Genomic DNA, 57,671 nt, shown 5'->3' with positions numbered 1-57,671 from the left:
CCGGGGGCGGGCCCACAACAGTGGGGGCTGGGCCCCTCCGGCACGGTGCCGGGGTGGGCGCACCACGCGTCGTCAGCTCCCCCGACAGGAGCGGAGCCCCTCCAGTACGGCACCGGCACACAGCATGGGAACAAGCGGAGGGGCCACCGGCCGAGAGTTGGCCACCAGGTGGGAGGGGACGCGGTGGGGTGTCCCCGCAGGACGAGCAAGTCACCGACCGAAAGCCAAAAACGAAACCTTCACGCCGAGGAGACACCCCACCGCGGCACCGACCCCCACCACACAGCAACCCCATATCCACGGTCGCAACCATGAATCACGCGGCGCCAGCCGCGTACTACCGGTCCATAGGCCGCGCCGAAGCCACCGACCCGCACCCGGAAACGGCACCCCGCCCCCGCGCAGGGAACCCCCACCGGGCGACGGCGCCAAAACTGTTGTGGGCAATCGTCCCGCTGGCGAGGGGGCACCTCCCAGCGGTAGCTGGGGGAGGGTGGGCACAACCCACCCACCGGCCCGCCACACGCGAACGAAACCCCAAAGGGGCACCCACACCAGGCGCACCCCCACGAGAAACGAGAACCCCGTGTGGCCCTCACCCCGCACCCCGTGAAGGGGCACACCAGCGTGAAGGGGCAACCCTATGTTTCCTTCCGCAGCCCCGCGAAGGGGCCGTCACGAGACCGGCCGCGAGTCTCCCCAGGCCAGTTCGAACTCCTCGCGGTAGACGTCGAAGAGGCCCCCGTCCGCCTCGTCCTGCGGCTTGCCCCGGTCCTGGTCGCGCTGGATCAGGTCGCGGCTCCCCCCGCGCAGGACGAAGACCGGCGCCTCCATGCCGCGCACCCTGCGCAGGTAGGACTGGACGACGGCCAGTCCGTCCTTCGTGTCGCCGTCGACCATGTACGCGGTGAAGCGGGGCGTCTCGTCGAAGACGTGGATCTCGAAGGCGGCGGGGTCACGGAGCCGGGCCCGTACGCGCCGCATGTGGAGGATGTTCGACTCGACGGAGCGGCTCAGCTCGCCCTTCTTGAGCCCCAGTTCCCGCTCCCGCCTGCGCACCGCGCTGCTCGCCGGGTTCAGGAACAGCAGCCGCACCCGGCACCCCGATTCCACGAGCCGCACCAGGCGTCGGCCCGAGTAGTTCTGGACGAGCAGGTTCAGGCCGATGCCCACGGCGTCCAGGCGCCGCGCCCCGCCGAAGAGGTCCTCGGCGGGCAGTTGCCGCTGCAACCGCACCCGGTCGGAGTGCACCCCGACCACGTCGGCGAAGCGGTCCCCGACCAGTTTCTCGACCGCGTCCACGGGCAGCCGCCTGCCCGGCGCGGCCCCGTCACCCGGCGCACCGAGCAGCTCCAGCAGGCGCGCACACATCCGCTCGGCCTGCGCGAGCACCGTCTCGGACAGCGCGCGGTTGCGCGCGACGGCGCTGCGTGCGACCTCCAGCTCGTCCAGCGCCAGCTCGACGTCCCTGCGGTCGTCGAAGTACGGCTCGAAGCACGGCCAGTGCTGGACCATCAGTTCGCGCAGTTGGGGCAGGGTGAGGAAGGAGAGGATGTTGTCGTCGGCGGGGTCGAGCAGGTATCCCTTGCGGCGGCTCACCTCACGTACCGCCACAGCGCGCTGCACCCACTCCTGCCCCGCGGGCCCCGCCGCGGCGATGACCCACTCGTCGCCGTGCACCGGCTCGTATATCGGGCGCAGGACGGCGGCCACGACGGACCGCAGCCGCTGTTCGACGAGATTCAGCCAGATGTAGGCCCGGCCGGCCCGCTGGGCCCGGGTGCGCACCTCGGCCCAGACGTCCGCGTCCCAGTCGAGATCGGCGCCGATCTCCATGGGGCGCGCCAAGGACACCGCCCCGGCCGGCACCTCGGTGGCATCGCCGTCGCCGCCGTCACCTGGGGGGAGCTCAAGCCCTCCCGAGCCCACCTGCGCACCGCCTTCCGGACCCCGCTGTTCGATCAAGGAAGACTACTGCGGCCGGGTGGGCGCCGCACCCGGAACCCCGGTCAACCGGCCACGAGGATGCGGCATGTGACCGTACCGTGGCGTTGACCGGGGACATACCGCCTCCGGAATATTCCGGTCGGGGTGTGGACAGGGGTGCGGGCAGGGCTGCGGGCAGAAGCCGCGGCCCGGGTCCGGACGCACTCGCCGCCCTGCCCGAGCCGCCACGCGCGGGGGCGTGCGCGGGGTCGGGACGCCGTGACGAGTGCGAGTCTGAGTCCGAACGGGCGAAGATGGCGCAAGGGTTCGTTCCTGGGCACCCGCCTGCGCAAGGATGCACCGGTGCAGCAGCCAGAGGGCGACCGCGACAGGAAGAGACGACCGCATGCAGGTCTGGCCGGGACAGACGTATCCGCTCGGAGCCACGTACGACGGCGCCGGCACCAACTTCGCGGTCTTCTCCGAGGCCGGTGAGCGCGTCGAACTGTGCCTGCTGCACGAGGACGGTTCCGAGACGGCGGTGGAGCTGCGCGAGTCGGACGCCTTCGTACGGCACGCCTATCTGCCCGGCGTGATGCCGGGGCAGCGCTACGGCTTCCGCGTCCACGGCCCGTACGCACCCGAGCGCGGCCTGCGCTGCAACAGCGCCAAGCTCCTCCTGGACCCCTACGCCAAGGCCATCAGCGGCCATGTCGACTGGGACGAGGCGGTCTACGGCTACCACTTCGGCGCCCCCGAGAAGCGCAACGACCTGGACTCCGCGCCGCACACCATGACCTCGGTGGTCGTCAACCCGTACTTCGACTGGGGCGACGACAGGCCGCCGCGCACCGAATACCACCACACCGTCATCTACGAGGCCCACGTCAAGGGCCTGACGATGCTGCACCCGGACCTTCCGCAGGAGCTGCGCGGCACCTACGCGGCGCTGGCGCACCCGGCGGTCATCGGCCATCTGACGGGCCTCGGCGTGACGGCGCTGGAGCTGATGCCGGTGCACCAGTCGGTCACGGACAACCGGCTGGCCGACGCGGGACTGGCGAACTACTGGGGTTACAACACCATCGGTTTCTTCGCCCCGCACAACTCCTTCGCCTCCTGGGGCGACAGGGGCCAGCAGGTGCTGGAGTTCAAGCAGGCCGTGCGCGCGCTGCACGAGGCCGGTATCGAGGTCATCCTCGATGTCGTCTACAACCACACGGCAGAAGGCAACCACCTCGGTCCCACGCTCTCCTTCCGGGGTCTCGACAATGCCTCGTACTACCGTCTGGCGGACGATCCGCGCTACTACATGGATACGACCGGCACGGGTAATTCACTGCTGATGCGCAGCCCTCACGTCCTCCAGCTCATCATGGACTCGCTGCGCTACTGGGTGACCGAGATGCACGTCGACGGGTTCCGCTTCGATCTCGCGGCGACGCTGGCCCGGCAGTTCCACGAGGTGGACCGGCTCTCGTCGTTCTTCGACCTCGTCCAGCAGGACCCCGTGGTCAGCCAGGTGAAGCTGATCGCGGAGCCGTGGGACGTGGGTGAGGGCGGCTATCAGGTCGGCAACTTCCCGCCCCTGTGGACGGAGTGGAACGGCCGCTACCGCGACACCGTGCGCGATCTGTGGCGGGGCGAGCCGCGCACCCTGGCCGAGTTCGCCTCCCGGCTCACGGGCTCCTCGGACCTCTACCAGGACGACGGACGGCGCCCGCTCGCCTCCATCAACTTCGTCACCTGCCACGACGGCTTCACGCTGCGCGATCTGGTCTCGTACGACGAGAAGCACAACGAGGCGAACGGCGAGGGCAACAGGGACGGCGAGAGCCACAACCGCTCGTGGAACTGCGGCGTCGAGGGCGAGACCGAAGACCCCGGGGTGCTGCGGCTGCGGCGGCGCCAGACGCGGAACTTCCTCGCCACGCTGATGCTGTCGCAGGGCGTGCCCATGCTGAGCCACGGCGACGAGTTCGGGCGCACGCAGGGCGGCAACAACAACGCGTACTGCCAGGACAACGAGCTGGCGTGGGTCCACTGGCCGGGCTCGGGAACGGGCACCGGTACCGGTACGGGTGTGAGCGCGAGGCCCGGCGGCACGTGGGCGGAGGCGGCCGAGCGCGCGGAGACGGCTGAGCGGGACGGGGGCGCCGTGGCCATGGAGGGGCCCGGGGGCGTAGACATGGAGGCGGGTGCGGAGGCGGAAGGGCACGGGTACGACCTGTGCGACTTCGTCCGCGAGATGGTGTGGCTGCGCCGCGACCACCCCGTCTTCCGCCGGCGCCGCTTCTTCCACGGCCGCCCCGTGGAGGGCACGCACGACGAACTGTCCGACATCGCGTGGTTCACGCCCGAGGGCGAGGAGATGACCCAGCGCGACTGGCAGGCGGCGCCCGCGCAGTCCCTGACCGTCTTCCTCAACGGCAGCGCGATCTCGGAGCCCGGCGCCCGCGGGGAGCGGATCACGGACGACTCATTCCTGCTGATGTTCAACGCGCACCACGCCCCGATGGACTTCCTCGTCCCCTCCGACCACGGGCGGCAGTGGCAGGTCATCGTGGACACGGCGCGGGAGGAGTCGCCCGGCGACAGCGGCCAGAAGGTCGAGGCAGGCGAGCGGATCACCCTGACCGACCGGAGCCTGGTGGTGTTGCAGCGCCCCGTGTAGCGGGCGGTGCGGAAGTGACCGCGTCGGCCGGCGCCGCAGGTGACGCCGGTGCCGCCAGCGCCTCTGCGGGCTCTGCGGTGCGGTACGCCTCGTCGCTCGTACGGGGCCGTACGAGCAGCGCCAGCAGGAGGGCCAGCGCGGCCGACCCGACCGTCACGGCGAAGGCCGCCCCAGGCCCCCGCCCCTCGGCCAACGGGCCCGCGACCGCGAGTGCCAGCGCCTGGCCGCCCACAACCGCGCTCGTCATGAAGGCCATCGACTCGGCCAGACGGTGCGCCGGAACAGCGCGTTCCGTGAGCCCGGAGAGCGTGATCAGGTGCGGCGCGTAGGCGCAGCCGAGCACGACGACGACCGCGTACAGCGCGAACAGCGAGCCCACGGTGAGCAGCGGCAGGGACAGCACGAGCGCGGCGCCCGTGGCCAGCCGCCAGCGCGTGGGGAGCCCGACCGACGGGGGTACGGAGGCCATCGCCAGCCCGACGACGGCGCTCATCGCGCCCATGGCCCCGTAGACGAGCCCGGACTGCTCAGGGACGCCCAAGTCCCCGGTGAGCGCGGTGATTCCGGCCTGGCAGGCGCCGAACATCCCGCCCTGGAGCGCGGCGGACGCGCCCAGTGCGTACACGGTCCGGCGCGGTGTCCGCCGGTCCCGCGTCCGCCCGCGCGGTGCCCGTCCCCGCAGCGACCGTCCCCGCACCGCCCGGCGCGACGAGGGTGACGGCGCCGTCGCCCGTGCCGTCGGATGGAGCGCGAAGGCGGACCCGCAGACCACGAGCAGCGCCGACGCGAGGGCGAGCGCCACCGCCGGGTGGGCCACGGCCGCCGCCACCCCGACCAGCGCGGGGCCGAGGACGAACGACACCTCGTCCAGGGTGCCTTCGAGGGAGAAGACGGCGGCGAGTGTCCGTTCCTCGCCGTCGGCCCCGTGCGCCAGGGCGACGAGCCGGGTGCGGGCCAGCGGCCCGACCTGCGGCACGCTCAGCCCCGCCACGACGCCGAGCGCGGCGAGCGGCGCGGTCGGCGCGTGCCCTAGCGCCGCGGCGACGAGCGCGGCGACGGCCACCGCGTTCAGGCAGGAGGCGGCCAGCACCACGCGCCGCTGCCCGTGCCGGTCGGCGAGTCGGCCGACGAAGGGCCCGCCCACCGTCTGACCCGCCGCGAGCGCCCCGCCGACGAGCCCCGCCGTGCCCAGGCTGCCGCTCGTCTCCGCGACCAGCAGCAGCGTGCCGAGCTGGCACATGGCCGTCGGCAGCCGTCCGAGGAAGGAGACCACGGGCAGGAGCGGTCCGCCGAGGCCGATCACGGCCCGGTACGTCTGGTACGTGCGATGCGCGCGGTGCGTCCGGCGCTTCTGGCGGGGCGTCAGCTCTGCGGCCATCACCCGAACGTAGGTCTTGACGATCGCCCACCTGCACGGACAGGACGCACGAAAGCACGGCGCCGGGGTACGTAGCTTCCTATGACGCCGCCCGCTCCGTACGGCACGCGCGCACCCGACGTGCCAGTCTCCACCTACCGGCTCCAGCTCCAGCCGGAGTTCCCCTTCGCCGCCGCCGAGGAGGCCGTCCCGCACCTGGCAGCCCTCGGCGTCACCCACCTCCACCTCTCCCCCGTGCTGACCTCGGTGCCCGGCTCCACCCACGGCTACGACGTCACCGACCACACCCGCGTACGGGCCGAGCTGGGCGGCGAGGACGGGCTGCGCGCGCTGTCGGCGACGGCCCGCGCGCACGGGCTCGGGCTCGTCCTGGACGTGGTGCCGAACCACATGGCGGTGCCCGCCGACACGCGGCTGAACCTGCCGCTGTGGGAGGTGCTGCGGGAGGGGCGGGAGTCGCCGTACGCGCGCTGGTTCGACGTGGACTGGGACGCGGGGGACGGCAGGGTGCTGCTGCCCGTGCTCGGCGGCCCGCTGAGCGAGGAGGCGTCACACCTGCGGGTGGAACCGGGGGCGGGCACGGACATGGGCGCGGGCGCGGGTGCGGAGGCGGGTGCGGGTGCGCGGGCCGTGCTTCGCTACTGGGACCGCGTGTTCCCCCTCCGGGAGGGCACGGAGGGGCTGCCGCTGCCCGAGCTGCTGGACGCGCAGCACTACAGACTCGCCTGGTGGCGGCTGGCCCGTACCGAGCTGAACTACCGGCGCTTCTTCACCATCTCCGACCTCATCGGGGTCCGCGTCGAGGACCCCGAGGTCTTCGAGGCGACGCACGCCAAAGTGCTGCAACTCCTGCGCGAGGGCGTCGCCGAGGGCCTGCGCGTCGACCACCCGGACGGGCTGGCAGACCCGGGTGGCTATCTGCTGCGCCTGCACGAGGCGACGGGCGGGCGCTGGACCGTCGTGGAGAAGATCCTCGGCTCGGAGGAGACGCTCCCCGCCGACTGGCCCGTCGCGGGCACCACCGGCTACGACGCGCTGCGCCACGTCGACGGCGTCTTCACCGACCCGCGCGGCCACGGCGAACTCCTCGCCGTCTACCGCGACTTCACCCGCGCCGCTCCGCACTCGGGCGGCGACTGGGACGCGACGGTGCGGAGGGCCGCCTTCCAGGTCGTCACCCGTGAGCTGGCCGCCGAGACCGACCGCCTCACGCGCACCGCGCTGCGCGTCTGCGCCGCCGCGCCGGGGCTGGCGCTGCGCGACCACTCCGCCGTGGCGCTGCGCGCGGCCCTGCACCAGACGCTGGTGCGCCTGCCCGTTTACCGCCCCTACGTCACTCCGGGCGCCATCCCGGGCGCTGCTCCGGGTGCCGCTCCGGGCGCGCCCGTCCGCGAGGCGGACGCCGCGATGCTGGAGGCGGCGGCCGAGGGCGCGCGGGGCGCCTGTCGCACGCCGGAGGAGGAGCGGTCGGTGGACCTGGTCCGCGATCTGGCGCTCGGCAGGCTCGGCGGAGGCCCCGGCCAGCGCGACTTCGCCGCCCGCTTCGCGCAGGTCTCCTCGGCGCTGCGCGCCAAGTCGGTCGAGGACGCCGCCTTCTACCGCTACATCCCGCTCCTCTCGGCCTGCGAGGTCGGCGGCTCGCCCGGCGCCCCCACCGTGGCGCCCGACGCGTTCCACGCGTACTGCGCCCGCCTCCAGCGCGACTGGCCCACCACGGCCACGGCGCTGTCCACGCACGACACGAAGCGCAGCGCCGACGTACGCGCCGCGCTCGCCACGCTGACCGAGTGCCCCGGACGGTGGGCACGGTTCCTGGAGGACACGCGGATCACCGGCGCGACGGACCGCGCCCCCGACCGCCACACGGCCTGGGCCGCCTGGCAGACCGCCATCGGCCTCGGCGGCGTCCCGGGCCTCCCAGCGAGGGCGGGACGGCTCGCGCGGGCGCTGCTGAAGCATGTGCGCGAGGCCGGGCTGCGCACCACCTGGACCGAGCCGGACGTGGGCTACGAGGAGGCCGTCGCACGCTTCGTCGACGGGATCGAGGGCGGGGAGCCGGGCACTGGCGGTTCCGCGCGGTCGGCCGTCGCCGAACTGACGGCGGCGCTGGGCCCGTACGTACGGGCCAACGTGCTCGGCATGGCGCTGCTGCATCTGACGATGCCGGGCGTGCCCGACCTCTACCAGGGCACGGAGCGGCGCTACGCGGCGCTGGTCGACCCCGACAACCGGGACCCCGCACACGTCGAACCCCTGACCTCCGCTGACGGGGGCACGGAGGCGGACGCGGCGGCGGACGCGGCGGGCGTGGACGTCGACAGGGAGAAGCTGCGGCTCACCGTAGCGGCCCTGCGGCTGCGCCGCGCGCACCCGGAGTGGTTCCTCGACGCCGGTTCCTACGAGCCGCTGCGCGCCGAGGGCCCCGCCGCCGACCACTGCCTCGCCTTCGCGCGAGGGGGCCGCGGGGGCTCCGTCGTCGTCGCCGTGACCCGGCTGGCGCTGCGGCTGGAGGAGGGCGGTGGCTGGCGCGGCACGGAGCTGCCGCTGCCCGAGGGCACCTGGCGCGACCTGCTGTCGGGCCGCACGGCGCGCGGACGCCGCCCGGTGGGCGCCCTCTTCGCGGGGGCGCCGGTCGCGCTGCTGGTCAAGGAGGACACGGGCGGGGCGTAACACCCGCGAATCCGGAAGGACTTGACGACGTAAGCGCGTCAGTCGCCCGGAGAACGGACTGGGGCGGAACGGAGCGTTTACAGCTCTGCGCGCCCGCGCTACGGTCACGGCGAAGTGGGAGCGCTCCCAAACACCGTGTACGCGCCGCCCCCGCACTGTGGCGGCGCGTACACGGCCCCGGCCCCGCTCCCGCCCGACCGCCCGTAAGGCTCCCCCACCGCGGAAGGACCCGCGCGATGACGGCACTTACGCACAGACGCAGAAAGCCCCGCACCCCCGTCCCCACCCCCACCCCCACGTCCGCACGCCCGAGGAAGACCGCGCGGACCCGCGTGCTCCTCCCCCTGCTCGCCGCGCTGCCAGGGCTCGCGTTCTTCTCCCTCACCACCGGCACGGCCGAGGCACACGGCGCCCCCATGCAGCCCGGCAGCCGTACCTATCTGTGCTGGAAGAGCAGCCTCAGCAGCACCGGAGAGATCAAACCCGTCAACCCGGCCTGCCAGGCCGCCCTCGACAAGAGCGGGACGACGCCCTTCTACAACTGGTTCGCCGTCCTCCGCTCCGACGGCGCGGGCCGCACCGAGGGGTTCATCCCCGACGGACAGCTGTGCAGCGGCGGCACGGGAGGCCCGTACGACTTCACGGGCTTCAACCTGCCGCGCGACGACTGGCCGTTCACGCACGTGTCGGCGGGCGCGCAGATGCAGTTCCGCTACAACGCCTGGGCAGCGCACCCCGGTGAGTTCCGCTCCTACATCACCAAGGACGGCTACGACCCGAACCAGCCGCTCACCTGGGACGACCTGGAGGACCAGCCGTTCGACGCGGTGACGGACCCGCCCCTGGTAGGCGGCGTCGGCTCGGAGAACAGCGCCTACGTGTGGAACGCGAACCTGCCCCAGAACAAGTCGGGACGGCACGTCGTCTACACCGTGTGGGAGCGCTCCGACAGCCAGGAGACCTTCTACAGCTGCTCCGACGCGAGCTTCGACGGCGGCCACGGAGAGGTCGAGATCCCGACCTGATCCCGTGCGGCGAGCCGCATGTCAGGTGTGCTCCGGTGGCTCCAGCTCCGGAGGCTTGGGCACCGTCAACCGGAACCCGACCTGCCCGAACCTCACCTGGTCACCGGGGCGCACCGAAACGGAACCCGCGATCCTGCTGCCGTTGACCCACGTCCCGTTGCTCGAGCCGAGATCGCGCAGCGACCACCCCTCCGGCTTGCTGCGCAGTTGGGCGTGGACGCGGGAGACCGTGAAGTGGTTGAGCCGCAGCATGGATCCTGGGGCACGGCCGATGGTGAACGGATAGGGCCCCGGCTGGGGCAGCAGCAGCTCCGGCAGGCGCTCGGACTGCCATGCCTTGCGCAGCGTGCCGGGAAAGGCCGACAGCCTGCCGACGGCCTGGACGAACCAGCGGCCGCGCGGACGCCGCGTCGGAAGGTCGAAGAGGGCGGCGTGCAGCTCCCCGTGCCACTGTGCGTGGAGGATGACGTCCATCCGCTGCTCGAACGTGTTCTGCGAGATCCGGCCTTGCACCGCGCCCTCGCGCAGCACCTCAAGAGCGCGCTCCCGCTCCACGTCAGACAGGCGCGGAGGGTACGCGCTGAACTCAAGAGATGTCATATGAATCATTCTCCGGACGCCTCAAGTCCATGTCCAGGCAGCTCCTTTTTCGGTATCCGAACGAAGACATCGGGCGCGGCGGGGCGGGGGGTGCGGGGCGTCGTCGGAGCTCGTGGCCGCGGTAATCCGTAGACGCCGACGGGATCACCCGTTAGTGTGCGCCTACGCTCGATGACGTGCCCGATGGCGCGAACGAAGGGAGGCGAGAGCTGATGTGCAGCACGTTCACCACCTCGCGCTCCCGCCTTCTCGGCCCCGCCCGGGCGTCACGTCACGGCTGACCGGCTGAAGGGCTGACCGGGAGCGCGGACACCTGATTCCGCATCCTTCCGGAAGGAACCCTTCACCGTGACCGCTGATCTGGTCATCCGCGCGCTCGACGAGTCCGAGGCGCGCACCCTCTTCACCTCGCTCACCACCCCTGACGGACACCTCGTCGGCGCTCCGCTGCTCGGCCGCGCGTACGCGACCCTCGCGGAGGGCGGCGCCTACCGGCCCGAGTGGACCTGGGTCGCGCTGCGCGACGGACGCGTCGTCGCGCGCGCCGCGCTCTGGGCGGCGCCGCAGGACGAGAAGCCGGTCGTGCTCGACTGGTTCGACTTCGCGCCCGGCGAGCACGACGCCGCCGTGCGGCTGCTGCGGGAGATGCCGCGCGTCGAGTTCGAGCTGGTCCTGCCGCCGGGCTGGCGCGAGGACCCGGCGGTACGGGCCGCGACCGAGTCCCGTACGCGCGCCGCCGAGGCGGCCGGGTACCGCCCGCTCGTCGAGCGCTACCGCTACCTCTGGACTCCCCGCGACGGACTGCCCGAGCTGCCGGGCCGGGTCGTCTGCCGTCCCGAACCCGACGACGAGGTGTTCCTCGACGTACTGCGCCGGGTCCAGCACGGCTCTCTCGACGCGCACGCGCGCGCGGCGACGGAGCAGGGCGGCCCGGAGCAGGCCGCGCGGGAGGACATGGAGCATCTGCGCTGGATGCCGTCGCCCCGCGAGTGGTGGCGCCTCGCGTACACGCGCGAGGGTGAGCTGATCGGGCTGCACGTGCCCGCGCGCGTCCCCAGCGGCCCGGCGGTCGGCCTCATCGGCGTCGTGCCGGAGCGGCGCGGAAACGGCTACGCCTACGAGCTGCTGGCCGAGTGCACCCACCAACTGGCGGCCGAGGGCGCGACGTCGATCGCCGCGGCCACGGACCTCGGCAACGAGCCCATGGCCGCCGCCTTCGCGAAGGCGGGCTATCCGGTCGTCCAGCACCGCTACTGCATGGCGTAGCGGACGGGCCGGGGGGCAAGCGGGCGGGCGGCGGGTGCGCGTACGGCGGCCATATGGCGGCGCGCGCCCGCCGGGCCGTAGCGCCGTCGGACGGGCTGCCGCAGCATGGTGCCCATGCTGTTCGAGGTGTGGGCACCAGTGGCCGGCCGGGTCGCGCTCCTGCTGGAGGCCGCGCAGGGGGCGGAGCGGGTGGAGGGGGCGCGAGGGGCGGACGGAGCCGGGGCTTCCGAGGCGGGGCGCTGGGGTTCCACGGGGGGCGGGCCGGGTGGGTCGCGCGGGCCGTACGAGTCGGGTGGGTCGTACGCGTCGCACGCCATGGTCCGCCATCCGGAACGCCCCGGCTGGTGGACGGCGTCCGTCCCGGCCGCACCGGGCGCACGGTACGGGTTCGCGCTGGACGGCGGCCCCGCACTGCCCGACCCGCGCTCGCGCCGCCAGCCGGAAGGGCCCGACGGGCCCAGCGCCGTCGTCGACCACGACGCGTACGACTGGCGGCACGCGTGGCGGGGGCGGCGGCTGCCAGGATCGGTGCTCTACGAGCTGCACGTCGGCACCTTCACCCGCGAGGGCACGTTCGACGCGGCCGTCGAGCGGCTGCCGCACCTCGCGGCACTCGGCGTCACCCATATCGAGCTGCTGCCGGTCTGCCCGTTCCCCGGCAGGCACGGCTGGGGCTACGAGGGCGTGTCGCTGTGGGCGGTGCACGAGCCGTATGGCGGGCCCGACGGGCTGAAACGCCTGGTGGACGCGGCGCACGGGCACGGACTCGGCGTCGTCCTCGACGTCGTGCACAACCACCTCGGCCCCTCAGGCAACCACCTCCCCGCCTTCGGGCCCTACTTCACCGAGGCGCACCAGACCCCCTGGGGCGCGGCCATCAACCTCGACGGGCCCGGCTCGGACGAGGTCCGCGCGTATCTGACGGGCAGCGCGCTGGCCTTCCTCCGCGACTACCGGCTCGACGGGCTGCGCCTTGACGCCGTGCACGCGCTGGCCGACACCCGCGCCGAGCACTTCCTCGCCGCGCTCTCGCGGGCCGTCGACGCCCTCGCCGCGCACACGGGGCGACCGCTCTTCCTGATCGCGGAGTCCGACCTCAACGATCCGCGCACGACGGCCCCGCGCACGGCGCACGGCCACGGAGTGCACGCCCAGTGGAACGACGACTTCCACCACGCGCTCCACACCGCGCTGACCGGCGAGTCCCAGGGCTACTACGCGGACTTCGCACGCGACCCGTTCGCCGCCCTGCACAAGACGCTGACCGGCGCGTTCTTCCACGACGGCACGTACTCCTCGTTCCGGGGGCGCTCCCACGGCCGCTCCCTGGACGCGGCGAAGGGCGCCGTACCCGCGCACCGTTTCCTCGCGTACGCGCAGACGCACGACCAGATCGGCAACCGCGCCCTGGGCGACCGGCTCTCGGGCACGGGCCCGGGGCCGGGTTCGGGCTCCGGCTCCGGCTCGGGTTCGGACTCCGGTCCGGGACGGCTCTCGCCCGGGCGGCTGGCCTGCGCGGCGGCGCTCGTGCTGCTCGGGCCCGGGACGCCCATGCTGTTCATGGGCGAGGAGTGGGGCGCGGGGACGCCGTGGCAGTTCTTCACCGACCACACCGACCCCGAGCTGGCGGAGGCCGTACGCCGGGGGCGGCGGCGGGAGTTCGCGGCGCACGGCTGGGCCGAGGAGGACATCCCGGACCCGCAGGACCCGGCGACCCGCGAGCGCTCCTGCCTGGACTGGAGCGAGCCGGGGCGACCGCCGCACGCGGCGCTGCTGGAATGGCACCGCGCCCTGATCGCCCTGCGCCACGCCCACCCCGTGCTCGCGCACACCCCGCTGGGCGAGGCCATGGTCGAGTACGACGCGGACGCGGGCTGGCTCTGGCTGCGCAACGGCCCCCTCCACGTGGCGGTCAACCTCAGCCCGGACGGACCACCCGCCCTGCTTCCGCTCCCGCTGCGGCGCACGGTCACGCTCGCGGCGTGGGGGCCCGAGGGGGGCGGGGACGGGGGCGGGCGCGGGATCCGCTTCGAGGACGGGGTGCTGCGGCTGCCGCCCGAGTCGGCGGTGGTGCTGCGGTGACCCGGGTCTCCTGGCGGAGGCCGGGTCACCCCTCCAGCGCGAGCCTGACGCCGAGGAGGAGCAGCACCCCGCCCGACGCCTGCTCCATGCGGCGCCGCACCCCCGCACGGGACAGCACGCCCTTGAGCCGTCCGACGCCCCACACGTACATGGCGTAGTAGCCGACCTCGAACACGGCCCACAGCGCCGCGAGCCCCACCATGGCCGGAAGCTGCGGCGCGCCCTCGGGCACGAACTGCGGCAGGAAGGACATCGCGAAGATCGCGGCCTTGGGGTTCGCGAGGTTCATCAGCAGGCCCGCGCCGTACGCGAACCGCCCGCCGGTCCGCCCCTCCTCCGCCTTCGCCTGACCCTCAACGGCCAGGTCCCCCGTCGGACCGTCCGCGACGTCGTCCGCCGTGCCGCCGGCCCCGCTACGGGCCCGGCGGGCCGCCCACAGGGCCTGGGCGCCGAAGAGGACGAGCACGGCGGCGCCCACGTAGCGCATCACGTCGTACGCCACCTGCGAGGCGGCCAGCAGTGCCGTCAGCCCGAAGGCCGCGACGAGCCCCCACACGAAGACGCCCGTCTCGTTGCCGAGGACCGTCAGCAGACCGGCGCGGCGGCTGCGGAGGGAGCTGCGGATGATCAGTGCTGTGCTCGGTCCCGGAGACAGGGCGATCAGCAGGCAGGCCCCCAGGAAGGGGAGGAGCGTCTCGTACATCCCGTCATCCTCGGACGCCCCGGACCTCGGACGCCAACGGGTTTCGCCGCGTACGGGGCACGGGTCACGCGCCGGATATCTGATCGCTCCCGTGCTCGCGCTCGTGCGCATGCCCGTGCGCATGCTCGTGCTCGTGCTCGTGCTCGTGCCGCAGGTGCAGGTCGTGGTGATCGAGGTCCGTGCCATGGAGGGTCAGCGGGGAGGTGACGGGGGCGTAGCCGCCCGCGACCACCGTGTACGCGCCCTCCGCGAGGTCCGTGAACGCGTACGCGCCGTCGGGGCCCGTGATCCGGGTGCTCACGACGCTTCCCGAGCCGTCGAGCAGCGAGATCCGGGCATCCGCCAACGGCCGCCCGCCCCGGGCCCGCACGGCGCCGCGTATCGCGGCCGAGGGCCGCAGTCGCACATCGCAGCGGTTCGGGGAGGCGTGACCGTCCTCGTGCGGGTGGCGGGCAGGGCGGCCGTGGCCCGGCAGGGTCAGGGTCGTGGCCTTGGGCCGGTGTCCCGGCGCTGAGCCGACGAGCAGATAGCTCCCGTGGCCCGGTGCCCGAAACGCGTACGAGCCGTCCGCCGCCGCCGTCGCGCGCGCGAGCTGGCGCCCGCCGTGGTCGAGCAGCGTCACCACCGCGCCCGCGACGGGCGCGTCGCCCCCGCCCAGGACCAGCCCGTGCACGGAGCCCTCGGCCACCGCCCGCGTGAAGTCGGGCGAGGGACCCGTCGCGACGGCCGTGGCCACGGGCACCGCAACCGGAACCGGAACCGAAGCCGAGGCCGGGGGTGCGGCCGGGGCGGAACCGGGCGTCGACGCCGATGCCGCGTCCGACGGGGTCGCCGACACCGCGCGAACCGCTCCCTTCGCGTGGTGTCCCTTCGCCCGCTCACGGCCGGGCAGGAAGGCCGCTATCAGCAGCCCCAGCAGCGCCGCGCCCGCCGCGATGAGGAACGCGGTGCGGAACCCCTCCAGATCCGGCACCTCGGTGTTCCCCAGCGGGATCGTCATCCGCGCCAGCACCACACCGATGACGGCGCTGGAGGTGGAGGTGCCGATGGAACGCATCAGCGTGTTCAGCCCGTTCGCGGCCCCCGACTCGGAGGGGTCGACGGCGCCGATGATCAGCGCGGGCATGGCCGAGTAGGCCACCCCGATGCCGATGCCGATGAGCACCGCCGTGATGACGACCTGCCACACGGCGTCCATCAGCGCGGTACCCGCCAGATACGCCAGGGCCAGCACCACCAGCCCCGTCATCAGGGACACCTTCGGGCCGCGTGCCGCGGAGATGCGCGCGGAGAGGGAGGAGACCAGCATCATCGCGACGCCCATGGGCGCCACGCACAGCCCGGCGACGACCATGGACTGGCCCAGCCCGTAACCGGTCGAGACGGGCAACTGCAACAGTTGCGGAAGCACCAGCGTGGCCGCGTAGAAGGCCAGGCCGACGGTGATCGAGGCGAGGTTGGTGAGCAGGACCTGACGGCGTGCCGTCGTACGCAGGTCCACCAGCGGGCCCTCGATGCGGAGTTCGAACAGGCCCCACAGCAGGAAGATCACGACGGCCGCGCCGAACAGGCCCAGCGTCATGCCGCTCCCCCAGCCCCAGTCGCCGCCCTTGGATATGGGGAGCAGCAGCGCGACGAGTCCGGCCGAGAGGCCGATGGCCCCGAGCACGTCGAAGCGTCCCGGCGTACGCATCCTGGACTCCGGAACCACCACCGCCACCAGCACCATGGCTATGACTCCGAGCCCGGCCGCCCCGAAGAACAGGGCGTGCCAGTCGGTGTGCTGTGCCACGTATGCGGCCAGCGGCATCCCGAGCGCCCCGCCCACCCCGAGCGACGAGCTCATGAACGCCATCGCGGAGCCCAGCCGCTCGGGCGGCAGTTCGTCCCGCATGATGCTGATGCCCAGCGGGATGGCGCCCATCGCGAAGCCCTGGAGCACGCGCCCGGCGACCATCGGGACCAGCGACGACGTGAACCCGCAGACGAGCGAGCCGAGCACCATCAGCCCGAGGCTGAACAGGATGAGGCGCCGCTTGCCGTAGAGATCACCGAGCCGCCCCATGATGGGGGTGGCTACGGCGCCGGACAGCAGCGTCGCGGTGATCACCCAGGCGGCGTTGGACGTGGCGGTGCCGAGCAGGCGGGGGAGTTCCGCGACGACCGGCACCAGCAGCGTCTGCATGACGGCGACCGAGATGCCCCCGAACGCGAGCACCGGCACGATGCCCCGGGCCTCGCGGGGACCGTCCTGAGGCACGGTGTCCCCGGCCGCCCCGCCGACGCCGGTTCCGCCGATACCGACCCCGCCGACGCCGCTCGGGCCCGGACTGCCCGGGGGTCCCGGTCTGTCCGTGGCCCCTGGGCTCCCGTGGCTCCCCTCGGTGACGGTGCGCCGGTCGGTGGTCTGAGCCTGGGACATGCGAAGGGCCTCCGGAGGGGCTAGGGGGGTCAACTTCGTGCAGCGTACAAACGAACTGCCTGGGCCCACCCGGTATTCCGCCGCCCTGACGCATGACGTTCACCGCCCGGAAATCACCCCCTCGGGAGCAGTCGCCCCGGATGGCTGTCCGGCCTCGGCGACGAGGTCGATCAGGGCGAGGAAGTCCTCGGCCCGCCACGCCCCGCGCCCCACGAACAGGCCCCGCACCTCGGGGACCCGCAGCAGCTCAGCGGCGTTGTACCGGTTGACGGAGCCGCCGTAGAGCAGGCCCGCGCAACGTCCGGCTCCATAGCGCTCGGCGAGCGCGGAGAAGACGGGGGCGATATCGGCGGGGTCGGGCTCTCTGCCGCCCTCGCCGATGGCCCATATTGGTTCGTACGCGATCAGGACAGACCTCAGCTCATCTTCCGTCAGCCCGTCCAGAGCGGCATCCGCCTGCGCGCGTACGTGCGCCACCGATCCGCCCCGGGCGCGCACTCCGGCGTTCTCTCCCACGCACAGCAGCGGACGCAGTCCGTGCCGGAGCGTGGCGGCGACCTTCAGCCGTACCGTCGCGTCGGTCTCCGCGAAGTGCTCGCGCCGCTCCGAGTGCCCCAGTTCCACGAGCCCGACCCCGGCGTCGGCGACCTGGGGGACGGACAGCTCGCCGGTCCACGCGCCGTAGTCCTCCCAGTGCGCGTTCTGCGCACCGACGAGGACAGGGCTGTCCTCGCCGAGGGCGGATACGACCGCCGTGATGGCGGTGGCCGGGGGTATCACGAACGGCCTTACCCCAGGGGCGCGTTCGGCCAGCTCAGGGCCGAGAGCCTCGCGCAGCCGGGCCGCGTACGCGACTGCTTCAGCACGTGTCTTGGTCATCTTGAAACTGGTGCCGATCCAGCGCGTCCCCGGGGCTCCTCCCGGTGCGGAGCCCCCCGCACGTCCGTGGCCCGGCCCCCGTCCCGGGCTCAGCATGGGCCGGGGAGATCGTAGGAACGGATCGCGTCCACCTTCGCCGCCGAGGCGGACGTCGGGTCGAAGGTGTAGGTGAGCCATTCGCGGACCAGTCTGCGGGCCAGCTCCAGACCGATGACGCGCTGTCCGAGGCAGAGGACCTGGGCGTCGTTGGAGAGGACGGCTCGCTCGACCGAGAAGGAGTCGTGCGCGGTGACGGCGCGGATCCCCGGCACCTTGTTCGCGGAGATGGCGACGCCGAGGCCGGTGCCGCACACGAGCAGGGCGCGGTCGAAGCTGCCGTCCGCGACGAGCCGGGCGGCGTCCACGGCGACATGGGGATACGCCGTGTCCTGGCCCGAGCCCACCCCCGCGTCGCGCACCCGCGCGACCAGTCCGCTGGCCTCCAGATCCCGCTTGAGCGCCTCCTTGTCATCGAATCCGGCGCTGTCGCTGCCGACGACGATGCGCAACGTCATGGGTTCTCCTCCCCCTCGACAAGAGCTGTGGCCGTGCCGGACCGCGCTTCCCGCCCATGTCCGGCCCGCGCCCCCGGCACGGTCTCCGGAACCGCCAGGGCTTCCGGCCCGGTCACGGCAGGTGGCCCGGACGCGGCCTCCGGCTCGGACATCGCCTTGGCGACGGCGGTGACGATCAGCGCGAACGACACCGCTCCGGCGTCGGGCGTCCCGAGGCTGCGGTCGCCGTGGGTACGGGCGCGGCCGAGGCGCGCCGTGATGTCCGCGGTGGCTTCGGCGGCCCGTGTCGCCACCTCGGCGGCCGAGACCCACTCCGCCACCCCGTCCATGGGCCCGCCCACGTCTCCGTCCACCCGTGCGGCCACGGATATGTCCTCCGGTGCGCCGGGCCCCCGGTCCGCTCCCACGCTCCCCGGTATGTGGTCCGGTGTGCCGGGCCCTCGGTCCGTCCGTACGGCCGCTGATGTGTCCGATGTGTGCGGCGGTATGTCCGGGCCTCGATCCGGCCGCGCGCTCTCCGGTGTGCCGGAGCCGGGTCCGGGATGCCTCGACGGCCCTTCCCCGCCCCCGCGCCCTCCGAGCCGCTCCTCCAGCCGCTCGGTGAACGGCACGGCCGCGTCCACGAGCGTCTTGTCGCCGGGACGGGCGCCGCCCAGCCGCAGCACCGCGTCGAGCCCGGCGCGTACCGCGCGGACGGCGGTCTCCGGGGTGACCGGTTCCGCGTCGCCGAGTGTGCGGCCCGCGGCACTCAGCGCCGCTCCCCACAGCGCGCCCGAGGTGCCGCCCGCGCGCTCGGACCACGCCTCTCCGGCGCGTGCGAGCAGAGACTTGGCGCCCGCTCCCGCCTCCAGCGCCGCTTCGGCGGCCCGCGCGGCGGCCTCCGTGCCGCGCCGCATCCCGATCCCGTGATCGCCGTCACCGGCCACGGCATCGATGTCGCCCAGGCGCTTCTCCTGTTCCGCGACCGTTTCGGCCGCCGTGCGCAGGGCCCGTGCCAGGTGGTGAGCCGCGTGCCGGGATGCGGGAGTGCCTGGTTCGACGGGAGCGGTGCGTGGCGCGGGGAGGTCGTCGGTGCGGGACGGTGGCGGGCTCAGCGTGCCCCGCTGGAACGCCGGGGCAAGTGCTGGCGCCGCCCACAGGCCGGCCAGTTCGTCGTCCAGGAAGGTGAGGGTGAGCGAGAGGCCCGCCATGCCGAGGCTGGTGACCTGCTCACCGACCACCGGGTGGGACGGCACCAGCCCCTCCTCGCGCAGCCGGGCGTCGACGCGACGGTGCACGACGTACAGCTCCTCGTACTTGGTGGCGCCCAGGCCGTTCAGCAGCACGGCCACTCGGCGCTCGCCCTCCCTGTGCTCCGGAGGGCGCTCACTCAGGAGCCCGTCCACGAGGAGATCGGCCACCGCGTCGGCTGTGGGCAGCTCCGACTCGGCGATGCCCGGTTCGCCATGGATGCCGAGCCCCAGGGCCATGCGCCCTGGCTCGACGGTGAACAGCGGTTCCTCGGCCCCCGGCAGGGTGCAGCCGCTGAACGCGACGCCAAGTGTGCGCGTCGCCGCGTTGGCCCGGCGGCCGAACCGCTCCACCTCGTCGAGCCCGAGCCCCGCCTCGGCCGCGGCGCCCAGGATCTTGATGACGGGCAGATCGCCCGCGATGCCCCGGCGCCGCTCGGCTTCCTCGGCGGAGGCGATGTCGTCCGTGACGGTCAGGATGCGGACATCGATGCCCTCGGCCCGCAGTTGCTCGGCGGCCTGCCCGAAGTGCAGCACGTCCCCCGCGTAGTTGCCGAAGGCGAAGAGGACTCCGCCGCCGTTGTGGGCGGCGCGTGCGACGGAGCAGATCTGGGAGGCGGAGGGAGAGGCGAAGATGTTGCCGCAGGCGGCGCCGTGCGCGAGGCCGGGCCCGACCCAGCCCGCGAAGGCCGGATAGTGTCCGCTGCCGCCGCCGATGACGAGGGCGGGTTGCCCGGGGCGGCTGACGGTGGAGCGGACGACTCCGCCGTGGACGGCCGCCACCTGATCGGGGTGTGCCGCGACGAACCCGGCCAGGGCCTCGTCGGCGAAGTGCTGGGGATCGTTGTGCAGCGGGGTCATCGCAGCGCCTCCCGCTTCTCGCGCTCTTCCCACGGCCGGGCTCCGCGCCCGTCGGCCCTTGCCTCGCCCGCTCCGGCCGCCCCGGCCACGCCATGGGCCGTTTCGCGGGCCGCGAGCTTGACGTCGAGGATGCGGCGCAGATAGTCGCGGTTGGCGGCGGAGACGCTGAGGCCGTCCCCTCCGTAGTGCTCCACGCACAGGGGTCCGGTGAAACCCGCGTCGAGCGCCATCTCCAGCGCGCGCCGGTAGTTGATGAGACCGGATTCGGCCGGAGCGGGGACGGTGAAATAGGCGCCGGTGGCGGGGTCGTGATCGCGGTAATAGTTCTTCACGTGCCAGTAGTTGGCGTGCGGGAGCGTGGCACGGAGCATGTCCTCCCAGTTCTCCACGGGGCGGTGGAGCCGTACGAGGTTGCCGATGTCGGGGTTGAGGCCCACCACCTGTGGCATCCCGATGTCGCGCACGAGGGCGACGGCGCCGGCGGCGGTGCCGAGATACGTGTCCTCGTACATCTCCAGGGACAACTGGAGCCCGAGCCCGGCCGCTCGCCTGCCCAGGGCCGCCAGCCGCTCGACAGCGAGCTGCCACATTCGCGCGTCCCCGGGCGGATCGCTCGCCCCGCTCTCCGTCCAGAACCACTGTGCCGCGAGCTGCGCGGGGGTCAGCGCGCGGTGGAGCCCCACGGACACGACGGGGATGCCCAGCTCCGCCGCCGCGTCGAGCGTCCGCAGCAGATAGCCGAGGTGGGCCTCGGCGGCCTCGGGATCGGGGTCTATGACACTGCGGCGGACGGCGGAGACGGCGGTGACGCCCAGGCCGGAGTCCTCGATCACCCCGGCCAGGCGGCGGAGCCGCTCAGGCGGGAGATCGCCGGGCCTGAGCCAACTGTCGGTGAGATCGACGTGATCGAACCCGGCGGCGGCGACCTCGCGCAGGACCGCGGCCCAGTGGGCGACGGGCGCGTCCTGAACGCTGGTGCCGTCGGCGAGGGTGCCGGGGAACTGAAGGAGTGCCGCGCCGATGGGCCAGCTCTCGGCGGTGCGGGACATCGCGGTGTGGGACATCGTCGTCTCCGTTACGTATGTCGTCCGGAAGCGGTGGAGCCGCTCCGTGCGCGGCTCCACCCCTCGATCGTGGATCGTATAGGATCTATCCGAGCGACGACAGGCCCTGTGGAAAACCCTCCTGAGCTAACCTGGACGGCACTATGACCTCCGGAAAGAAGACGCCTGTGGTGCCGCGGCGCGCGCTGCGCGACGGTGTGTACGAAGCGCTGCTGGAGAAGCTGCTCGACGGCTCGATGCCGCCCGGCGCCTCCCTCGGAATCGACTCGCTCTCCCGTGAACTGGGCGTCTCGCAGACGCCGGTGCGCGAGGCGCTGGTGCAGATGGAGCACACCGGACTGGTCACGCGGGTCGCGCTGAAGGGCTATCGCGTGGCGCACCCCCTTCCCCCGCGCCAATTGGCCGAACTCTTCGACGCGCGGGGCATGCTGGAGGTCGCGGCGGCCGAGCGGGCCGTGGCGCACACCGACGATCTGCTGCCGGAGCTCCGCGCCGCGCACGCGCAGCACGTGCTGTGCGCCCATCGCGTGCGCAAGCAGCGCGGTGACGGCGGCCCGCCGGCGGACTATTCGGATCTTCGCGAATACTTCCAGGCCGACTGGGAGTTCCACCTCACGATCATCCGCGCCGCCGACAACCGGTTCCTGGTCCAGATGGCCGAGTCGCTGAGCGCCCACGTGCACCGCATGCGGCAGACCGCCGATCACGGCGCCCTCGACATCGACCAGGCCGTGGCCGAACACGCCACGATCCTGGCCGCTTTCGAGTCCGGAGATCCCGAGGCGCCCTCGAAGGCCCTGCGCACGCACCTGGCGGCCGTCGCCCGCCGGGCGGCCGAGGACGCATAGCCCCCGCCCTCGTCGCCTCCCCCTCCCTTTCCCCTCTCTACCGCTCTCTCCGCGACGGCCGGGCCCCCGCCCGGCCGTCGTCCGCGAAACGACCCCTCTCCCGCCCGCCGGCCGATCGGCGGGCGGGCCTGCCCGTATCCACAACCGGCAAGTTATGCACACCCCTTGCCAGGGCGTCGGCCGCGCTCTACTTTCCATATATCCAATAGGATCTCTGATGACGCGGGCTCGTGGCGCGGCATGGAGAGAGCTCCCTTCCCTGTCCCCTGGCCGCAGGAAGGTCGACGATGACGTCACCGCTGCGCACTGTGCTCGCCCTCGTGGGCGCCACCCTGCTGCTGTCCGCCTGTGCACCGGGCGCGCTGCTGAACGCGAAACCGCCGGTTCCCGACGACTGGGAGCCCCGCGGCTCCGTGTCCGCGATGGTCGCCTTCGCGCCGGGCGGCGGCAGTGACCGCTCAGCGCGCGTCATGGCGCAGGGCCTGAACGAACTCGGCGGGGACTACAACGTCAACGTCGAGAACAAGGAGGGTGGTTCAGGCGCCGTCGGCTGGTCCACGTTTCTCTCCGAGGAGGGCAACGGCAACGCCCTCCTCGTCGCCGAGACCGCGCTCAATACTCTGCCGCTCGTCTATGACGTGCCGTTCACCTACGAGTCCTTCACCCCGCTGGTCATGTTCGCCAAGGACTCCCGGATGGTCGTGGCCCGCGAGGACTCCCCCTACGACACCTGCGCCGATGTCGTCACCGCGAGCGAGAAGCGCCGCGTCGTCACCGGCTCCAGCGGCAAGACCGGTGCGGACGCCCTGGTCATCGCCGAGTTCCAGCAGGAGGGAGGCAAGTTCGGCACCGTGCCCTACGGCTCCACCGGCGAGGTGCTGACGGGACTGCTGGGCAAGCAGATCGACGTCGCTCCGGCGAGCGCCGCCTCGGTCAAGCCCTATCTGGAGAGCGGCGATTTCAAGGCGCTGTGCACCCTCACCACCGAGCGCTACGACGATCCGCTGCTCGGCAAGGTGCCCACCGCCAAGGAGCAGGGGATGGACGCGGAGGTCACCGTATGGCGCGGGGTGTTCGCGCCGAAGGGCATATCGAAGGTCCAGCGGAACTTCTGGATCAAGGACCTGCACAAGGCGATGAAGTCCAAGACGTACCGCGACTACCTCAAGGCCGATCTGCTCATCCCCGCCGATGTCAGCGGCCGTGACTTCGCCCAGTACCTCGATCGCTACGACGCACAGATGCGGGGGATCCTGCGATGAGCCTCGCCAAGAACGAACCCGTGGGCGCTCCGCGCCTGACGCCCCCGTTCCGCCGCCCCGTCGTCGCCGCCTACGCCGTGCTCGCCGCCGTGGGAGCCGCGTTCTTCGCCGGGTCCTTCCAGTACCCCTGGTCGAACCCCGAGGACGGCACCATCGGCCCCGGGCTGCTTCCACGGGTCGCGGGGCTGCTCCTCCTCGTCCTGGGGCTGCTGCTGGTCCGGCAGGAACTGCGCGGCGGCACCGTCCTGGAGGGTGACGGCCATGTCACCGAGGAGGCGGAGCACTCGGAGGAGGAGGCCCGTCGCGTGCGGGTCAAGCTGGTCGTGGTCGTCGCCACCATGGTCGTCACCGCGCTGCTGATCCCCTTCCTCGGGCTGCTGCCGGCCCTCACCCTGATGACGCTCTTCCTGACCTCGGTCGTGGAGCGTCAGCCGCTGGGCCGCTCGGTGCTGGTGTCGGCCGCGACGTTCGCCGTCGCGTATCTGCTGTTCATCGTCGTGCTCCGGGTGCCCCTGCCGTTCGGACTCTTCGACCCCGCCGTCTGGAGTGCGCTGTGATCGACAACATCGTCACCGGCTTCGACGCCGCGCTGAGCGCCGAGAACCTCCTGTGGTGCTTCGTCGGCGTGCTGCTCGGCACCGTCATCGGCATCCTGCCGGGCCTGGGCTCGGCGACGGGCGTGGCCATCCTCATCCCGGTCACGCTCACCTTCAGCCCGCTCACCGCACTGATCATGCTCGCGGGGATCTATCACGGCGCCCAGTTCGGGGCGACGATCACCGCGATCCTCATCGCCACACCGGGCGAGGCGTCCTCCGTCGTCAGCACTCTCGACGGATACCGCATGGCGCGTCAGGGCAGAGCGGGGCCCGCGCTGGCGATCTCCGCGCTCGGCGCCTTCGTCTCTGCGATGGCCTCGCTGCTCGTCCTCGTCGCCGTCGCGCCCTTCTTCGCCCATCTCGCCCTGGACTTCGGCCCGCCCGAGATGCTCGCCGTGATGATCCTCGGCCTGTGCACCATCGTCGTCTTCTCGGGGCGCAATCTGCTGCTCGGGCTCTCGCTGGGCCTGCTCGGGGTGCTGATCGCCTGTGTGGGCGTCGACGTGGGAAGCGGCACCCCGCGCTACGCCTTCGGGCAGATAGACCTCTTCGGCGGTGTGCCCTTCGTGGAGGTGATGATCGGGCTCTTCGCGATCGGCGAGCTGCTCAACCAGCTCCACATCGGCATGGCCGAGCCGATCCGGGCCCGCTTCCGCGATCTGCTGCTCACCAAGGAGGACCTCAAGCGCTCCGCGGCACCCACCGCGCGCGGCACCGTCGTCGGCTTCCTGCTCGGCTGTCTGCCGGGAGCGGGCACGACGCTGGCCTCGTTCATGGCGTACGGCGCCGAGAAGCGCTTCTCCAAGAACCGCCACAAGCTGGGCACCGGCGCCATCGAGGGGGTCGTCGCGCCGGACGCGGCCACCAACTCCGCCTCCAACGCCAACTTCGTCCCGACCCTCGTCCTCGGCGTCCCCGGCGGGGCCACGACCGCGGTGCTGCTCGGCGCCTTCCTCATCTACGGCATCCAGCCCGGCCCGCTGCTCTTCGAGAACCAGCCCGATCTGGTGTGGGGCCTGCTGGTCTCCTTCTTCATCGGGAACCTGATCCTGCTGATCCTCAACCTGCCGATGGCGCCGGTCTTCGCGCAACTGCTGCGCGTGCGGTACGCGTTCCTCTATCCGCTGATCATCGTCACCAGCCTGCTGGGCGCGTATTCGGTGAAGAACAGCATGTTCAGCGTCTGGATCGTGCTCTTCTTCGGGCTCGTCGGCTATGCGATGAAGCGGCTCAACTTCCCCGTCGCGCCGCTCGTGCTGGGGCTGGTCATAGGCCCCCTCTTCGAAAAGGCCATGGTGCAGACCTCGGCTCTGGCAGGGGAGGACAGCCTGATCGTGTTCCGCAGCCCCGCCGCCGTCTCCCTCCTGATACTCGCCCTGGCCCTGGTGGCAGGCCCGCCGCTGGTCAGGCGGCTCCGCCCGAACAGGACCACCGAGCCTCGGCAGCCCGACGCCCCGGCCGAGGAGACCCGGGACGCCGGAGACGCCGCCCGCACCCCCTCCGACAGCCCCGCGTCCGACAGCTCCGCGCAGCCCACCCTCACGGAAAAGAGGCCCTCATGACCGCCGCAGCACTCCCCCGTATCGCCGTCACGCTCGGCGATCCCGCGGGCATCGGACCCGAACTCGTCGCCAAGCTGCTCTCCGACCCCGCGAACACCGCGGCGGCCCGCGTGCTGCTGATCTCCGACGAGCGGGAGCTTGCCGAGGCGGGCGAGGACGCGGGCACGCCCCTCCCCTACACCACCGACGCGGCGAAGGCCGAGGCCGAAGGGCTGCCGCTGCTGCTCGGCGAGGGTGCCAGTCGCCCGGCGGCGCCCTTCGAGCGGAAGGCGGCCACGGCGGCGGGCGGACGGTGGGCCCTCGACAACCTCGAGGTCGCCCTGGGCCTGGCGAAGTCCCAGGAGGCCGACGCCATCCTCTTCGCTCCGCTCAACAAGTCCTCCCTGCACCTGGCCGGACTGTCGGAGAACGACGAACTGCGCTGGTTCGAGGTCGAGTTGGGGGTGGAGGACTTCACGTCGGAGCTGAACGTGCTGCCGGGGCTGTGGACGGCACGGGTCACCTCCCACGTGTCGGTCGCCGAGGTCGACGCGGGCATCACCCGCGAGCGGGTCGTGGCTGCGGGGCGGCTGCTCGACGAGGTGCTGCGCGAGTCAGGGCTGGAGCGGCCCCGTATCGGCGTGTGCGCGCTCAACCCGCACGCGGGAGAGAGCGGGCGGTTCGGGCGGCACGAGATCGACATCATCGCCCCGGCCGTGACCGACCTCGCGGACGCCGGGCTCGACGTCAAGGGCCCCTTCCCCTCCGACACCATCTTCCTGCGGGCGCGTGCCGGGGAGTTCGACGGCATCCTGACGATGTACCACGACCAGGGCCAGATCGCGATGAAGCTCATGGGGTTCGACGGCGGGGTCACCATCGCGGGCGGCCTGCCCGTCCCGATCTGCACCCCGGCCCACGGCACGGCCTTCGACCTCGTCGGCCAGGGCGCCGCGAACACCGGGTCCATCCAGAACGCCTTCGACATAGCCGTCCGCATCGGCGCCCAGCGGCGCGCGGCACGTCAGCGGTGACCGGGGCCCGAGCACGGACCTGAACCCGGGCCTGAGCACGGACCTGAACGCGGGCCCGAGCACGGACCTGAACGCGGGCCTGAGCACGGACCTGAACGCGGGCCCGAGCACGGGCCTGAGCGCGGACGTACGGCCCGGGGGCGGGGCGGACCCGGGCCGTACGAGATCGCTGCCGGGAGGCTCACTCCCGGATGTCGCCGTAGACGATGCCCCGCCCGTTCGTGGCGACGTAGACCCTGCCGTACACCCGTGGGTCGCCGGTGATCGCCGCACCGGTCCAGCCCCACTGGTGGGCGTCGTCGTTGACGCGGACCCAGCTCGCGCCCGCGTCCGTCGAACGGAAGATCCCGCGGACGCCGCCGATCTTGGCGCTCGCGTAGAGCGTCTGGTACGAGGCGCCCGGAGCCGCCTTGCCGAAGCCGATGGTGTCGGCCTCCTCGACGCCCTGGACCTTGGTGAAGGTGGCACCGGAGTCCTTGGAGTGCCACAGCCCGTAGGCGCCGCCCTTCGCTCCCCCGGCGAACCAGATGTCGCCCTCGGCGCCGGGCAGCGCCTTGAAGCGGACGCTGTCCCCGGCCGGGAGGCCCTGGGAGGAACGGGCTGTGAAGGTGGCACCGCCGTCGGTGCTGACGTAGAAGGTGCCGGAGGAGAAGCCGTAGAACGTCCGCGGGTTCTCCCGGTCGGCCTCCACCGTCGCCCCCGCGGGGATGCCGCTGGAGGCGGACCAGCCCCCGCCGACCCCGGTGGCGTAGTGGACGCCGGCGCCCTGGGGGCTCCAGACGAAGCGGCTGCCGTCCGCCCCGGCCGCCACCGTGCCGCCACCGGTCACGCCCGAGGGCTCGCTGCCGCCCCACCAGTTGGCCCCGTTGTCGGTGGAGAAGGCGACGCGGGGCGCGGTGTCGGCGTTGCCGGCCCGGACGACCGTGCCGGGGTTCTTCTCGGCGAAGTCGAGGCTGGTCGTGGAGGTGAAGTTGGGCGACTGGTACATCGTCGACGGCACGCTGGTGAGGTCCGTGTGCCGGAAGCCCCCGATGTCGCCGAGCGCGCTCAGCAGCGGCGCCCCCGAGGGCGGGCTGGCGAGGTCGTTGACCGCGGTCTCCTCGATCCCCCGGGCCATCGGCTCGATGCCGATCTTGCCGCCGTCGTCCCAGTCGGTGAGGTTGCCCGTGCCGTAGACGGTCGCGCCCGTGCCGTACATCATCCGGTCCGAGTCGAAGGGGTCGATCTCCAGTGCCTCCGTCATCCAGCCGAGTTTCGGGGTGACCTCGGGCGGCGACGGGTTGGCTCCCCAGGTCAGCCAGGGTGAGGAGGAGACGTCCATGGTGTAGCGGAAGGAACGGTTCGGGTAGCTGGTCCAGTCCCAGGCGCGGGTCCAGTTGTCGCCGCTGTCGTTGGTGCGGAAGATCTGGGTGTCGGGCCACCAGGAGCTGTAGCCGGTGACCATCACCGTCCCGGGATGCTGCCGGTCGACGGTGAGCCCGCTGTAGCCGAAGTACGTGTCCGCGTCCGTCATCGGGCTGATGTTCTTCCACTCGCTGGTCGCGGTCGCGTAGCGCCAGACCTGGCCCTTCGCGCCGTCGTAGGGCCCGCCCGTGTCGCTGAGCGCGAGATAGAGGTAGCCGTTCTCGGCGTCGAGGACGCCCTTGTGCGCGAGGTAGCCCGTCGGCTGTCCGGGCAGGCGGGACCAGGTGCGGCCCGCGTCGGTCGAACGGTAGACGGTGTTCTCCTTGTCGGCGACACCGACGTAGACCGTCCCCGTCGGGCTGCCCGCCGAGCCGGTGGACTCGTCGAAGGTGACCCAGACGACGCCCTGGTTGTCGCTCGCGTAGCCGCTCGGGTCGGACGGGTCCTGCGCGTAGTTGCCGGGGTTGGGGAAGCTGGTGACCTCGGCCCAGGTGACCCCGGAATCGGTGCTGCGCCACAGCCCTTCGCCGCTGGGCGCGGCCAGGTACAGCACGCTGTTGTCGTGCGGGTCGACGGCCAGACGCTCGCCCATGCCGCGCCCCGGCATGTTCCCGCCCAGCTTGAAGGGGAGACCGGTGCTCTTCCAGCTCGCGCCCCGGTCGGCCGAGCGCAGGATCGCGCCGTTGGTGGGGTCCCAGTCATTGGTGTAGGTGCCGACGGCCGCGTAGACGTTGTCCGGGTCGACGGGGTCGCTGGCGATGCTCGCCACGCCGGTGTGGCCCCAGTTGTCCCAGCCCACCGAGTCGAGCAGCGGCGTCCAGGTCTCGGACGAGGCGTTCCAGCGGTAGGCGCCGCCGATGTCCGTGCGGGCGTAGGCGAGGTTCTTCTCGCTCCGGTTGAAGACGATGCCGGGGACAAAGCCGCCGCCGTCGATGCGGGCGTTCTTCCAGTCGTACGCGTCGGCCGCGACCGCGTCCGGCCTGGACCCCGTCGACGCGACGGACTCGACGGACTCGACGGACCCGGCAGCCCCAGGCGCGGACCCGGCGGACCCGGCGGGCCCGGCCGCCTCAGAAACGGAACCGGATGAGGGACCGGTTCCCACCGCCTGGCCGGTTCCCAGAGCCGGACCGGTGGTCGCCGCGATGAAGAGTGCTGCGAACAGGAAGTTCAGTAACCGCCGCTTGCGTTTGCGTCTTGTACGCATGGAGCGGGTCCCTCCTAGCGGCTCGGTCGGATGGGGGGATCGGAGTACAAGCCGTGAACCAGTGGGAGCGCTCCCAAGGTTCGGTTGCGGCGCTATGGGTGTCAAGAGACATGGCAAGACCGCCCCATCGAAGAAATTCGACGGAAGAAGTTCGCAACGCCCCTGTCGCGATGCGGAACTTCCCATTACATTCTGACGGCACCAGTGGGAGCGATTCCATCCGTCGAGCGCCGTGCGTGGCGCTTTCGACCAGCGAGGAGTCGCTCATGCGCGCACCCCCCTGCGCCTTCATCTCCTGACGGCCGGTGCCGAGCACACCTGTCGGCACCCTCACGTCCCCTCGGCGAAGCGTCATGCCTCCGCGGCCGGAAACCGGAAGCCGATACGGACCGGTCAGGGCCCGGACAGACCTGGGACACCTCCGCTAACCCCCTCCGCTCACGCTCAGCACCGTCCGGCACGTCTCGTCCGGCGACGACACGCGACCCGTGCCACGCGACGCGGCAACCGGCGGCGAGCGCACCAGCAGCGAGCAACCAGCGATCAGCGCAGAAACGCCCCCACATCCCCCCAAGGCGACGCGGTCCGCACCGCGCGCCCGGAACCGAGAGGAACCCGTTTCATGAGCCGCAACAGAAACACCGCCCACCCCTCACGCGCCGAACGCCCCAAAGGCCTCGCCCGCCCCGCCCGCTCCTCCCGACTGTCCCGTACCGCGCTGTTAGCGGCGTGCGCGCTGGTCGCCGCCACGGCCGGGACCGCGACGGCGCTGGAGCCCAGGGCGACGGACCAGAGCGCCGCGCCGCTGGCCAAGGTCGACAACCCGTACCAGGGCGCCAAGGGCTATGTGAACCCGGAGTGGTCGTCGAAGGCCGCGGCCGAGCCCGGCGGCAGCAAGGTCGCGCAGCAGCCCACCGGCGTCTGGCTCGACCGCATCGCCGCCATCGAGGGCGCGAACGGCAAGATGGGCCTGCGCGACCACCTCGACACGGCGTTGCAGCAGGCGAACGGCGGCTCGCTCGTCGTCCAGCTCGTCATCTACAACCTGCCGGGCCGCGACTGTTCCGCGCTCGCCTCCAACGGCGAGCTGGGTCCGACCGAGATCGACAGGTACAAGACGGAGTACATCGATCCGATCGCCGCGATCCTCGCCGACCCGAAGTACGCGAACCTGCGCATCGTCACGACCGTCGAGATCGACTCGCTGCCCAACCTCGTCACCAACACCGGCGGGCGCGCGACGGCCACCCCCGAGTGCGACGTCATGAAGGCCAACGGCAACTACGTGAAGGGCGTCGGCTACGCGCTGAACAAGCTCGGCGACATCGGCAACGTCTACAACTACGTCGACGCCGGGCACCACGGCTGGATCGGCTGGGACGACAACTTCGGCCCGTCGGCCGATGTGTTCAAGCAGGCGGCGACGGCCGAGGGCGCCACGGTCAACGACGTCCACGGCTTCATCACCAACACGGCCAACTACAGCCCGACGAAGGAGCCGTACTTCACCATCAACGACTCGGTGGGCGGCAGGTCGGTCCGCGAGTCGAAGTGGGTGGACTGGAACCGCTACGTGGACGAGCAGTCCTTCGCACAGGCGTTCCGCGACAAGCTCGTCTCGGTCGGCTTCAGCTCCAGCATCGGCATGCTGATCGACACCTCGCGCAACGGCTGGGGCGGCACGGCCCGGCCGACAGGACCCGGGCCGCAGACCGACGTGGACAGCTACGTCAACGGCGGCAAGACCGACCAGCGCATCCACGTCGGGAACTGGTGCAACCAGAAGGGCGCCGGGCTCGGCGAGCGCCCCACGGCCGCACCGGCCGCCGGGATCGACGCGTACGTCTGGATGAAGCCCCCGGGTGAGTCCGACGGATCGAGCAAGGAGATCCCGAACGACGAGGGCAAGGGCTTTGACCGGATGTGCGACCCGACGTATACCGGCAACCCCCGCAACAACAACAACATGTCCGGCGCCCTGCCGGACGCGCCGATCTCGGGCCAGTGGTTCTCGGCCCAGTTCCAGGAGCTGCTGAAGAACGCCTACCCGGCGCTCTGACCGCCGCTCGTAGCAACGCGCTGACCAGCACTCCGATCAGCGCTCCGGCCAGCGACGGCCGCCCGCCTCCCCGGGCGGCCGTGGCACCGGCCGGGCCTCCTCGCGGGGGCCCGGCCGGTCCGGGCCCCGGCCGTCCGTCACCCGGCCGGGGCCCGTCCACCGTCTACGCGCTCAGTTCTTCTCGCCCGGCTCCAGCCGCAGCGAGATGGAGTTGATGCAGTACCGCTGGTCCGTCGGCGTCGGGTAGCCCTCGCCCTCGAAGACGTGCCCCAGGTGCGAGCCGCACCGCGCGCAGCGGACCTCGGTGCGGACCATGCCGAGGGACCGGTCCGAGATCAGCTCGACGGCGTCGGAGTCGGCCGGGTCGTAGAAGCTGGGCCAGCCGCAGTGCGACTCGAACTTCTCGGCCGAGCGGAACAGCTCGGCGCCACAGGCGCGGCAGTTGTAGACGCCCGTGGTCTTGGTGTCCGTGTACTCACCGGTGAAGGGGCGCTCGGTGCCCGCCTCGCGCAGGACGTGGTACTCCTCCGGGGACAGCTCCTCGCGCCACTGCTCCTCGGGCTTGTCGATGTCGTAGGCCATGGCCTCGCTCCTCACGGCTCGCTGCTCGGTTCGACGGGTACGGGGTACGGGTTCGACGGGTACGGCACGGGGACGGTGCCGAACCCCGGGTTCAGCGGGTGAGCCGGGCGAGGATCTCGGGGCCCAGCTCGGTGACGTCTCCCGCCCCCATGGTGAGAACGAGATCACCGGGCCGTGCCATTCCGGCGACCGCCTCGGAGGCCGCCGCACGGTCCGTGACGTACCGCACGTCGGCGCCCGCCTCCCGTGCCGCGTCGATGATCAGCTCGCTGGTCACGCCCGGGATCGGGTCCTCGCGGGCCGGGTAGATGTCGAGCACGGCGGAGGCGTCGGCCAGGGCGAGAGCCTGGCCCATCTCGGTGCCCAGCTCCTGGGTCCGGCTGAAGAGGTGCGGCTGGAAGAGAACGAGGACGCGCCCCTCGCCCGCGCCGCCGCGGATGGCCTCGAGGTCGGCGGTCATCTCGGTGGGGTGGTGCGCGTAGGAGTCGATCACCTGGACGCCGTTCGCCTCGCCCTTGAGCTGGAGGCGGCGCTTGACGCCCGTGTACGTGCCCAGGGCCTTGGCCAGCTCCTCGGCGGGCACGTCCATGGCGGCGCCCGCCGTGAGGGCCGCGACCGCGTTGTGCGCGTAGTGGCTGCCGGGCACGGAGACGGCGAAGGCCAGCTCCCCGCCGCCCGCGAGCCGCACCGTGACCTCGCTGGTCAGGCCGTGCGGGGTGACGTCCAGGACGCGGACGTCGGCGTCCTCGGCCGCGCCGTAGGTGAGCACGCGCGGGCCGCCGCCGGACGCGCGGACCCGGCGCGTCAGCTCGCGCGCGCCCTCGTGGTCTGCGGAGATGACGAGGGTGCCGCCCTCGTGCACCCGGCCGACGAAGGTCTCGAAGGACTCGTAGATCTCGTCCATCGACGCGTAGTTGGCGTGGTGGTCCAGCTCCACGTTGAGGATGATGGCGACCTCGGGCGCGTACTTGTGGAAGCTGCGGTCGCTCTCGTCCGCCTCGGCGACGAAGATCTCGCCGGTGCCGTGGTGCGCGTTGGAGCCGGGCTCGTCCAGATCGCCGCCGATGGCGTACGAGGGGTCGAGGCCCAGCGCGCGGAGGCTCACGGCGAGCATCGACGTCGTGGTCGTCTTGCCGTGGGTGCCCGCGACGGCCAGCGGCCTGCGCCCGTCCATGAGCGAGGCCAGCGCGTCCGAGCGGTGCACGACGGGGATGCCGCGCCCGGCCGCCTCCGCCAGCTCCGGGTTGTCCTCGCGGATGGCGCTGGAGACGACGACCGAGGTGGCGTCGGACGCGAGGTGCGCCGCGGCGTGCCCGATGTGCACGGTCACGCCCAGCTCGCGGAGCGCTGCCGCCGTCGCGGACTCCTTGGCGTCGCTGCCCGCTACCCGGGCGCCGCGCTGCGCGAGGATCTTGGCGATGCCCGACATGCCCGCGCCGCCGATGCCGATGAAGTGCGGCCGTTCCATGGCCGGGGGGACGGTCGGAAGGGACGGGGCGACTGCCATGCGGGGGCTCCAGATATTCGAACTCAACCGGTGCGCGACGGGCCGCGTACGCGCGCCGCCCAGCCTATGCGGTGCGCGGGGCCCACCGGCGTACGGGCAGCGGCCCGGCGCCCCCGTGCGGCCCCCCGTGCCGTGCCCGGCCACCACGCGGCCACCGTCCGGCCGACGGTACGCGTCCGGACGCGCTCAGTCCTCCGCGTCGGTGTGCGCGAAGAGCTTCAGCACGGGCACGCCCACCTTGTGCCGCGCCCGGGAGGCCCAGTCGCGGTGGAAGAACTCCTCCACCAGATGCGGAGCCGTCAGCACGATGACCTCGTCGGCGTGCGTGCTCTCCACGACAGACGTCAGCAGATCGAGCGGGTGCTCCTCGATGATCTGTCCGATCGCCTCGGCGCCGGTGCCTCTGAGCCGCTTGAGCGAGAACTCCAGCGCCCGCGCAGCGGGCCCCAGCGCCTCGCCGCCCTCCGGCTCGTCGGCCTCGCGCACGGCGTCCTCCAGCTCGCCGAGCGCGACGTCGTCCAGGGCACGCAGCAGCCGGTCCTGGTCACCGCGTGGCTGCATCAGCACGATGAACGAGATGTGCTCGTCCCCGTGCAGGGTCGTGACCAGCTCCACGTCGTCCGACACCAGCGGCTTCTCGATCATCAATACGGTCGTGAACACGGCGGGTGCCCTTCTTCCACGCGGGGCCCGTGACCCCGACAGAAACCATCCAGCCCCGTGTTCGCACGGGACCTGCGCCTGTCAGTCTGCCCACACAAGCCTAAGCGGAACGTGTCATTCCGCCGATTGTCAGATCCGACGGTAACGGGTGAACAGGAACCCGTCCTCCTCCAGCACCCCCTCCAAACGGAAGTCCGAGGGCACCGCCAGCCCCGGCCCGTTCACGATCCGGGGAGCGTCGCCCGAGGTCAGGCGCGGCGCGACCGTCAGACACAGCTCGTCCAGCGCGTCGGCCGCCACGAACTGGCCGAGCAGCCTCGGGCCGCCCTCCGTGAGCTGTCGCCGCAGCCCCCGCTCCGCCAGCGCGACGGGTACCCGCGCGGGTTCGACCCAGGCGCCCTCACCGGCGAAGACCACCTCGGCTCCCGCCTCGCGCGCCGCCGCGATCCGGTCGGACGGCGCTCCCGCCCCTGTGACCACCAGCGTCGGCACCAGCGGCTCGGTGAACAGCGGCAGCGAGAAGTCCAGATCGAGGCCCGCGCTGACCACGGCGATGGCCGGGGCCGGGCCCTGCCCGGCCGCCTCGCGCCGCGCCGCGAACGCCTCCCGGGCACGCGCCGGGCGGTACCCCTCCTGCCGTACGGTCTGGGCGCCGACCACGACCACGTCGGCCAGACCGCGCAGCACCCCGAAGATCCGCATGTCGGCGTCGGAGGACAGCGGCTGCGAGCGGCCCTCGTGATACGCCGCGCCGTCCAGCGAGGCGACCATGTTGGCGCGCAGCCACGAGGTGCCGGGGTGGGCGGAGTGCACGGGGTACGCGGGGTGGCCGTCGCGCCCCGCGTCCTGGCCCTGGACGGGGTAGGCGTACGCATCGGCCAGCTCGTCGACGCTCCAGCGGCTCTGGTCCTCCTGAGGCGAGGAGGCGGCACCGGCATCAGTGCCTGGAGCGGCCTGCGGAGCGGTCTCGGGCGCGGAGCCGTGCGGGAGGGAAGGGAACAGACGTCGCATACGCCGCAGTGTGGCACGGCCCACTGACGGAGCCCCGTGCGCCAGTGGGCCGTTTAGCATAAGAACCGTGTCGACCTCCCCCTCCCCGATATCCGAAGCCTCCGGGACCACCCCTCTCTCGCTGTGCGCACGCGAGCCGCACGTGCCCGCCGACCGGCTCGTCGCCGAGATGGTCCCGCCGCCGCGCTTCGGCGACGCCCGCTTCTCGACGTACATCCCGGACCCGGACCAGCCCAGCCAGAGCGAGGCCGTGCGGATCCTGAGCGCCTTCGCCGAGGGGCTGGGCGGCGCCTCGCGCGCGGGTGAGGGGAAGGGAGCCAGTGGAGGCAAGGGTGCCAAGGGGGGCGGGCTCTCCCGGCTGTTCCGGCGCGAGCCGAGGTCCGCGGCGCCCGCGGGCCCGCGCGGCGTCTACCTCGACGGCGGCTACGGCGTGGGCAAGACCCACCTCCTCGCCTCCCTCTGGCACGCCACCCCCGCGCCCCCCGAGCTGAAGGCGTTCGGCACGTTCGTCGAGCTGACCAACCTCGTCGGCGCCCTCGGCTTCCAGCAGACCGTGCGGACGCTCAGCGGTCACCGGCTGCTGTGCATCGACGAGTTCGAGCTGGACGACCCCGGCGACACCGTCCTGGTCTCCAGCCTCCTGAGCCGCCTCGTGGACGAGGGCGTCGCGCTTGCCGCGACCTCCAACACCCTCCCCGGCAAGCTCGGCGAGGGACGGTTCGCCGCCGCCGACTTCCTGCGCGAGATCCAGGGGCTCTCGGCCCACTTCCGCGCGCTGCGCATCGACGGCGAGGACTACCGGCACCGAGGGCTGCCCGAGGCCCCGGCGCCGCGCACGGACGACGAGGTCACGCGGGCCGCGCACCGCACGCCCGGCGCCTCCCTCGACGCCTTCCCCGCCCTCCTCGACCACCTCTCGAAGGTCCACCCGAGCCGCTACGGCGCGCTGACGGACGGCCTCGGCGCCGTCTGCCTCACCGGGGTCGGCCCTGTGCCGGACCAGTCGACGGCGCTGCGGCTCGTCGTCCTCGCGGACCGGCTGTACGACAGGGAGGTGCCGGTGCTGGCCTCGGGCGTGCCCTTCGACCAGCTCTTCAGCGAGGAGATGCTCAAGGGCGGCTACCGGAAGAAGTACTTCCGTGCCATCTCCCGGCTGACCGCGCTGGCCCGGGACGCCAAGGGACTCTGACGGCTTCGCCGCGCCGACCGGGAACGCGAGCCAGACGCGCGAGCCAGACGCGCGAGCCAGACGCGCGAGCCAGACGCGCGTAGATTTCCCCGTGTTCGGGCTAGTGTCGGGGCCGCCGTCCGCGTGGTACACACACCTGGTCACCTGTCCGCCAACAGGGAACCCAGGGAGCTGCCTTATGGGCACGACGCGACGTGAAGTGCTGGCCAGATCGGGCGTGTTGGGAGCGGGCATCGCCTTCTCCGGCGCCGTTTCGGAACTCTTCGCGGGCACCGCCGCCGCGCAGGGCACCGGGGGAAGCGCGGGCTACGGGCCCCTGATACCCGACCCGAAGGGCATACTCGACCTCCCCAGGGGGTTCCGCTACAAGATCCTCTCCCGCGAGGGCGAACCGCTGCGCTCCGGAGAGGGCAAGGTGCCGGGGCACGCCGACGGCATGCACGCGTTCCGGTCCGGCGGCCACGGCCACGGCCACGACCGGGGGCACAGGGACGACTCCGTCTGGCTCGTGCGCAACCACGAGAACCGCATGGACGCCAAGGCCCCCGTCCCCACCGTCCCCGGGCTCACCTACGACCCGGCGGCCAAGGGCGGCTGCACCGTGCTGGAGGTCGACCGCCGTGCCCGTGTCCTCCAGGAACGCGTCGGCATCGCGGGCACGTCCACCAACTGCGCGGGCGGCCCCAGCCCGTGGGACACCTGGCTGACCTGCGAGGAGACCGAGTTCAAGGCCGGTGAAGCGGGCCACACCAAGGACCACGGCTTCATCTTCGAGGTGGGCTTCGACAAGCGCAGGCCCACCTCCGTCGAACCGCTGACCGCGATGGGCCGCTTCCAGCACGAGGCCGTGGCCTTCGACCCGCGTACGGGCGCGGTGTACGAGACGGAGGACGCCTTCGAGCGGCCGTTCGGCCTCTTCTACCGCTTCCTCCCCAAGAAGCCCAAGGGCGGCTACGGTTCGCTGCACGCGGGCGGCACGCTCCAGGCGATGCGCGTGCCCGGGGTGCCGGATCTGTCGGTCGTCCAGGAGACCGGCAAGAGCTTCGACGGCATCGAGTGGATCGAGGTCCCCGACCCGCTCGCCAAGGAAACCCCCATCCGCTTCCAGGACTTCGGCAAGGGCGGCATCACCCACGCGCAGAAGCTGGAGGGCTGCTACTGGGGCGGGTCCTGCGTCTACTTCGTCTCCAGCTTCGCGAAGAGCGCGGACGGCTCGCAGGCCGACCACTACGGGCAGATATGGCGCTACGACCCGAAGCGGAACCGGCTCACCCTGGTGATCGTGTTCGGGCCCGACACGGACCTCCAACTGCCGGGCGAGGAGCCCGACAACATCTGCCTCGCGCCGAGCGGCGGCCTGATGGTCTGCGAGGACGGCGAGGGCGCGCAGCACGTGTACGGGCTGACGCGGGGCGGGGAGGTGTACGCGCTCGCGCGCAACCGTCAGAACGTCGGTACGCCGGAGGAGCCGGCCTGGGGCGAGTTCGCCGGTGTCACCTTCTCGCCCGACGGCGCGACGATGTACGTCAACGTCTACGACCCCGGCACGACCTTCGCCATCACGGGCCCCTGGCACTGAGCACTGCGCGCTGAGCACCGCCTCCTTCGCGGGGCACGGTCCCTTCGCGGGACCACACCGGCGCGGGACGCACGGTGCCCACTTCTCGGGCCCGGCGTCCCGCGCCGCTCCCTCGTCTCCCCGACGACGCGGGCTACGTACGGCGTGACGCCAGCACGCACGCGGCCCACACCGCGAGCGCCAGCACGCCGACGGAGGCCGCGAAGGGGATCAAGGGCATGTGCACCGTCCCGCTGCGCGACCCGGTGACGAGCCCGTCGACGGCCGCGTTCGCGGGCGAGCCGCCCACCACGAGCACCATCAGCGCGGCGAGCAGCATCGACGGCACGGCCACCCCGGTGCTCCGCAGCACGGGCCGTCCGCACAGCGTCCCGATGGCCGTCCCGAGCAGCGCGCAGACGAGCGCCGCGAGGAGCCCGGCCAGTGCGGCGGGCGCTACGGGGACGTCGGTCAGCCGGTTCGTGCTGTGCGGGTCGCTGATCGCGGCGGCGACGGCCGTTCCGGCCGCCGCCAGCAGGGACGCGGCGCCCAGCGCCGTCAGCACGCTCGCGAGGTGGACGCGCCAGGGCCCGGCCGCAGCGCCGGCGCAGTGCCGCGCCGCAGGGGGTTCGCCGGTCACACAGATCCGTACCAGCCAGGCGGCGGCGGGCAGGATCGCGGCGGCCGCGAGGCCGAGCGAGTCGAGAAGCGGCTGGCCCGGCTGGACGCCGACGGCCAGGAGAGCCGCGTACAGGAGGACGGGCGGCAGCCAGCGCTGGGAGCGGACGAGCAGCGCGGTCTGGTAGCCGATCAGCGCGGGCAGCGGGCGGCTCATCGCGGGCCGCTCTCTTCCCGCGCCGGAGCAGGTCCCGGGTCCGGGCCCGGAGCCGGGTCCGGGTCGTGTGCCCGGTCCGGGTCGTGTGCCCGGTCCGGGACCGGGCCGTATGCGGGGTCGCGCAGCGCGCTGACGGAGCGGATGTGCCAGGGCGGCCTGGCGTCGAGCAGGGCACGCAGCAGCGCGTCGGAGTAGGCGGCTGGCGCCGTCAGCAGGACGGTGCCGTCGGGGCCCGTGCCGAGGACCGGGCGTCCTGGCAGCTCCCCCGGCGGCCGGGCGCCGGGCGGCCCCTCCACCTCGATCCGCACCCGCGCCCCGGCCTCCGCGCCCGGCGAGGCCACCCCGGGAACGGGGCCGGAACCGGGGTCGGGGACGACCCGCCCGTCGGCCACCCTGTACGCGCCGTCCTGCGCCCCGGCGAGCCGCCGCGCGTCGTGGTCGACGAAGACGACGGTGCCGCCGTCGGCGACCCGTTCGGCGACGGCGCGGTCGAGCACGCCGCGCGCCTCGGGGTCGAGCCCCGTCCACGCCTCGTCGAGCACGAGCAGCCCAGGGCCGGCGAGCAGCGCCTGCGCGACGGCCACCTTCTGGCTGGTGCCCTTGGAGAGCGCGGACATGGCGGTGCGCGCGTACTCCCCCGCGCCGAAGCGCTCCAGCCACTCCCGCGCGCTCCGTGCCGCCGGTGCGCGGCGCAGCCCGTGCACGCGTCCCATGTGGGTGAGGTAGCCGAGCGCGGTCAGCGGCAGCGCGGCGGGGAACCGCTCCGGGACGTACGCGGTGCGCGGGCGGCCCGAGACGCTGCCCGTCGTGGGCGCGTCGATCCCGGCGAGGAGCCGCAGCAGCGTGGACTTGCCACTGCCGTTGGCGCCGTGGACGCGGAGCAACGCGCGTTCGGGGAGGTCGAGATCGACGCCGCTCAGCACCCAGGGCCCCGCCACCCCGTACCGTCGGCCCACTCCGCGCAGTCTCATGGCGCAGAACCGTAACGGAAGCGCCCGGTGAGGGGCTGGCAGACTGGACACGTGAACGCAGCGCACACGTCCGGGACCGGTCCCTCCTCCTCCGCTACGGGCGACGGCCCGCCGCCCCGCCTGTCCCGTCCGCCCCGCCCGGTCCGTCCCCCGGAGGACGACGAGGGCGGGCCCACGCGCTACGTACTGCCGCTCGTCGTCCGCATCGAGCGGGCCGAGCCACCCGCGCGCACCGACGCGCTGGAGACGGCGTCCCGCGCGGTGCTGACGCTGCTCGCCGACGAGCGCACCACGGCGGACGACGGCGAGTGGGCGAAGCCCGTACGGCTGTGGGAGGAGCGCGGGATCCGCAAGGTGGTGCGGCGGGCGCGCGGCGCGGAGTGGCGGCGCGCCGAGGCGCTGCCGGGGCTCACGGTGACGGGGCGCACGGCGCAGGTGCGCGTCTTCCCGCCCGTACCGCTGGACGACTGGCCCAAGGACCTCGCGCGCCTCCAGGTCTCGGGCACGGACCTGTCCGACCCCGAGCCGCCCGCGGCACCCGCAGACGGGCTGCCGGTGCTGTGGCTGAACCCGGAGCTGGAGATGTCGGCGGGCAAGGCCATGGCGCAGGCGGCGCACGGGGCGCAGCTCGCCTGGTGGGAGCTGGACGGCACGGCCCGCGCGCGCTGGCGGGACGCGGGCTTCGCGCTCGCCGCCCGTACGGCCGGGGCTGAGCACTGGGCGCAACTCGCTGCGGACGGCGGCGGGCTGCCGGTGGTCCATGACGCGGGGCTCACGGAGATCGCGCCGGGGAAGACCGTCGCGGTCGACGGCGTGGCCCGCATCGCCTCCCTCCCTCCGCGCTGACGGCGGCGACGGCGACGGCGACGGGCGGGCCACACCGGCGTACCCGGTGGAGCGGGTGCGTCAGGTGGTGACGGTGGCGACGGGCTCGAAGCCGTAGGTACGGGCGTAGCCGTTCTCGGTGCCGACGAGGAGGTCGACGACGTCGAAGTAGCGGTCCCAGAACGGGGTTTCGCGCAGCGCGTCGATCAGGAGCTGGTACGCCTCGTGGTCGTCGGCCTCCCAGACCCAGACATCGGTGACGCGGGTGGAGTAGAACTCCGTGTCGTAGAAGCGCGACCGGACGCCGGTGGTTTTGGCCTTGATCGCGGGGACGATCTCGGTGGCGAAGGCGTCCATCCGTTCGCGCGGGGTCATGGCGAGCCACTCGGGCCGGGTCTTGATGAGCATGAACGCGGTGACGGGCGGGGCGGTTTCCTCAGTGGGCATGACGGATTCCTCCGGTGTGGTGGGCAGTCGTGGTGCGTGGTGCGGTGAGCGTTGGCGCGCCGTCAGGAGAGGACGGCGGGCTTGAGGGTCCGGGCGCACCACTCCTCGAAGGTGGTGGGGGTGGCGGTGTCCGGGGTACGGACGACGCCCGCGTCGAGGCCCGCGTCCTTGGCCCGCTTCATGTCGACGACGCCTTGGACGAACGCCTCGTCGAGCCCGTATCCGACGAGACCGGCGCGCAGTTCGTCGAGCGACTGGCGTTCGTAGCGGACGGGCCGGCCCAGTTGCCCGGTGATGATGCGGGCCAGGTCGTTGGGCGACAGGTCCTGCGGCCCGAGCACCGGGACGCTGCCGCTGCCGCTCCACGAGCGGTCCAGCAGCAGGCCCTCGGCGACGGCCGCTATGTCGGCGACGGCGACGAGAGGAGCCTTGCGGTCGGCTTCGGCTGCCTCGGTGAAGACGCCCTTCTCGCGGATCGACCCGGCCTCCTCCAGAAGGTTCTCGAAGAAGGACGGGCAGGCCAGGGCCCGGTACGCGACGCCGGTTCCGGCGATCAGGTCGTCCATGGCGAGAGACGCGGTGACGAGCCCCGCGCGGTCCGCGAGCTGAGTGCCGCGGCCGAGCGCGGAGACGCCGACGACATGGCCCACGCCGTGTGCTGCGAGGGCCTTCGCGGCGGGTCCTGTGAAGCCGCTGTAGGCGTCCTCCGGGGTGAGGGAGGCGTCCGGGGGGACGAGCCAGAACACGGCGTCGGCGCCGTCGAAGGCGCGGTCGACGACCGAGGCGTCGCCGTGCGAGCCGACGACCACCTCGACGTACTCGCGTACCGCGCCGGGCAGCCGCGCCGGATCGCGCACGACGACGCGCAGCCGCTCACCGTGCGCCGGTGCGGACTCCAGGAGCCGGGACAGCAGATGGCCGCCGATGTTCCCGGTGGGAGCAGTGATGACGATCATGGAAACCTCATGAGTCGTGCCGGATGGAACGGTTCCCATCCTGTGGAGAGCCGCCGTGTTGCCACAATGGGAACCTCAGCACGGAATCATTGCCTGGAATGGAATTACGCCGATGAGCAGCAGTCCAGCGTCCGTCACCGACGCCAATCTCGCCGTCGCGCTGGACGCTCTGCTGACCGAGCAGAGCGTCACCCGCGCCGCAGCGCGTCTGCACACGTCACCCGCCGCCATGAGCCGCACCCTCGCCCGCCTCCGGCGCGTACTCCAGGACCCCCTCCTGGTCCGGGCCGGTCAGACCATGGTCCCGACCCCGCGCGCCGAGGCCCTGCGCGACGAGGCGGCAGCGGTGGTGCGCGGCCTCGCGGCGCTGCTCAGCCCCGGCGCCGGTGTGGACCCCGCAGCGCTGCGCGGCACCTTCACCCTCCAGACCGCCGACCTGCTCGGCGCTGCACTCGCCCCCGGACTGCTGCGGCTGGCCCGGCAGGAGGCGCCGGGGGTCGCGCTGCGGTTCAGGGCCGAGGAGTGGGAGGCGGGGCCCGCCCTGCGCGACGGCCGGATCGACCTGGAGATCGGCTCCATCGACCACGTCGACCCCGAGACGCAGGTCGAGGAACTGCTCCACCTCCGGATGGCCGCTGCCGTCAGACCAGGCCACCCGCTCACCGAAGGCGACCTGACCCCGGACCGGCTCGCCGCCGCCGAGCACGTCGTGGTGAGCCGCCGCGGCCGGTTCACCGGCCCCCTGGACACCGCGCTGGCCGAGCGGAACCTCCGGCGACGGGTGACGGTCGTCCTGCCCAGCCACCTGGCCGCGATGGCACTCGCAGCCCGCAGCGACGTCGTCTGCCTCCTCCCCACCGCACCCCCGGGCGCCGCCCCAGCGCCCACCCCGCTCACCGACACCGCGACCACCACGTTCGGCCTGCGTCTCCTCGACATCCCCCTGCCCCTGCCGCCGCTGACCATCGGCATGGCCTGGCACCCTCGCCAGGCGGCCGACGGAGGCCACCACTGGCTCCGCGACGCCGTCCGCAGGACGCTGCTCGCCCCCGGAGAGTGACCGTCCGCAAGGGGGTCTTCGGGCCCGTCGCCCCCTAGCTCAGATTTCGCTCTGAACCAGCCGCGCACGGGATTCGTCCCCGTAGGTACGTGGCAGGAGCACCCACACAGCACGCGGAAGCGGGCGGCACGGACACGGGGACACGGGGACGCACGGAGAGGGAACGCGCGTGGAAGACATATCACCGGGCGGTGGCAGGGGCGGGGGCTCGGGTCCGGAGCCCGTGGCGGTTCCCGGACTGGGCACGGGCATCGGGTGGCGTCCGGAGATCGCCGAGGGCATCGAGGCGCTGCCCGGCATCGACTGGGTGGAGGTCGTCGCGGAGAACCTCTGCCCCGGCCACCTCCCCGACTCGCTGGAGCGGCTGCGCGCCCGTGGCACCACGGTCGTGCCGCACGGGGTCTCGCTGGGCCTCGGCGGCGCCGAACGCCCCGACCCAGGAAGGCTCGTGGCCCTCGCCGAGCGCGCCGAGGCACTGGAATCGCCGCTGGTCACCGAGCACATCGCGTTCGTGAGGGCCGGAGGCCCGCTGACGGGCACGCCCCGCATGGAGGCGGGGCATCTGCTGCCGGTGCCGCGCACGCGGGACGCGCTAGACGTGCTGTGCGAGAACGTCCGCATCGCCCAGGACGCGCTGCCCGTCCCCCTCGCCCTGGAGAACATCGCGGCGCTCGTCAACTGGCCCGGCGAGGAGATGACGGAGGGCAGGTTCCTGGCCGAGCTGGTGGAGCGCACGGGGGTGCGGCTGCTCATCGACGTCGCCAACCTGCACACCAACCGCGTCAACCGCGGCGAGGACCCGGCCGCCGCGCTGGACGAGCTGCCGCTCGAAGCGCTGGCCTACGTCCATGTCGCGGGCGGCGTCGAGCGCGACGGCGTCTGGCACGACAGCCACGCGCACCCGGTCTCCCAGCCGGTGCTGGACGTGCTGGCCGAGCTGTGCGCGCGCACCCGGCCGCCCGGTGTGCTGCTGGAGCGGGACGAGGACTTCCCGCCCGTCGACGAGCTGGCGGGCGAACTCGACGCGATACGCGCGGTGCTGGGGCACAGCGCGCCAACACCAACGTCAACGGCCGTGCGCGACGAGGAGGCCCAGCATGTCTGAGCACCGCACCGGACAGCCGGACGCACCGGCACCGGCGGCCGAAGGCGGCGCCCCCGACCCCGTCGCGGACGCGCGCGAGCGCCTGGCGCACGCCCAGCACGGGCTGCTGGCCGCCCTCGTCTCCGGTGCCCCCGCGCCGGAGGGATTCGACGAGGAGCGGCTGGCCGTGCAGACCCGCGCGCTGACCGCCAAGCGCGCCGACGTCATCGCCAAGGTCGCCCCCGAACTGCCGCGCATCCTGGGCGAGAAGGAGTACAGGGCCGCGTTCGTCGCCTACGCGCGGGGCCGCCCCATGACCGGCGGCTACCGCAGGGACGCGCTGGACTTCGCCGAGGAACTGCTGCGCGGCACGCACCCCCTCGACGCGAACGTCCGGCGGCACGTCCACCGCTGGTGGCGCGAGCGCTCGGGTCCCGCTCCGCTCCCCCGGGGGCGGCTGCGCAGGGCCCTGCGCGCACTGAGGGGACGGTGAGCCCGTGCTGGCACAAGAAGCACTGCCCGTCCTCGCCCTGCTCCTCCTCGTCGGCAGCGTGATCTTCCTGGCTGTCTGCGCCGTGGCCACCACGTCGAACGCGCCCCCCGTCACGGGCGGTCCTGGCGACCTGCTGGAGGCCGCCTTCCTCGCGGGCGGGCCCGGGCGGGTGGCCGACACGGTCGTGTGCACCATGCGCGAGGACGGCCGCGTCGCGATCGACGGGGCCGACCGCCTGCACGTCGTGCGGCCCGTCTCGCACGCCCCCGTCGAGGGCGAACTGCTGGCGCTGTGCGGCCCGGAGTGGTCGCGTCCGCTGGGTGAGCTGCGCGCGGCGCTGATGCGGTCGGCGTCCGTCCAGACGGCCGGTGACGCGCTGGCCGCGCGGGGCCTGCTCTGGCGGCCCGAGCAGCGCGCGACGTGGCGGATCGCGGGCCGGGTGAACGTGGCGGCGTTCTTCTTCGCCGTGCTGTCCTTCCTGGCGCCGCTCTTCCTCGGCGACGGCGGCGCCCCCTCCGGCGCGGCGTTCGCCCTGCCGCCCGTGGCCATGCTGAGCCTCGCCGCCGGCCGCGCGCTGGCGCCGTCGCGCAGCCGCCTCACCCGCGCGGGCCGCCGTGCGCTGCGGACGCTGCGCCGTCAGAACCCGTGGGCGTACGGGCACGGCGGCACGGCCACGGGCGCTTCCCTGCTGGCCGTGGGCGGGCTCCTGGCGCTGCCCGACACGGAGCTGCGCACGCGTCTGCGCGACGCGGCCCGCGCGTCCGGCGCCGTCCTCTCCGGCAAGGGTGCGGGCGGGGGCGCGTCCTTCGCCGCCGACAGCTCCGGCGGGGCCTCCTGGTGCGGCTCCTCGGGCGGAGGCGGCGGTGGCGGTGGCTGCGGCGGCTCGGGCTGCGGGGGTTCCGGCGGCGGTGGCTGTGGCGGAGGCGGCGGTGGGGGCGGCTGCGGTGGCGGGGGCGGAAGCAGCGGGGGCTGACTCCCGGCACGGCGCGAGGCACCCCTCCCCACGGCCGCGTTCGCCGTAGGGGGTGCGCACCCCCTTGACACCTTTTGACTCCTCATCGACTTTGGGAGCGCTCCCACTGGTCAATGTTTTGCGCTCCGACAGCACCCCCGTCCCCAGAGCCGCATGAAGGGATCCACAGCATGCGTACAAGACGCAAACGGAGAAGACGGTTACTGATCGCTCTGCTCGCCGCCTTCTCGTTCCCCCTGACCATGGTCGCCACGGCGTCCCCGTCGGCGCAGGCAGCGGCCGTACGGTGCAGCGTCGACTACAAGACCAACGACTGGGGGAGCGGCTTCTCGGCAGAGGTCACCCTCACCAACCGGGGCACCGAGGCGCTCGACGGCTGGAGCCTGTCCTACGGCTACGCGGGCAACCAGAAGCTCAGCAACGGCTGGAACGCGGACTGGTCGCAGTCGGGCAAGACGGTCACCGCCAAGAGCCTCTCCTACAACAGCAAGGTCGCCCCCGGCGCCGCCGTGTCAGCGGGTGCCAACTTCAGCTACAGCGGCACCAACGCGGCACCCACCGCCTACTCCGTCAACGGCACCACCTGCACGGGCAGCCATCAGGCGCCGATCACCGTGCTGACCAGCCCGAAGCCCGGCGCGGTCTTCACCGCGGGCGACACCGTCCCGATGGCGGCCACCGCCGCGGCGGCGGACGGCGCGACGGTCACCAAGGTGGAGTTCTACGACGACGCCAAGCTGCTCGGCACCGACACGAGCGCCCCGTACACCTTCGACTACGAGGACGCTCCGGCCGGTGACCGCTCGCTCTACGCGAAGGCGTACGACAGCGAGGGCGCGTCAGCGGAGTCCACGCCGGTCGGCATCCTGGTCGCCCAGGGGCCCGCGGTCGTCGCCTCCCCGGCGCAGCTCGCGGTCCCCCAGGGCAAGTCCGCCACATTCGACGTGAAGCTCTCCACCCAGCCGTCGAGCACGGTGACCGCGACGGTCGCCCGGACGGCGGGCAACACGGGGCTGTCCATCACGTCCGGCGGCACCCTCACCTTCACCCCGTCGAACTGGAACACGGCCCAGAAGGTGACCGTGTCGGCCGACAGCTCGGGCACCGGTTCCGCGACCTTCGCGGTGACCGCTCCGGGGCACGCCAAGGCCGAGGTCACCGCGACCCAGCTGGCCGACGCCTCGGAGTACGACGAGCGCTTCCTCGACCTGTACGGGAAGATCACCAACCCGGCGAACGGCTACTTCTCGCCGGAGGGCGTCCCGTACCACTCCGTCGAGACGCTGATCGTCGAGGCGCCCGACCACGGCCACGAGACGACGTCGGAGGCGTACAGCTATCTGATCTGGCTCCAGGCCATGTACGGCAAGATCAGCGGTGACTGGACGAAGTTCAACGGCGCCTGGGAGACCATGGAGAAGTACATGATCCCCACCCACGCCGACCAGCCCACCAACTCCTTCTACAACCCCTCGAAACCGGCCACCTACGCGCCCGAGTGGGACCTGCCCTCGCAGTACCCGTCCCAGTTGGACACCGGTGTCTCCGTGGGCAGCGACCCGATCGCGGGCGAGCTGAAGAGCGCGTACGGCACGGACGACATCTACGGCATGCACTGGCTCCAGGACGTCGACAACGTCTACGGCTACGGCAACTCGCCCGGCAAGTGCTCCGCCGGCCCCTCGGACACCGCGCCCTCCTACATCAACACGTTCCAGCGCGGCCCGCAGGAGTCCGTGTGGGAGACCGTGCCGCAGCCGACCTGCGACGACTTCGAGTTCGGCGGCACGAACGGCTACCTGGACCTGTTCACCAAGGACGCCTCGTACGCCAAGCAGTGGAAGTACACCAACGCCCCCGACGCCGACGCCCGCGCCGTGCAGGCCGCCTACTGGGCGGACCTGTGGGCCAAGGAGCAGGGCAAGGGCTCCGAGGTCGCCTCGACGGTCGGCAAGGCCGCCAAGATGGGCGACTACCTGCGGTACGCGATGTACGACAAGTACTTCAAGAAGGTGGGCAACTGCGTCGGTCCCAGCACCTGCCCCGCGGGCAGCGGCAAGAACAGCTCGCACTACCTGCTCTCCTGGTACTACGCGTGGGGCGGCGCCACCGACACCTCCGCCGGGTGGGCCTGGCGCATCGGGTCCAGCCACGCGCACGGCGGCTACCAGAACCCGATGGCGGCCTGGGCACTGAGCGAGTACGCCGCGCTCAAACCCAAGTCGGCGACCGGGCAGCAGGACTGGGCGACCAGCCTCGACCGGCAACTGGAGTTCTACCGCTGGCTCCAGGCCGAGGAGGGCGGCATCGCGGGCGGCGCGACCAACAGCTGGCAGGGCCGCCATGCCACCCCGCCGTCGGGTACGCCCACGTTCTACGGCATGTACTACGACGAGAAGCCCGTCTACCACGACCCGCCGTCCAACCAGTGGTTCGGCTTCCAGGCGTGGTCGATGGAGCGGGTCGCGGAGCTGTACCACGAGACGGGCAACGCGGACGCGAAGGCCGTGCTCGACAAATGGGTGGACTGGGCGCTGTCCGAGACGACCATCAACCCGGACGGCACCTACCAGGTCCCGTCCACCCTGCGGTGGTCCGGCGCCCCGGACACCTGGAACGCGAGCAGCCCGGGTGACAACTCGGACCTGCACGTCGACGTCGTCGACTACACCAACGACGTGGGCGTGACCGCGGCGTACGCCAAGACCCTCGCGTACTACGCGGCCGAGGCCGGGGACACCGAGGCCGCCGAGACGGCCAAGGACCTGCTCGACGGCATGTGGGACCACCACCAGGACGGGCTGGGCATCGCGGTGCCCGAGACGCGCGCGGACTACAACCGCTTCGACGACTCCGTGTACGTCCCGTCCGGCTGGACAGGCGACATGCCGAACGGCGACCCGATCAACTCCTCCTCCACGTTCAGCTCGATCCGTTCCTTCTACGAGGACGACCCAGCCTGGCCGAAGATCGAGGAGTACCTGGCGGGCGGCGCGGCACCGAGCTTCACGTACCACCGGTTCTGGGCGCAGGCGGACATCGCGCTCGCCATGGGCTCGTACGCCGAGCTGTTCGAGACCGGCGCCGCGCAGAAGGCCGGGAAGGGGGCGACATCATCCGCACGGCGCGAGTGAACCGGCGCCCCGCCGACGGCGGTGACTGACCGCCGACGGCGGTGACTGAACGAGCCGCCCGCGACGCGGCAGGACGGGCTCCCCGCACGGGGGCCCGTCCGGCCGCGCTCGCGCACCTCCCGCATGAGGATTCGGGACGGACCATGGCGCTCGCCCGCGTCCGCCGATAGAACTCCCTCATGTGGGTGCCCCTGCTTCTCGCCGCCTGGGCAGCCGCCATCGTGACCTGCGTACGGCTGTGCCGGGTCTCGATGGCCGCCGCCGAAGCCCCGGAGGAACCCGAGGGCGCCGCGAGCGGCCCCCTCACCCTGTACGAGGCCGCCTACCTGGCGGGCGGCCCCCACCGCGTCGCCGATCTCGCGCTCGTCGCCATGGCACGGCAGCGCCGCCTGCTGCTCGCGCACACGGGGTGGGCGACCGTGCTCGATCCGGTGGGCCGTGACGAGGTCGAGCGCTCGCTGATCACGGTCATCGGCGGCCCCGGCGGCCAGTCCCCGATACCGGCGGTGCGCGCGGCGCTGGCCGCAGCCGACGCCGTACGGGCGCTCGCCGAGCGGCTCGCCGCCGCCGGACTCGCTGTGCCCGAGGCCGTCCGCGCCGCCATCACCACGGCGACCCGGCAGGTACGGGCCGCCTCCGTGCTGGTGCTGGCCGCGGGCACCGTCGCGGAGCTGCTGGCCGGAACCGTCGCCTCCGGCACCGGCGCGGCCCACGCGGGCGAGCGGGAGAGCGTCGCACCCTGGTTCGTGCTGCCGCTGCTGCTCACGCTGGGCGCGCTGGCCATCGCGCGCATCGAGGTCCACCCGTACACGCGCTGGGCCTCATCCGCCGGAGCGTGCCGCCTGCGCGAGATCGCCCACGCGGCGGGCGCCGCCGAAGGGCCCGGCGCCGGGAGCGACGGCGACCCCACCACCCTCATGACGCTCGCCCTCAAGGGCCCCTCCGCGCTCACGGAGCCGTCGATGCGTGCGGCACTCGGCGGTGCGCGGTCGCCGCTTCGGGGGCATTAGCCCGACACCGCCCATAGGTCCTTTACTTCGCCAACTGCCGCACTGAGCATGCCCTTTATTCCGGCATCCCGGCCATTCCGGTTCCCCCCACCCCCATCCCCCCCACGAAGGACGAGGACACTCAGTGCGCGTAGCTGCGATCCACGGCATGGTCGTCGGCGGCGTCCTGGCCCTGACGGCGGCCTCCGTCGCTCCGGCCACCGCCTCCCCGGCCCCGCCCTCACCCGAGGGCGCACCCGGTGCCTCCGGCGCCTCCGATGCGCCCGGCGGCCTCCCCGGCACGCTTTCCGGCACGCTCGACGACGTCCTCTCCGGCGTACGGGCCGGACCCGAGGCGCGAGGAGCGGCGAAGGCGGCCAGGGCGGCGGCCTCGGCCGGGGTCGACTGGAAGAAGTGCCCGCCCGTCGAGAAGCTGCCCGCGCCCGTGCGGTGCGGCACCGTCTCCGTGCCCGTGGACTACGCGGAGCCCGACGGCGAGAAGATCAAGCTCACCGTGAGCCGCACCGCCGCCACCGGCCCGAAGGGCAAGCGCCAGGGCCCGCTGCTCTACAACCCGGGCGGCCCCGGCGGCAGCGGCATGACCTTCCCCCTCTTCGGGGCCGGGATCGGCGGGGTGTGGAAGAAGCTTCACGAGAGCTACGACTTCGTGGGCTACGCGCCGCGCGGCGTCGGGCGCTCCGCCCCCCTCTCCTGCCAGGACCCGAAGAAGTTCACGAAGGGCCCGTCGGACTCGCCGCTTCACCCCTCCGCCGCGTACAAGCGGAAGATGCGCGGGAAGGCCGCCGCGTACGCCTCGGGCTGCGCCAGGGCGCAGGGCGACCGGCTGCGCCACTACACGACGCCCGACAACGCCCGCGACCTCGACGTCGTACGCGCCGCGCTCGGCGCGAAGAAGCTCAACTTCTTCGGCGTCTCCTACGGCACCTACATCGGCTCCGTCTACGCCACGCTCTTCCCCTCCCACGTGCGCCGTCTCGTCCTGGACAGCGTGGTGGACCCGCGCGCTGAGAAGGTCTGGTACCGCGCGAACCTGGAGCAGAACCCGGCCTTCGAGCGGCGCTGGAACGACTGGAAGAAGTGGGTCGCCTCGCACCACTCCGTCTACAAGCTCGGCAAGAGCCCGCGCGCGGTGCAGCGCGCCTACGACGCCGTGCGCGACGCCGCCGACCGCTCTCCCCTGGGCGCCCGTATCGGCTCGAAGGAGCTGTACGAGGCGTATCTGGACGTCGGCTACGACGACAGCGTCTGGGCCGGACAGGCCTCGGCGCTGTCCGCGTTCCGCAAGGGGAGGCCGAAGGAGCTGCTGACGCTCGCGTCCTCCTCGTCGGACAAGGAGGCGGCGGTCGAGGAGGAGAACGGCAACGCGGTCTACAACGCCGTCCAGTGCTCGGACGCGGCCTGGCCGCGCGACTGGTCACGCTGGGACCGCGACAACACGGCGCTCGCCCGCAAGGCCCCGTTCAACACCTGGGAGAACGCCTGGATGAACCTGCCGTGCGCGTACTGGAGGAGCGCGCACGCGCGCCCGCTCGACGTCCGCACCGCGCCCGGCGAGCTGCCGCCCGTGCTGCTGCTGGCGGCGACGCGGGACGCGGCGACCCCGTACGGAGGGGCCCAGGAGACCCACCGGCGGCTCGCCGGTTCCTCCCTGGTGACCGAGCGGGGCGCCGGGACCCACGGGGTCACCGGGGGCAACAAGTGCGCGGACGCGCATCTGCGGACGTATCTGCTGGAGGGCAAGACCCCGGGCGACGGCGCCGAGTGCGCCGGGCGGCCCGCGCCGGAGCCCGTGGCGGGCGCGAAGGCCGCGAAGAGGACACGCGCTGGCTCACCGGAGAAGTAGCCCCCGTCCGGCCGTACGCACGGGGGACGGTGCTCGCCGTCCCCCGCACGGGCGGCCGTCAGGCCAGGCCCGCGACCAGTTCCGCGAGGGGCTTGCGGCGCCCGGTGTAGAAGGGCACCTCCTCGCGCACGTGCAGCCGCGCCTCGGAGCCGCGCAGGTGCCGCATGAGGTCGACGATGCGGTACAGCTCGTCCGCCTCGAAGGCGAGGATCCACTCGTAGTCGCCGAGCGAGAACGCGGGCACCGTGTTGGCCCGTACGTCGGGGAAGCCGCGGGCCATCTTGCCGTGGTCGGCGAGCATGCGGCGGCGGTCCTCGTCGGGCAGCAGGTACCAGTCGTAGGAGCGCACGAAGGGGTAGACGCTCACATACGCGCGGGGCTCCTCGTCGGCGAGGAAGGCCGGGATGTGCGACTTGTTGAACTCGGCCGGGCGGTGCAGGGCCATGTTCGACCAGACCGGCTCCAGCGCGCGGCCCAGCCTGGTGCGGCGGAAGCGGTTGTAGGCGTCCTGGAGCGCCTCGGAGGTCTCCGAGTGCCACCAGATCATGACGTCGGCGTCGGCGCGCAGCCCCGAGACGTCGTAGGTGCCGCGTACGGTGACGTCCTTCGCGGCGAGCTGGGCGAACAGTTCCTCGACCTCGTCCGCGTACCCCGCGCGGTCCTCGGGCAGCACGTCGCGCAGCCGGAAGACCGACCACAGGGTGTAGCGGATGACCTCGTTGAGGTCCTTGGCCTTCTTGCCCGCGTTGGCGGTCTTCTCCGGTACAGCAGTCATGGCCCTATTCTCGCTCGCCCGCCCCGACGGCCGACGCGAGGGTCTCCTCCGCGGCGCGGGCACCGCTCGCCGCGCACGCGGGGATGCCGACGCCGTCGTAAGCGGCGCCGCACACCGTCACACCGGGGGCGTCCGCCAGCCCCGCGCGCACACGCGCCACGCGCTCGGGGTGGCCGACGGGGTACTGCGGCAGGCCGCCGTCCCAGCGGGTCACCTTCGCGTCCACGGGCCGGGCCGTCAGGCCGATCGCGGACTCCAGGTCCCGCAGCGAGATGTCCGTCAGCTCGGCGTCGTCGCGCTTGAGGATCTCCTCCTCGCCGAACCTGCCCACCGAGGTACGCAGCACGAACAGCTCCGGGTCCTGGCGCGCGACCCAGCCCCACTTGTTGGCGGAGAACGTGGCCGCCTTGATGCTCCGCCCGTCCACAGGCGGCACCAGGAACCCGCTGCCCTCGGGCACGCGCGCCAGGTCGCGGCGGCGGAAGGCCATGGTGACCAGGGCCATGGAGGCGTAGTCGACGGCCGTCAGCTCGCGCGCCGCCGCGGGCGCCTCGTCGGCCAGCAGCCGTCCCGCGACGGGCGCGGGCACGGCGACGACCACGGCGTCCGCGGTGAGCGCCGGGCCCTGTTCGGGGACGACGGTCCAGCCCTCGCCCGTGCGGCGCAGCGCCCGTACGGGGGTGTGCGTACGCAGTTCGGCGCCCGCGGCGCGGCAGGCGTCGGCGACGGCGCCGGGCAGCCGCCCGATGCCGCCCTGGACGCCCATGAACACGGGTCCCGTGGCGGCGTGGGCCGCGGCCCGCTCCTGGATGCCGCGCACCCCGGCGAGCAGCGAGCGTTCGGCGCGCGCCGCCTCGTAGAGCTGGGGGACGGCGGCGCGCATGGAGATGCGGTAGGCGTCGCCCGCGTAGACGCCGCCGAGCAGCGGTTCGACGAGCCGGTCGACGACCTCGGGCCCGAGCCGCTCGGCCACGTAGGCGCCGACGGCGGCGTCGTCGCCGACCTCGGTGCGTGGTGCATCGGCGTCCTCCGCGATGCGGGCGAGGCCCTCGCGGGACAGCAGTCCTTCGAGCGCCGACGGGTCGCCGGGCACGCCCATGACATGGCCCTTGGGCATCGGGCGCAGGGCGCCACGGGACCAGATCGCGGCGCTCGCCGTGGTGGGCGGCTCCAGCTCGTCGCCGAGCCCGGCGGCGCGGGCGAGCGCGACGCCCTCGGGGCGCCGCGCGAGCATCGACTCGGCGCCCAGATCGACGGCGGCGGTTCCGGCGATGTCGCCGGTCAGCAGCTTGCCGCCGAAGCGCGCCGACGCCTCCAGCACGGTCACCCCGGCCCCGCCGTCGAGCAGCCGCTGGGCCGCGGCCAGCCCGGAGATCCCGCCGCCGATCACGATCACACGCATGAGTCCACTGTCCCAGAACGCGCTGTGGCGCCGGACCCCGGCCCGCGCGCGTCGGTGCGCATAGCGTTTGAGCGGCGGCGTACGGGCGTACGGGCGTACGGGACGGGTGACGCGAGGTCGGCGGCGCGGGAATGGGTACGGCGGCAGGCAGCTTTGGTACCGGTACGGACGGACGGACGGACGGCTGCGGCGAGGCAGCACGGCGAAGGGAGCGGAAACCATGGCGGCGCGACGGATGGTGGTCATCGGCGGTGACGCGGCGGGCATGTCGGCGGCCTCTCAGGCACGCAGGCTCAAGGGCCGGGAGGAGCTGGACATCGTCGCGTTCGAGCGCGGGGGTTTCGCCTCGTACTCCGCGTGCGGCATCCCCTACTGGGTCGGCGGCGACGTCGAGGGCCCGGACGATCTGATCGCGCGCACCCCCGAGCAGCACCGCGAACGCGGCATCCACCTGCGGATGTTCACTGAGGTGACGGCGATCGACACGGAGGGGCAGCGGGTGCGCACCCGCGACCTCGTCGACAGCGGCGGCGGCGAGTCCTGGACGGAGTACGACGACCTCGTCATCGCCACCGGGGCCCGCCCCGTGCGGCCCCCGCTGCCCGGCATCGACGCGCCGGGCGTGCACGGGGTGCAGACACTGGAGGACGGGCAGGCCCTGCTGGACACGCTGAAGAAGAACGAGGACGCCGGTTCCGGACAGCGGGCCGTGGTCGTCGGCGCGGGCTACATCGGCGTGGAGATGGCCGAGGCACTGGTGCGCCGCGGCTACCACGTCACCGTCCTCGACCAGGCCGAGCAGCCCATGTCCACGCTCGACCCCGACATGGGCGCGCTGGTCCACGAGGCCATGTGCGGCCTCGGCATCGAGACGGTGACCGGCACGGCCGTGACCGGCGTCCGCACCGGCGACGACGGCCGGGCCCGCGCGGTGCTCACCGACGACGCGGAGTACCCGGCGGACGTGGTCGTGCTCGGCCTCGGCGTCCGGCCAGAGACCACCCTCGCGCGCGACGCCGGGCTGCCGCTGGGCGACTCCGGAGGTCTGCTGACCGACCTGGCGATGCGGGTGCGCGGCCACGAGAACATCTGGGCGGGCGGCGACTGCGTGGAGGTGCTCGACCTGGTCTCGGGCCGCACCCGGCACATCGCGCTGGGCACGCACGCGAACAAGCACGGGCAGGTCATCGGCGCCAACGTGGGCGGCGGCTACGCCACCTTCCCCGGTGTCGTGGGCACCGCGGTGAGCAAGGTGTGCGATCTGGAGATCGCCCGTACGGGGCTGCTGGAGAAGCAGGCGTCGGCCGTGGGGCTGCGGTTCGTCACGGTGACGACGGAGTCGACCAGCCGCGCGGGCTACTTCCCCGGTGCACGCGCGATGCGGGTGAAGATGCTCGCCGAGCGGGAGACGGGGCGGCTGCTGGGCACCCAGATCGTCGGCCGCGAGGGCGCGGGCAAGCGCGTGGACATCGCCGCCGTCGCGCTGACGGCGCGCATGACCGTCGGCCAGATGACGGCGCTCGACCTGGGCTACGCGCCGCCCTTCTCGCCCGTCTGGGACCCGGTCCTGGTCGCGGCGCGCAAGGCGGCAGCAGCGGTCCGCGAGGCGGGGAGCGCGTAGACGGCGGGTCCCGGGCGGGTCAGCGCGTCGGCGTCAGCGCACGCGTGTCCGCGTCAGCGCGCCGACCGCTCGTGGACGTAGGAGACGAGCCGGGTCAGCGCCTCGGGGTCGGTGTCGGGCAGCACCCCGTGGCCGAGGTTGAAGATGTGCCCCTCCAGCCCCTTCGCCGCGTCCAGTACGCGGTCGGCCTGCGTCTCGACGGCCTCGCGGGGCGCGAAGAGGACGGCGGGGTCGAGGTTGCCCTGGACCGCCTTGCCCGGACCGATCCTGCGGGCCGCCTCGTCGAGCGGCACACGCCAGTCGGCGCCGACCACGTCGGCGCCCGCCTCGCCCATGAGGCCGAGCAGTTCGCCGGTGCCGACGCCGAAGTGGATGCGCGGCACGCCGTACGGCGCGACCGCGTCGAAGACCTTCGCCGAGGCGGGGCGCACCGAGCGGACGTAGTCGGCGGGCGACAGGGCGCCCACCCAGGAGTCGAAGAGCTGGACCGCCGAGGCGCCCGCCTCGATCTGCACCTTGAGGAAGGCGGCCGTGATGCCGGCCAGCCGGTCCAGGAGATCGGCCCACAGCTCCGGGTCGCCGTACATCAGCGCCTTGGTGTGCTCGTGGTTGCGCGAGGGCCCGCCCTCGACCAGGTAGCTGGCCAGCGTGAAGGGGGCGCCCGCGAAGCCGATGAGGGGGGTGCCGCCCAGCTCGGCTGTGAGCATGCGCACGGCCTCGGTGACGTACGAGACGTCGCCGGGCTCCAGCGGCCGCAGCCGCTCCAGATCGGCGCGCGTACGGATCGGCCGCTCGACGACGGGCCCCACGCCCGGCTTGATGTCCAGCTCGACGCCGATCGCCTTGAGGGGGACGACGATGTCGCTGAAGTAGATCGCGGCGTCCACGCCGTGGCGGCGCACGGGCTGGAGGGTGATCTCCGTGACGAGGTCGGGGCGCATGCAGGAGTCCAGCATGCCGATGCCCTCGCGCAGCTTCCGGTACTCGGGCAGTGAGCGCCCGGCCTGCCGCATGAACCACACCGGGGTGTGCGGCACCGGCTCGCGGCGGCACGCCCTCAGGAAGGCGGAGTCCTTCAGGTCCTCAGGATTGCTCGGCTGGCCCGTGGGGCGGTCGTTGGCACTCACGCCCAAAAGTCTCGCACGCACCGGGGCACGCCCTTGGCGACGCTTTGTCGGCGAAACCCGTGCGAGGGGGCGTGCGGGAACCCGTGCGGGGAGGCGGCCGTCAACCAACACACCTGCCGCCGACGCCCCTTACTGGGGCTCTTGCAGAAGACCCCGGCGTTCACACCGGGGATGAATGCATCTCAAGACTGCTCTGAAGTGCACCTTAGAGGGGACGTTCTTGCTGCTTGCCGCGCTGACGGATGATCGCCAACGGTGCTGCCGTATGACGCGGAGAGTGGGAGGGCGGTCACAGGTGCCTGCGGTGAGGGGCATGGTTGATCACTGAGTGCGCATACATCGCCGAAGCCACGTGTCTGCCGCGCTTGTGGTGGCTTTATGCGTCTATGACGTGACGGTGAGTAGGGTCGGGCTTGTGCAGCTTCGTTACAACTATCGGGCTTACCCGGATGCCGCCCAGTGCCGTGCGCTGGCCAGAGCGTTCGGGTGTGCTCGTGTGGTGTGGAACGACTGTCTGCGTGACCGGAGGGAAGCGCATGCGGCGGGGTTGCCGTATATGACGTCGGCCGAGCTGTCGCGGCTGCGTATCACCCAGGCCAAACGCACCGAGGAACGCGCCTGGCTCGCCGAGGTCTCGGCAGTTGTCCTGCAACAGTCCCTGCGGGACCTGGATACGGCCTACAAGAACTTCTTCGACTCACTGAAGGGCAAGCGGCCCGGCCGCAAGGCCGGTCCGCCCCGCTACAAGTCGAAGAAGGACACCCGGCAGTCCATTCGCCTCAACGCCAACGCCTTCTCCCTCCAGGAGAACGGCAGGGTGTATGTGGCCAAGGTCGGCGACCTCAAGATCAGGTGGTCGCGTCGGCTTCCGGCGACCCCGACTTCGGTGACCGTCACCAAGGACAGTGCGGGCCGGTACTTCCTCAGTTTCGTCGTGGAGACCGAGCCGGACATCCTCCCCCAGGCGGAGGCGGAGGCCGGTATCGACCTGGGCTTGTCCGCCTTCGCCGTCCTCTCCGACGGCTCCCGGATCGCCAGCCCCCGTTTCCTGCGCCGGGCGGAGAAGAAGCTCAAGCGTCTTCAGCGGGAGCTGTCCCGCAAGGCGAAGGGGTCGAAGAACCGGGCCAAGGCCCGGAGCAAGGTCGCGCGCCAGCACGCCCGCGTGGCGGACCGGCGCCGGGACTGGCACCACAAGGCATCCACGCAGATCATCCGCGAGAACCAAGCGGTGTATGTGGAAGACCTCGCGGTGACCGGTCTCGCCCGCACCCGGCTGGCCAAGTCCGTGCACGACGCGGGATGGTCCGCGTTCACCGGC

General features: G+C 72.7%; 42 protein-coding genes and 1 pseudogene. 22 read left to right on the top strand and 21 right to left on the bottom strand.

Features of this window, described 5'->3' with window-relative positions:
• Positions 1 to 675: 675 nt before the first annotated feature.
• On the bottom strand, positions 676 to 1,929 hold the full coding sequence (locus ACYVOO_RS30215; RefSeq protein ID WP_453344679.1) for an SAV2148 family HEPN domain-containing protein: 1,254 nt from the start codon (positions 1,927 to 1,929) through the stop codon (positions 676 to 678).
• Positions 1,930 to 2,332: 403 nt separating this feature from the next.
• Here ACYVOO_RS30215 and glgX point away from each other — a divergent pair, with 403 nt between their 5' ends.
• On the top strand, positions 2,333 to 4,600 hold the full coding sequence (gene glgX, locus ACYVOO_RS30210) for a glycogen debranching protein GlgX (RefSeq protein WP_461018897.1): 2,268 nt from the start codon (positions 2,333 to 2,335) through the stop codon (positions 4,598 to 4,600).
• Here glgX and ACYVOO_RS30205 read toward each other — a convergent pair.
• Positions 4,554 to 5,978: an MFS transporter gene (locus ACYVOO_RS30205; RefSeq protein ID WP_461018896.1), complete on the bottom strand. Its 1,425-nt coding sequence runs from the start codon at positions 5,976 to 5,978 to the stop codon at positions 4,554 to 4,556. The two genes, glgX and ACYVOO_RS30205, sit on opposite strands and share 47 nt — an antisense overlap.
• An 81-nt stretch (positions 5,979 to 6,059) precedes the next feature.
• On the opposite strand from ACYVOO_RS30205, the gene treY reads away from it, so the two are divergent.
• Complete coding sequence (treY, locus tag ACYVOO_RS30200; protein ID WP_461018895.1) at positions 6,060 to 8,648, top strand: malto-oligosyltrehalose synthase; 2,589 nt, start codon at positions 6,060 to 6,062, stop codon at positions 8,646 to 8,648.
• Between the two features lie 236 nt (positions 8,649 to 8,884).
• The gene (locus tag ACYVOO_RS30195; protein ID WP_461018894.1) at positions 8,885 to 9,673 is read left to right on the top strand and encodes a lytic polysaccharide monooxygenase auxiliary activity family 9 protein; all 789 of its coding nucleotides are present in this window, start codon (positions 8,885 to 8,887) and stop codon (positions 9,671 to 9,673) included.
• 21 nt (positions 9,674 to 9,694) lie between these two features.
• On the opposite strand, the gene ACYVOO_RS30190 is transcribed toward ACYVOO_RS30195, so the two are convergent.
• On the bottom strand, positions 9,695 to 10,273 hold the full coding sequence (locus tag ACYVOO_RS30190; RefSeq protein WP_461018893.1) for an FHA domain-containing protein: 579 nt from the start codon (positions 10,271 to 10,273) through the stop codon (positions 9,695 to 9,697).
• 348 nt (positions 10,274 to 10,621) lie between these two features.
• Here ACYVOO_RS30190 and ACYVOO_RS30185 point away from each other — a divergent pair, with 348 nt between their 5' ends.
• Together ACYVOO_RS30185 and treZ are read left to right on the top strand one after the other, a co-directional pair.
• Complete coding sequence (locus ACYVOO_RS30185; protein ID WP_461018892.1) at positions 10,622 to 11,539, top strand: GNAT family N-acetyltransferase; 918 nt, start codon at positions 10,622 to 10,624, stop codon at positions 11,537 to 11,539.
• 114 nt (positions 11,540 to 11,653) lie between these two features.
• On the top strand, positions 11,654 to 13,621 hold the full coding sequence (gene treZ / locus ACYVOO_RS30180; protein WP_461018891.1) for a malto-oligosyltrehalose trehalohydrolase: 1,968 nt from the start codon (positions 11,654 to 11,656) through the stop codon (positions 13,619 to 13,621).
• Positions 13,622 to 13,646: 25 nt separating this feature from the next.
• On the opposite strand, the gene ACYVOO_RS30175 is transcribed toward treZ, so the two are convergent.
• From ACYVOO_RS30175 to ACYVOO_RS30150, 6 genes are all read right to left on the bottom strand, one after another.
• Positions 13,647 to 14,324: a LysE family translocator gene (locus ACYVOO_RS30175; RefSeq protein WP_461018890.1), complete on the bottom strand. Its 678-nt coding sequence runs from the start codon at positions 14,322 to 14,324 to the stop codon at positions 13,647 to 13,649.
• Positions 14,325 to 14,388: 64 nt separating this feature from the next.
• Entirely contained in the window at positions 14,389 to 16,746 is a 2,358-nt protein-coding gene (locus ACYVOO_RS30170; protein WP_461018889.1) for an MFS transporter, read from the bottom strand.
• Between the two features lie 99 nt (positions 16,747 to 16,845).
• The gene (locus ACYVOO_RS30165) at positions 16,846 to 17,721 is read right to left on the bottom strand and encodes a triose-phosphate isomerase (protein WP_461018888.1); all 876 of its coding nucleotides are present in this window, start codon (positions 17,719 to 17,721) and stop codon (positions 16,846 to 16,848) included.
• Positions 17,715 to 18,179 carry a ribose-5-phosphate isomerase gene (locus tag ACYVOO_RS30160; protein WP_461018887.1) on the bottom strand — a complete coding sequence of 155 codons (465 nt, stop codon included), beginning with the start codon at positions 18,177 to 18,179 and terminating at the stop codon, positions 17,715 to 17,717. The genes ACYVOO_RS30165 and ACYVOO_RS30160 overlap by 7 nt, the downstream gene beginning before the upstream one ends.
• Positions 18,176 to 20,269 (bottom strand): dihydroxyacetone kinase family protein, encoded by a 2,094-nt coding sequence (locus ACYVOO_RS30155; RefSeq protein WP_461018886.1) that lies wholly within the window; start codon positions 20,267 to 20,269, stop codon positions 18,176 to 18,178. The genes ACYVOO_RS30160 and ACYVOO_RS30155 overlap by 4 nt, the downstream gene beginning before the upstream one ends.
• The gene (locus ACYVOO_RS30150; RefSeq protein ID WP_461018885.1) at positions 20,266 to 21,333 is read right to left on the bottom strand and encodes a sugar phosphate isomerase/epimerase family protein; all 1,068 of its coding nucleotides are present in this window, start codon (positions 21,331 to 21,333) and stop codon (positions 20,266 to 20,268) included. The genes ACYVOO_RS30155 and ACYVOO_RS30150 overlap by 4 nt, the downstream gene beginning before the upstream one ends.
• A gap of 143 nt (positions 21,334 to 21,476) precedes the next feature.
• Between ACYVOO_RS30150 and ACYVOO_RS30145 the strand changes: the two genes are divergently transcribed.
• The 5 genes from ACYVOO_RS30145 (at position 21,477) to ACYVOO_RS30125 (ending at position 26,617) form a co-directional block, all read left to right on the top strand.
• Positions 21,477 to 22,181 carry a GntR family transcriptional regulator gene (locus ACYVOO_RS30145; protein WP_461018884.1) on the top strand — a complete coding sequence of 235 codons (705 nt, stop codon included), beginning with the start codon at positions 21,477 to 21,479 and terminating at the stop codon, positions 22,179 to 22,181.
• Between the two features lie 287 nt (positions 22,182 to 22,468).
• A complete protein-coding gene (locus ACYVOO_RS30140) occupies positions 22,469 to 23,443 on the top strand; it encodes a tripartite tricarboxylate transporter substrate binding protein (protein WP_461018883.1) in 975 nt (324 codons plus the stop codon).
• The gene (locus tag ACYVOO_RS30135; RefSeq protein WP_461018882.1) at positions 23,440 to 24,000 is read left to right on the top strand and encodes a tripartite tricarboxylate transporter TctB family protein; all 561 of its coding nucleotides are present in this window, start codon (positions 23,440 to 23,442) and stop codon (positions 23,998 to 24,000) included. The genes ACYVOO_RS30140 and ACYVOO_RS30135 overlap by 4 nt, the downstream gene beginning before the upstream one ends.
• Positions 23,997 to 25,604: a tripartite tricarboxylate transporter permease gene (locus ACYVOO_RS30130; RefSeq protein ID WP_461018881.1), complete on the top strand. Its 1,608-nt coding sequence runs from the start codon at positions 23,997 to 23,999 to the stop codon at positions 25,602 to 25,604. Before ACYVOO_RS30135 ends, ACYVOO_RS30130 begins: the two co-directional genes overlap by 4 nt.
• On the top strand, positions 25,601 to 26,617 hold the full coding sequence (locus tag ACYVOO_RS30125) for a 4-hydroxythreonine-4-phosphate dehydrogenase PdxA (RefSeq protein ID WP_461018880.1): 1,017 nt from the start codon (positions 25,601 to 25,603) through the stop codon (positions 26,615 to 26,617). Before ACYVOO_RS30130 ends, ACYVOO_RS30125 begins: the two co-directional genes overlap by 4 nt.
• 181 nt (positions 26,618 to 26,798) lie before the next feature.
• Here the strand turns inward: ACYVOO_RS30125 and ACYVOO_RS30120 are convergent, their stop codons facing one another.
• A complete protein-coding gene (locus tag ACYVOO_RS30120; RefSeq protein ID WP_461018879.1) occupies positions 26,799 to 29,228 on the bottom strand; it encodes a xyloglucanase in 2,430 nt (809 codons plus the stop codon).
• 622 nt (positions 29,229 to 29,850) lie between these two features.
• Here ACYVOO_RS30120 and ACYVOO_RS30115 point away from each other — a divergent pair.
• Positions 29,851 to 31,287, top strand: coding sequence for a glycoside hydrolase family 6 protein (locus ACYVOO_RS30115; protein WP_461018878.1), 1,437 nt, complete (start codon positions 29,851 to 29,853; stop codon positions 31,285 to 31,287).
• Between the two features lie 171 nt (positions 31,288 to 31,458).
• Here ACYVOO_RS30115 and msrB read toward each other — a convergent pair whose 3' ends face one another.
• The 4 genes from msrB to ACYVOO_RS30095 all read right to left on the bottom strand — a co-directional run bounded on the left by msrB (position 31,459) and on the right by ACYVOO_RS30095 (position 35,050).
• The gene (msrB, locus tag ACYVOO_RS30110; protein ID WP_461018877.1) at positions 31,459 to 31,869 is read right to left on the bottom strand and encodes a peptide-methionine (R)-S-oxide reductase MsrB; all 411 of its coding nucleotides are present in this window, start codon (positions 31,867 to 31,869) and stop codon (positions 31,459 to 31,461) included.
• Positions 31,870 to 31,960: 91 nt separating this feature from the next.
• Positions 31,961 to 33,376: a UDP-N-acetylmuramate--L-alanine ligase gene (murC, locus tag ACYVOO_RS30105; protein ID WP_461018876.1), complete on the bottom strand. Its 1,416-nt coding sequence runs from the start codon at positions 33,374 to 33,376 to the stop codon at positions 31,961 to 31,963.
• 186 nt (positions 33,377 to 33,562) lie between these two features.
• Positions 33,563 to 34,039, bottom strand: a complete 477-nt coding sequence (locus ACYVOO_RS30100; RefSeq protein ID WP_461018875.1) for an indole-3-glycerol phosphate synthase — start codon at positions 34,037 to 34,039, stop codon at positions 33,563 to 33,565.
• 129 nt (positions 34,040 to 34,168) lie between these two features.
• On the bottom strand, positions 34,169 to 35,050 hold the full coding sequence (locus tag ACYVOO_RS30095; protein WP_461018874.1) for a pyrimidine reductase family protein: 882 nt from the start codon (positions 35,048 to 35,050) through the stop codon (positions 34,169 to 34,171).
• 67 nt (positions 35,051 to 35,117) lie between these two features.
• On the opposite strand from ACYVOO_RS30095, the gene zapE reads away from it, so the two are divergent.
• Positions 35,118 to 36,239: a cell division protein ZapE gene (gene zapE / locus ACYVOO_RS30090; RefSeq protein WP_461018873.1), complete on the top strand. Its 1,122-nt coding sequence runs from the start codon at positions 35,118 to 35,120 to the stop codon at positions 36,237 to 36,239.
• 178 nt (positions 36,240 to 36,417) lie between these two features.
• Positions 36,418 to 37,818, top strand: a complete 1,401-nt coding sequence (locus ACYVOO_RS30085; RefSeq protein ID WP_461018872.1) for an alkaline phosphatase PhoX — start codon at positions 36,418 to 36,420, stop codon at positions 37,816 to 37,818.
• Positions 37,819 to 37,951: 133 nt separating this feature from the next.
• On the opposite strand, the gene ACYVOO_RS30080 is transcribed toward ACYVOO_RS30085, so the two are convergent.
• Both ACYVOO_RS30080 and ACYVOO_RS30075 read right to left on the bottom strand, forming a co-directional pair.
• Positions 37,952 to 38,620: an ABC transporter gene (locus ACYVOO_RS30080; RefSeq protein WP_461018936.1), complete on the bottom strand. Its 669-nt coding sequence runs from the start codon at positions 38,618 to 38,620 to the stop codon at positions 37,952 to 37,954.
• Between the two features lie 8 nt (positions 38,621 to 38,628).
• On the bottom strand, positions 38,629 to 39,603 hold the full coding sequence (locus ACYVOO_RS30075; RefSeq protein WP_461018871.1) for an ATP-binding cassette domain-containing protein: 975 nt from the start codon (positions 39,601 to 39,603) through the stop codon (positions 38,629 to 38,631).
• Positions 39,604 to 39,723: 120 nt separating this feature from the next.
• On the opposite strand from ACYVOO_RS30075, the gene ACYVOO_RS30070 reads away from it, so the two are divergent.
• Positions 39,724 to 40,449 carry a peptidyl-tRNA hydrolase gene (locus ACYVOO_RS30070; protein WP_461018935.1) on the top strand — a complete coding sequence of 242 codons (726 nt, stop codon included), beginning with the start codon at positions 39,724 to 39,726 and terminating at the stop codon, positions 40,447 to 40,449.
• Positions 40,450 to 40,509: 60 nt separating this feature from the next.
• On the opposite strand, the gene ACYVOO_RS30065 is transcribed toward ACYVOO_RS30070, so the two are convergent.
• On the bottom strand, positions 40,510 to 40,875 hold the full coding sequence (locus ACYVOO_RS30065; protein ID WP_461018870.1) for a darcynin family protein: 366 nt from the start codon (positions 40,873 to 40,875) through the stop codon (positions 40,510 to 40,512).
• A 62-nt stretch (positions 40,876 to 40,937) separates the two neighbouring features.
• Complete coding sequence (locus ACYVOO_RS30060; protein ID WP_461018869.1) at positions 40,938 to 41,831, bottom strand: NAD(P)H-binding protein; 894 nt, start codon at positions 41,829 to 41,831, stop codon at positions 40,938 to 40,940.
• A gap of 112 nt (positions 41,832 to 41,943) precedes the next feature.
• Between ACYVOO_RS30060 and ACYVOO_RS30055 the strand changes: the two genes are divergently transcribed.
• From ACYVOO_RS30055 to ACYVOO_RS30030, 6 genes and pseudogenes are all read left to right on the top strand, one after another.
• On the top strand, positions 41,944 to 42,891 hold the full coding sequence (locus ACYVOO_RS30055; RefSeq protein WP_461018868.1) for a LysR family transcriptional regulator: 948 nt from the start codon (positions 41,944 to 41,946) through the stop codon (positions 42,889 to 42,891).
• Positions 42,892 to 43,114: 223 nt separating this feature from the next.
• Positions 43,115 to 44,468: pseudogene (locus ACYVOO_RS30050) on the top strand (MbnB/TglH/ChrH family RiPP precursor modification enzyme).
• A gap of 4 nt (positions 44,469 to 44,472) precedes the next feature.
• Positions 44,473 to 45,441, top strand: a complete 969-nt coding sequence (locus tag ACYVOO_RS30045; RefSeq protein ID WP_461018867.1) for a TIGR04222 domain-containing membrane protein — start codon at positions 44,473 to 44,475, stop codon at positions 45,439 to 45,441.
• Positions 45,442 to 45,611: 170 nt separating this feature from the next.
• Entirely contained in the window at positions 45,612 to 48,575 is a 2,964-nt protein-coding gene (locus tag ACYVOO_RS30040) for a glycoside hydrolase family 48 protein (RefSeq protein WP_461018866.1), read from the top strand.
• 179 nt (positions 48,576 to 48,754) lie between these two features.
• On the top strand, positions 48,755 to 49,585 hold the full coding sequence (locus ACYVOO_RS30035) for a TIGR04222 domain-containing membrane protein (RefSeq protein ID WP_461018865.1): 831 nt from the start codon (positions 48,755 to 48,757) through the stop codon (positions 49,583 to 49,585).
• Positions 49,586 to 49,709: 124 nt separating this feature from the next.
• Positions 49,710 to 51,428, top strand: a complete 1,719-nt coding sequence (locus ACYVOO_RS30030) for an alpha/beta hydrolase (RefSeq protein WP_461018864.1) — start codon at positions 49,710 to 49,712, stop codon at positions 51,426 to 51,428.
• Between the two features lie 58 nt (positions 51,429 to 51,486).
• Here the strand turns inward: ACYVOO_RS30030 and hemQ are convergent, their stop codons facing one another.
• Positions 51,487 to 52,203 (bottom strand): hydrogen peroxide-dependent heme synthase, encoded by a 717-nt coding sequence (gene hemQ / locus ACYVOO_RS30025; RefSeq protein ID WP_461018863.1) that lies wholly within the window; start codon positions 52,201 to 52,203, stop codon positions 51,487 to 51,489.
• Between the two features lie 4 nt (positions 52,204 to 52,207).
• The gene (hemG, locus tag ACYVOO_RS30020) at positions 52,208 to 53,605 is read right to left on the bottom strand and encodes a protoporphyrinogen oxidase (protein WP_461018862.1); all 1,398 of its coding nucleotides are present in this window, start codon (positions 53,603 to 53,605) and stop codon (positions 52,208 to 52,210) included.
• A 220-nt stretch (positions 53,606 to 53,825) separates the two neighbouring features.
• Here hemG and ACYVOO_RS30015 point away from each other — a divergent pair, with 220 nt between their 5' ends.
• Complete coding sequence (locus ACYVOO_RS30015) at positions 53,826 to 55,226, top strand: FAD-dependent oxidoreductase (protein ID WP_461018861.1); 1,401 nt, start codon at positions 53,826 to 53,828, stop codon at positions 55,224 to 55,226.
• 53 nt (positions 55,227 to 55,279) lie between these two features.
• Here the strand turns inward: ACYVOO_RS30015 and hemE are convergent, their stop codons facing one another.
• Positions 55,280 to 56,353, bottom strand: a complete 1,074-nt coding sequence (hemE, locus tag ACYVOO_RS30010) for a uroporphyrinogen decarboxylase (protein WP_461018860.1) — start codon at positions 56,351 to 56,353, stop codon at positions 55,280 to 55,282.
• Between the two features lie 415 nt (positions 56,354 to 56,768).
• Between hemE and ACYVOO_RS30005 the strand changes: the two genes are divergently transcribed.
• Positions 56,769 to 57,671, top strand: a 903-nt coding sequence (locus ACYVOO_RS30005) for an RNA-guided endonuclease InsQ/TnpB family protein (RefSeq protein WP_461018859.1), incomplete at its 3' end; no start/stop codon positions are given.

The organism is Streptomyces daliensis, from assembly GCF_054782395.1.
Note: the sequence above shows the minus strand (reverse complement) of the source record. Positions and strands in the feature narration are given on the sequence as shown.

What these genes read in the sequence shown, in the direction of transcription:
- ACYVOO_RS30150 (WP_461018885.1), bottom strand. Translation starts at nt 21,333, where the DNA reads ATGTCCCACACCGCGATGTCCCGCACCGCCGAGAGCTGGCCCATCGGC.
- ACYVOO_RS30175 (WP_461018890.1), bottom strand. Translation starts at nt 14,324, where the DNA reads ATGTACGAGACGCTCCTCCCCTTCCTGGGGGCCTGCCTGCTGATCGCC.
- ACYVOO_RS30195 (WP_461018894.1), top strand. Translation starts at nt 8,885, where the DNA reads ATGACGGCACTTACGCACAGACGCAGAAAGCCCCGCACCCCCGTCCCC.
- ACYVOO_RS30170 (WP_461018889.1), bottom strand. Translation starts at nt 16,746, where the DNA reads ATGTCCCAGGCTCAGACCACCGACCGGCGCACCGTCACCGAGGGGAGC.
- ACYVOO_RS30040 (WP_461018866.1), top strand. Translation starts at nt 45,612, where the DNA reads ATGCGTACAAGACGCAAACGGAGAAGACGGTTACTGATCGCTCTGCTC.
- hemG (WP_461018862.1), bottom strand. Translation starts at nt 53,605, where the DNA reads ATGCGTGTGATCGTGATCGGCGGCGGGATCTCCGGGCTGGCCGCGGCC.
- ACYVOO_RS30065 (WP_461018870.1), bottom strand. Translation starts at nt 40,875, where the DNA reads ATGCCCACTGAGGAAACCGCCCCGCCCGTCACCGCGTTCATGCTCATC.
- ACYVOO_RS30085 (WP_461018872.1), top strand. Translation starts at nt 36,418, where the DNA reads ATGGGCACGACGCGACGTGAAGTGCTGGCCAGATCGGGCGTGTTGGGA.
- murC (WP_461018876.1), bottom strand. Translation starts at nt 33,376, where the DNA reads ATGGCAGTCGCCCCGTCCCTTCCGACCGTCCCCCCGGCCATGGAACGG.
- glgX (WP_461018897.1), top strand. Translation starts at nt 2,333, where the DNA reads ATGCAGGTCTGGCCGGGACAGACGTATCCGCTCGGAGCCACGTACGAC.
- treY (WP_461018895.1), top strand. Translation starts at nt 6,060, where the DNA reads ATGACGCCGCCCGCTCCGTACGGCACGCGCGCACCCGACGTGCCAGTC.
- ACYVOO_RS30205 (WP_461018896.1), bottom strand. Translation starts at nt 5,978, where the DNA reads ATGGCCGCAGAGCTGACGCCCCGCCAGAAGCGCCGGACGCACCGCGCG.
- ACYVOO_RS30145 (WP_461018884.1), top strand. Translation starts at nt 21,477, where the DNA reads ATGACCTCCGGAAAGAAGACGCCTGTGGTGCCGCGGCGCGCGCTGCGC.
- ACYVOO_RS30155 (WP_461018886.1), bottom strand. Translation starts at nt 20,269, where the DNA reads ATGACCCCGCTGCACAACGATCCCCAGCACTTCGCCGACGAGGCCCTG.
- ACYVOO_RS30125 (WP_461018880.1), top strand. Translation starts at nt 25,601, where the DNA reads ATGACCGCCGCAGCACTCCCCCGTATCGCCGTCACGCTCGGCGATCCC.
- ACYVOO_RS30115 (WP_461018878.1), top strand. Translation starts at nt 29,851, where the DNA reads ATGAGCCGCAACAGAAACACCGCCCACCCCTCACGCGCCGAACGCCCC.
- ACYVOO_RS30075 (WP_461018871.1), bottom strand. Translation starts at nt 39,603, where the DNA reads ATGAGACTGCGCGGAGTGGGCCGACGGTACGGGGTGGCGGGGCCCTGG.
- ACYVOO_RS30015 (WP_461018861.1), top strand. Translation starts at nt 53,826, where the DNA reads ATGGCGGCGCGACGGATGGTGGTCATCGGCGGTGACGCGGCGGGCATG.
- ACYVOO_RS30035 (WP_461018865.1), top strand. Translation starts at nt 48,755, where the DNA reads ATGTGGGTGCCCCTGCTTCTCGCCGCCTGGGCAGCCGCCATCGTGACC.
- ACYVOO_RS30135 (WP_461018882.1), top strand. Translation starts at nt 23,440, where the DNA reads ATGAGCCTCGCCAAGAACGAACCCGTGGGCGCTCCGCGCCTGACGCCC.
- treZ (WP_461018891.1), top strand. Translation starts at nt 11,654, where the DNA reads ATGCTGTTCGAGGTGTGGGCACCAGTGGCCGGCCGGGTCGCGCTCCTG.
- msrB (WP_461018877.1), bottom strand. Translation starts at nt 31,869, where the DNA reads ATGGCCTACGACATCGACAAGCCCGAGGAGCAGTGGCGCGAGGAGCTG.
- ACYVOO_RS30060 (WP_461018869.1), bottom strand. Translation starts at nt 41,831, where the DNA reads ATGATCGTCATCACTGCTCCCACCGGGAACATCGGCGGCCATCTGCTG.
- hemQ (WP_461018863.1), bottom strand. Translation starts at nt 52,203, where the DNA reads ATGACTGCTGTACCGGAGAAGACCGCCAACGCGGGCAAGAAGGCCAAG.
- ACYVOO_RS30165 (WP_461018888.1), bottom strand. Translation starts at nt 17,721, where the DNA reads ATGCTGAGCCCGGGACGGGGGCCGGGCCACGGACGTGCGGGGGGCTCC.
- ACYVOO_RS30095 (WP_461018874.1), bottom strand. Translation starts at nt 35,050, where the DNA reads ATGCGACGTCTGTTCCCTTCCCTCCCGCACGGCTCCGCGCCCGAGACC.
- ACYVOO_RS30140 (WP_461018883.1), top strand. Translation starts at nt 22,469, where the DNA reads ATGACGTCACCGCTGCGCACTGTGCTCGCCCTCGTGGGCGCCACCCTG.
- ACYVOO_RS30120 (WP_461018879.1), bottom strand. Translation starts at nt 29,228, where the DNA reads ATGCGTACAAGACGCAAACGCAAGCGGCGGTTACTGAACTTCCTGTTC.
- ACYVOO_RS30055 (WP_461018868.1), top strand. Translation starts at nt 41,944, where the DNA reads ATGAGCAGCAGTCCAGCGTCCGTCACCGACGCCAATCTCGCCGTCGCG.
- ACYVOO_RS30160 (WP_461018887.1), bottom strand. Translation starts at nt 18,179, where the DNA reads ATGACGTTGCGCATCGTCGTCGGCAGCGACAGCGCCGGATTCGATGAC.
- ACYVOO_RS30190 (WP_461018893.1), bottom strand. Translation starts at nt 10,273, where the DNA reads ATGACATCTCTTGAGTTCAGCGCGTACCCTCCGCGCCTGTCTGACGTG.